General features: G+C 47.6%; 40 protein-coding genes, 3 tRNA genes, 1 rRNA gene and 1 riboswitch (1 of these 45 running past the window's edge). Of the genes, 25 read left to right on the top strand and 19 right to left on the bottom strand.

Annotation, left to right across the window (positions count from 1 at the left end):
* The 8 genes from BT105_RS08805 to BT105_RS08770 form a co-directional block, all read right to left on the bottom strand.
* Positions 1–116 carry the start of a hypothetical protein gene (locus BT105_RS08805; protein WP_072300376.1) on the bottom strand. 694 nt of this gene lie to the left of the window's left edge, so only the first 116 of its 810 coding nucleotides appear in the window; its start codon is at positions 114–116; its stop codon lies off the left edge, out of view.
* A 160-nt stretch (positions 117–276) separates the two neighbouring features.
* Entirely contained in the window at positions 277–2097 is a 1821-nt protein-coding gene (typA, locus tag BT105_RS08800) for a translational GTPase TypA (RefSeq protein ID WP_072300375.1), read from the bottom strand.
* Positions 2098–2316: 219 nt separating this feature from the next.
* A tRNA-Tyr gene (locus BT105_RS08795) sits at positions 2317–2402 on the bottom strand.
* Between the two features lie 38 nt (positions 2403–2440).
* Positions 2441–2516: transfer RNA gene (locus BT105_RS08790), tRNA-Thr, on the bottom strand.
* A 73-nt stretch (positions 2517–2589) separates the two neighbouring features.
* Positions 2590–2666: transfer RNA gene (locus BT105_RS08785), tRNA-Pro, on the bottom strand.
* Between the two features lie 169 nt (positions 2667–2835).
* Positions 2836–3099 carry a hypothetical protein gene (locus BT105_RS08780; protein WP_072300374.1) on the bottom strand — a complete coding sequence of 88 codons (264 nt, stop codon included), beginning with the start codon at positions 3097–3099 and terminating at the stop codon, positions 2836–2838.
* A 108-nt stretch (positions 3100–3207) separates the two neighbouring features.
* Complete coding sequence (locus BT105_RS08775; RefSeq protein ID WP_072300373.1) at positions 3208–3933, bottom strand: RsmE family RNA methyltransferase; 726 nt, start codon at positions 3931–3933, stop codon at positions 3208–3210.
* A 13-nt stretch (positions 3934–3946) separates the two neighbouring features.
* Positions 3947–5062, bottom strand: coding sequence for a D-alanyl-D-alanine carboxypeptidase family protein (locus tag BT105_RS08770; RefSeq protein WP_072300372.1), 1116 nt, complete (start codon positions 5060–5062; stop codon positions 3947–3949).
* A 297-nt stretch (positions 5063–5359) separates the two neighbouring features.
* On the opposite strand from BT105_RS08770, the gene BT105_RS08765 reads away from it, so the two are divergent.
* The 6 genes from BT105_RS08765 to BT105_RS08740 all read left to right on the top strand — a co-directional run bounded on the left by BT105_RS08765 (position 5360) and on the right by BT105_RS08740 (position 15731).
* The gene (locus BT105_RS08765; RefSeq protein ID WP_072300371.1) at positions 5360–6730 is read left to right on the top strand and encodes an ABC transporter substrate-binding protein; all 1371 of its coding nucleotides are present in this window, start codon (positions 5360–5362) and stop codon (positions 6728–6730) included.
* 415 nt (positions 6731–7145) lie between these two features.
* Entirely contained in the window at positions 7146–9242 is a 2097-nt protein-coding gene (locus tag BT105_RS08760) for a glycoside hydrolase family 9 protein (protein WP_072300370.1), read from the top strand.
* 272 nt (positions 9243–9514) lie between these two features.
* A complete protein-coding gene (locus tag BT105_RS08755; protein WP_072300369.1) occupies positions 9515–12202 on the top strand; it encodes a glycoside hydrolase family 9 protein in 2688 nt (895 codons plus the stop codon).
* Positions 12203–12450: 248 nt separating this feature from the next.
* On the top strand, positions 12451–12708 hold the full coding sequence (gene secG, locus BT105_RS08750) for a preprotein translocase subunit SecG (protein WP_072300368.1): 258 nt from the start codon (positions 12451–12453) through the stop codon (positions 12706–12708).
* 69 nt (positions 12709–12777) lie between these two features.
* Positions 12778–14958: a ribonuclease R gene (gene rnr, locus BT105_RS08745; protein ID WP_072300367.1), complete on the top strand. Its 2181-nt coding sequence runs from the start codon at positions 12778–12780 to the stop codon at positions 14956–14958.
* Positions 14955–15731, top strand: a complete 777-nt coding sequence (locus BT105_RS08740) for a hypothetical protein (RefSeq protein ID WP_072300366.1) — start codon at positions 14955–14957, stop codon at positions 15729–15731. Before rnr ends, BT105_RS08740 begins: the two co-directional genes overlap by 4 nt.
* 98 nt (positions 15732–15829) lie before the next feature.
* On the opposite strand, the gene BT105_RS08735 is transcribed toward BT105_RS08740, so the two are convergent.
* The 3 genes from BT105_RS08735 to glmM form a co-directional block, all read right to left on the bottom strand.
* A complete protein-coding gene (locus tag BT105_RS08735) occupies positions 15830–17620 on the bottom strand; it encodes a Na/Pi cotransporter family protein (RefSeq protein WP_072300365.1) in 1791 nt (596 codons plus the stop codon).
* Between the two features lie 147 nt (positions 17621–17767).
* Positions 17768–19351: an AAA family ATPase gene (locus BT105_RS08730; RefSeq protein ID WP_072300364.1), complete on the bottom strand. Its 1584-nt coding sequence runs from the start codon at positions 19349–19351 to the stop codon at positions 17768–17770.
* Between the two features lie 213 nt (positions 19352–19564).
* Entirely contained in the window at positions 19565–20950 is a 1386-nt protein-coding gene (glmM, locus tag BT105_RS08725) for a phosphoglucosamine mutase (RefSeq protein WP_072300363.1), read from the bottom strand.
* A 413-nt stretch (positions 20951–21363) separates the two neighbouring features.
* Here glmM and BT105_RS08720 point away from each other — a divergent pair, with 413 nt between their 5' ends.
* From BT105_RS08720 to BT105_RS08690, 7 genes are all read left to right on the top strand, one after another.
* Entirely contained in the window at positions 21364–24903 is a 3540-nt protein-coding gene (locus tag BT105_RS08720; protein ID WP_072300362.1) for a YfhO family protein, read from the top strand.
* 378 nt (positions 24904–25281) lie between these two features.
* Entirely contained in the window at positions 25282–27597 is a 2316-nt protein-coding gene (locus tag BT105_RS08715) for a cellulase family glycosylhydrolase (RefSeq protein WP_072300361.1), read from the top strand.
* Between the two features lie 332 nt (positions 27598–27929).
* The gene (locus tag BT105_RS08710) at positions 27930–28643 is read left to right on the top strand and encodes a CpsB/CapC family capsule biosynthesis tyrosine phosphatase (protein ID WP_072300360.1); all 714 of its coding nucleotides are present in this window, start codon (positions 27930–27932) and stop codon (positions 28641–28643) included.
* A gap of 43 nt (positions 28644–28686) precedes the next feature.
* Complete coding sequence (locus tag BT105_RS08705) at positions 28687–30660, top strand: polysaccharide biosynthesis protein (RefSeq protein ID WP_072300359.1); 1974 nt, start codon at positions 28687–28689, stop codon at positions 30658–30660.
* Positions 30661–30899: 239 nt separating this feature from the next.
* Positions 30900–31922: a flagellin lysine-N-methylase gene (gene fliB / locus BT105_RS08700; RefSeq protein ID WP_072300358.1), complete on the top strand. Its 1023-nt coding sequence runs from the start codon at positions 30900–30902 to the stop codon at positions 31920–31922.
* A 99-nt stretch (positions 31923–32021) separates the two neighbouring features.
* A complete protein-coding gene (locus tag BT105_RS08695; RefSeq protein ID WP_072300357.1) occupies positions 32022–34274 on the top strand; it encodes a leucine-rich repeat domain-containing protein in 2253 nt (750 codons plus the stop codon).
* On the top strand, positions 34261–35733 hold the full coding sequence (locus BT105_RS08690; RefSeq protein ID WP_242940112.1) for a leucine-rich repeat domain-containing protein: 1473 nt from the start codon (positions 34261–34263) through the stop codon (positions 35731–35733). Before BT105_RS08695 ends, BT105_RS08690 begins: the two co-directional genes overlap by 14 nt.
* Positions 35734–35844: 111 nt before the next feature.
* On the opposite strand, the gene BT105_RS15420 is transcribed toward BT105_RS08690, so the two are convergent.
* The 4 genes from BT105_RS15420 to BT105_RS08670 all read right to left on the bottom strand — a co-directional run bounded on the left by BT105_RS15420 (position 35845) and on the right by BT105_RS08670 (position 40721).
* Positions 35845–36249: an EF-Tu/IF-2/RF-3 family GTPase gene (locus tag BT105_RS15420; protein WP_072300355.1), complete on the bottom strand. Its 405-nt coding sequence runs from the start codon at positions 36247–36249 to the stop codon at positions 35845–35847.
* 31 nt (positions 36250–36280) lie between these two features.
* On the bottom strand, positions 36281–36721 hold the full coding sequence (gene rnhA / locus BT105_RS08680; RefSeq protein ID WP_028514022.1) for a ribonuclease HI: 441 nt from the start codon (positions 36719–36721) through the stop codon (positions 36281–36283).
* A 229-nt stretch (positions 36722–36950) separates the two neighbouring features.
* Positions 36951–38396, bottom strand: coding sequence for a proline--tRNA ligase (proS, locus tag BT105_RS08675; protein WP_072300354.1), 1446 nt, complete (start codon positions 38394–38396; stop codon positions 36951–36953).
* A gap of 228 nt (positions 38397–38624) precedes the next feature.
* Positions 38625–40721: an endo-1,4-beta-xylanase gene (locus tag BT105_RS08670; protein ID WP_072300353.1), complete on the bottom strand. Its 2097-nt coding sequence runs from the start codon at positions 40719–40721 to the stop codon at positions 38625–38627.
* Between the two features lie 852 nt (positions 40722–41573).
* Between BT105_RS08670 and rplM the strand changes: the two genes are divergently transcribed.
* A complete protein-coding gene (rplM, locus tag BT105_RS08665; RefSeq protein ID WP_072300352.1) occupies positions 41574–42002 on the top strand; it encodes a 50S ribosomal protein L13 in 429 nt (142 codons plus the stop codon).
* A gap of 16 nt (positions 42003–42018) precedes the next feature.
* Positions 42019–42420: a 30S ribosomal protein S9 gene (rpsI, locus tag BT105_RS08660; RefSeq protein ID WP_028514018.1), complete on the top strand. Its 402-nt coding sequence runs from the start codon at positions 42019–42021 to the stop codon at positions 42418–42420.
* Positions 42421–42673: 253 nt separating this feature from the next.
* Here rpsI and BT105_RS08655 read toward each other — a convergent pair whose 3' ends face one another.
* Positions 42674–43957 carry a bifunctional folylpolyglutamate synthase/dihydrofolate synthase gene (locus tag BT105_RS08655; protein ID WP_072300351.1) on the bottom strand — a complete coding sequence of 428 codons (1284 nt, stop codon included), beginning with the start codon at positions 43955–43957 and terminating at the stop codon, positions 42674–42676.
* Complete coding sequence (locus BT105_RS08650) at positions 43954–44526, bottom strand: folate family ECF transporter S component (RefSeq protein WP_072300350.1); 573 nt, start codon at positions 44524–44526, stop codon at positions 43954–43956. The genes BT105_RS08655 and BT105_RS08650 overlap by 4 nt, the downstream gene beginning before the upstream one ends.
* 68 nt (positions 44527–44594) lie before the next feature.
* A riboswitch (THF riboswitch) is annotated at positions 44595–44709 on the bottom strand.
* 248 nt (positions 44710–44957) lie between these two features.
* On the opposite strand from BT105_RS08650, the gene hrcA reads away from it, so the two are divergent.
* The 7 genes from hrcA to BT105_RS08620 all read left to right on the top strand — a co-directional run bounded on the left by hrcA (position 44958) and on the right by BT105_RS08620 (position 51083).
* Positions 44958–46001, top strand: coding sequence for a heat-inducible transcriptional repressor HrcA (gene hrcA, locus BT105_RS08645; RefSeq protein WP_072300349.1), 1044 nt, complete (start codon positions 44958–44960; stop codon positions 45999–46001).
* 16 nt (positions 46002–46017) lie between these two features.
* Positions 46018–46581 carry a nucleotide exchange factor GrpE gene (gene grpE / locus BT105_RS08640; protein WP_072300348.1) on the top strand — a complete coding sequence of 188 codons (564 nt, stop codon included), beginning with the start codon at positions 46018–46020 and terminating at the stop codon, positions 46579–46581.
* 128 nt (positions 46582–46709) lie between these two features.
* Positions 46710–48581: a molecular chaperone DnaK gene (gene dnaK, locus BT105_RS08635; RefSeq protein WP_072300347.1), complete on the top strand. Its 1872-nt coding sequence runs from the start codon at positions 46710–46712 to the stop codon at positions 48579–48581.
* Between the two features lie 2 nt (positions 48582–48583).
* On the top strand, positions 48584–48742 hold the full coding sequence (locus BT105_RS15040) for a hypothetical protein (RefSeq protein ID WP_164175091.1): 159 nt from the start codon (positions 48584–48586) through the stop codon (positions 48740–48742).
* A gap of 245 nt (positions 48743–48987) precedes the next feature.
* Positions 48988–50136, top strand: coding sequence for a molecular chaperone DnaJ (dnaJ, locus tag BT105_RS08630; protein WP_072300346.1), 1149 nt, complete (start codon positions 48988–48990; stop codon positions 50134–50136).
* Positions 50137–50202: 66 nt separating this feature from the next.
* The gene (locus tag BT105_RS08625) at positions 50203–50598 is read left to right on the top strand and encodes a DUF6483 family protein (RefSeq protein ID WP_072300345.1); all 396 of its coding nucleotides are present in this window, start codon (positions 50203–50205) and stop codon (positions 50596–50598) included.
* A 50-nt stretch (positions 50599–50648) separates the two neighbouring features.
* The gene (locus BT105_RS08620; RefSeq protein ID WP_072300344.1) at positions 50649–51083 is read left to right on the top strand and encodes a hypothetical protein; all 435 of its coding nucleotides are present in this window, start codon (positions 50649–50651) and stop codon (positions 51081–51083) included.
* Positions 51084–51412: 329 nt separating this feature from the next.
* Here the strand turns inward: BT105_RS08620 and BT105_RS08615 are convergent, their stop codons facing one another.
* Positions 51413–52363, bottom strand: coding sequence for a DUF805 domain-containing protein (locus tag BT105_RS08615; protein WP_072300343.1), 951 nt, complete (start codon positions 52361–52363; stop codon positions 51413–51415).
* A gap of 567 nt (positions 52364–52930) precedes the next feature.
* On the opposite strand from BT105_RS08615, the gene BT105_RS08610 reads away from it, so the two are divergent.
* The 3 genes from BT105_RS08610 (at position 52931) to BT105_RS08600 (ending at position 57438) form a co-directional block, all read left to right on the top strand.
* The gene (locus tag BT105_RS08610; protein ID WP_177243955.1) at positions 52931–53659 is read left to right on the top strand and encodes a hypothetical protein; all 729 of its coding nucleotides are present in this window, start codon (positions 52931–52933) and stop codon (positions 53657–53659) included.
* Positions 53660–53680: 21 nt separating this feature from the next.
* Entirely contained in the window at positions 53681–55225 is a 1545-nt protein-coding gene (locus BT105_RS08605) for a diguanylate cyclase domain-containing protein (RefSeq protein ID WP_072300341.1), read from the top strand.
* Between the two features lie 440 nt (positions 55226–55665).
* Entirely contained in the window at positions 55666–57438 is a 1773-nt protein-coding gene (locus BT105_RS08600; protein ID WP_072300340.1) for an ArnT family glycosyltransferase, read from the top strand.
* An 86-nt stretch (positions 57439–57524) separates the two neighbouring features.
* On the opposite strand, the gene rrf is transcribed toward BT105_RS08600, so the two are convergent.
* A 5S ribosomal RNA gene (gene rrf / locus BT105_RS08595) occupies positions 57525–57641 on the bottom strand.
* Positions 57642–57671: the final 30 nt, after the last annotated feature.

Genomic DNA, 57671 nt, shown 5'->3' with positions numbered 1-57671 from the left:
TCAACAGGAGTTTCCGCATAAATCGGCATATTGTCATCTTTATTTTTTCCGCAGCCTGCAAGGCACTGAAGTCCTGCTGCGGCAAGAATAAGCGCTATGACTCTTTTCTTATCCATGAATATTATCCTCTCGTTTTGTCGTAAACGGCTACCTGATCTATTTCTCCTGCCTTATCCCTTGAAAAATACTTTTTTCGGGAGCAATGACAGCGATTTTTACTATCATAGCTCCCAAATCTGCAAACTGTATGGTTTAAATGTGTTTGTTTGATGAAATTTACTTCTTGCTTCTGTCCTTAGCTCTCTGAGTATTGCTGAGAGTTCTCTTTCTGATTCTGAGAGACTCCGGAGTTACCTCGAGAAGCTCGTCGTCAGCAAGGAATTCAAGACAGTCCTCAAGGCTGAGAACTCTTGGCGGTACAAGACGGAGTGCGTCGTCGCTTCCGCTTGCACGGGTATTTGTAAGGTGCTTCTTCTTGCAGACATTTACTACAAGGTCTTCTGTCTTGGGCGAAGCTCCTACTATCATGCCCTCATATACGGGAGTACCTGCTGTGATAAAGAGCTGCCCGCGCTCCTGAGCGTTGTAAAGACCGTAGGTAACAGCCTCGCCTGTCTCGAATGAAACGAGGGAGCCTGTGTTTCTGCGCTCGATATCGCCCTTGTAAGGCTGATAGCCGTCGAATACGTGGCTCATGATACCCTCGCCCTTTGTATCTGTGAGGAACTCGCTCTTATAGCCGAAAAGTCCTCTTGCAGGGATAAGGAACTCGATACGCATACGTGTGCCCTGTGGGTGCATATCCACCATATCGCCCTTACGTGCGCCTATCTTCTCCATTACGGAGCCGACGCAGTCCTCGGGAACGTCGATAACAAGGCGCTCGATAGGCTCAAGCTTTCTGCCGTTCTCGTCGGTCTTGAAGAGTACTCTTGGTGTGGAAACGCCCAGCTCATAGCCCTCGCGGCGCATATTCTCGATAAGGATAGACAGGTGCATTTCTCCTCTTCCTGCTACGCGGAATGCGTCTGTTGAGTCTGTCTCCTCAACGCGGAGAGAAACGTCCTTTAAGAGCTCCTTGAAGAGTCTCTCGCGGAGCTGACGTGATGTAACGAACTTACCCTCGCGTCCTGCAAATGGGCTGTCGTTTACAGAGAATGTCATCTCAACGGTAGGCTCGCTTATCTTTACGAATGGGAGCGGATCGGGAGCGTCTGTTGCACAGATAGTATCGCCGATAGTGATGTTCTCGATACCCGATATCCATACGATATCGCCCATCTGAGCCTCCTGAACGGGAACACGGTTGAGTCCCTGTATCTGGAGAAGTGAAACTATCTTGGCGTTGTAGTTCTTCTTTGAGCCTGTGTAATCACAGACAGTTACCTGCTGGTTTACGGCTATCTTGCCTCTTACGATACGACCAATGCCGATACGTCCGACGTACTCGTTGTAGTCGATAGAGGAGATGAGCATCTGGAGAGGATCGTTCTCCTCGCCCTTCGGAGGCTCGATGTAGTTGATGATAGTATCGAAAAGAGGCTTCAGGTCTGTACCTGCCTCATACTGGCTGAGTGAAGCTGTACCGCTTCTGCCCGAGCAGAAAAGGAGGGGGCTTTCAAGCTGTTCCTCGTTTGCGTCAAGGTCAAGGAGAAGCTCCAGCACCTCGTCGCCTATCTCGTCGAGACGGGCGTCGGGACGGTCTATCTTGTTTACGACTACGATTATCTTGTGTCCCATTTCCAGAGCCTTTGAGAGCACGAAACGTGTCTGGGGCATAGGACCTTCTGCTGCATCAACAAGGAGAAGAACGCCGTCGACCATTTCCAGTACACGCTCAACTTCGCCGCCGAAGTCAGCATGGCCGGGGGTGTCGATGATGTTTATCTTTGTTCCGTTGTACATAACTGAGGTATTCTTCGCAAGGATAGTGATACCTCTCTCCCTCTCGATGTCGTTTGAGTCCATTACACGCTCTGCAACAGCCTGATTCTCACGGAAAACGCCGCCCTGCTTTAACATTTCGTCAACGAGAGTGGTCTTGCCATGGTCAACGTGAGCGATAATGGCAATGTTTCTTAAATCTTCTCTTATCATATTTTCTTTCCTCCAGATAGTCTTTGACTTTCTTGTGTTTATATATGTAAACGGCTCATGCCGATTTGTCCCTACATTATATATACTTTTCTGAACATAGAGCCTGTATTTCCGTGCAAATCCTCTTTTTTTCCGGGCATAAAAAAGCCCTTGCAGTGGATTTGCAAGGTTTACGGCGAATGAAACAAAAACAGCCCCGAAATTTTTTCGGGGCGTTTCTGGTGGGAGAGGATGGATTCGGACCATCGAAGCTGAAAAGCAACAGATTTACAGTCTGCCCCCTTTGGCCACTCGGGAACTCTCCCAGTTAAGAGTTGTTGTATTTTGTCTCAGGACAAAATAATGGAGCTGGTGGACGGACTCGAACCCCCGACCTGCTGATTACAAATCAGCTGCTCTACCAACTGAGCTACACCAGCGTTTAACGCTTAATTATTATATCATAATTTGCTGTGCTTGTCAAGTACTTTTTTGAATTTTTTCAAAAAAATCTGGTCGAGGCGACAGGACTTGAACCTGCGGCATCTTGCTCCCAAAGCAAGCACTCTACCAAACTGAGTTACGCCTCGTTAATACAGTCTGTGACAGACAGCTTTTATATTATATCAGAGCAAAATGTCATTGTCAAGTGCAAATCATGCATTTTGTAGGATTTCACAATAATATCGACCGCTTTTGTCGTTTTTTGCGAAAAGCAGATAAAATAAAAAGGGAGCCGCAGCTCCCTTATAAAGATCATTAGTCCTTGATATCGTCTGCGATTTCTTCAGCAGCGTCCTTGACATCCTCAACAACGTCCTCTGCCTTTTCCTTTATCTCATCAGCAGCGTCCTCGCTGATCTCAAAGTCGATGCTTTCATCAGTATCGAAATTGTCGAAATCATCGTAATCGTCGTCATCATAATCTGAATCCGAACCCTTGTCCTTGAGAGCCTGTGCTGCGACATATCCAACGGCAGCTGCTGCGCCAGCAGCTAAAATAGCAACTAAAAACTTATTCATTTTATTTTCCTCTTTTCTCCGCAAGAATTAGAACTTACCGAACCGCTTGCGATCGGATTACGATAATCTATAAATATTATATCATACTCTTTCTGAAATTTCAACTCTTTACATATTATTTGTTAAAAACATCAAAATTGAAAGGGCTGTTATTGGTGCTGTTTCACAACGCAGTATCCTCTTGCCCAGCCAGACCTGTTTTGCTCCCGCGTTTACGGTCATTTCAGCCTCTTCCCTGTCGAAGCCGCCCTCGCTTCCGATGAATAGTCCCACGGTCTCAGCTCCCGAAAAATCGACGTTTCCGAAGGAACAGCCGCCCTCCTCCTCATAGAGGAGCACTGTCCTATCCAGCTGTTTCATCATCTCAACGGCTTCTTTGAGGCTCACCATAGGCGTTACCTCAGGTATCATGCCTCTGCCCGACTGCTTTGCCGCTTCCTCTGCTATCTTATTGAGACGGGGCAGCTTTTTCTTCTCAAAGTCCTTCTCGTCGGGACGGGATATGCAGCGCCTTGTGAGCACGGGCACTATCCGCGATACGCCCAGCTCCACGCTTTTCTGTATAATGTACTCCAGCTTGTCCAGCTTCGGGACAGCCTGAAACAGCGTCACATTGATATTGGGCTCGGCGGCGCAGCGGTGCTTCTCAACAAGGTCGAGATACACGCTGTCTGCGGTAATACTGCCGATAGTACAACAGTAGTCCACGCCGTTGCAGCAGACCGTCACCTCCTCGCCCACTCTCATGCGGAGGGAGCGTCCGATGTGGTTGGCGTCGCTGCCTGTCAGGACGATATTGTTCTCATCTATCTCATTGGTAAAGAATCTTGGCATATTCCTCAGCCTTTCATTCTGATTTATATTCGGACTTGACGCCCAGATATTCCTCGAGGCACTGTCCGCTCTTGTGGAGCTTCGTCGCCAGCTTTGAGCCTACGTATCTGATGTGCCACGGCTCGTACTTGTAGCCCGTGTATGACTCCTTGCCCTGCGGATAGCGGATTATGAAGCCGTACTCATGGGCGTGCTCCGCCAGCCATGAAGCCTCCTGAGTATAGCCGAAAGCGTCGTCTATGGTATTTACGTCGATACACAGTCCTGTCTGGTGCTCGGAGTACCCCGGACGTGCGGAATAGGTATCAGCCGCCTCCTTGCCGTCCTCTTTTACGTAGTTATCGTAGATTATCTCCTGATCGTGGTAGGAGCGGTAGCCCGATGCCAGATAAATACTAAGCCCTTCCTTGGCTGCTGCGCCGGAAAGGGCTTGAAACTGGGAATAACAGATAGTTTCAAGCCCGGGTGCGAATGTGGCGGGCAGACTGTAGGACTTGTTTGCTATCAATACCCCTTCAATATAAGTAAGCCCCTCTGTATCGTATACAGGGGGCTCTGGAGCCTCAGCCTTGTTTGACTGAGGCGTTGATGTATCAGTTTCTTCGCCGCGGACAGTTACCTTTATCATAACTTCCTGCTTCGGATCAGCCGCCGATCTGAGAGTTACGTAGCATACTCCGGGAGAGATGCCCTTGATATGTCCGTAGTTGTCAACGCTTGCAATGCTCGGATCGCCTGTTGACCAGCGCTCGTCAGCTTCGTACGTGCCCTCGGGATAAGCCTGTACCATAGGTGTATCCTGCTCGCCGACCTCGATGTAAACGCTTGTCTTGTCAAGCTTGAAGTCGCTCTTGTTCACAGGATCTGCAACTGTTGTAGTAGTAGCAGTTGTAGTTATGGCAGGATCCGTGGTGGTAGCCTGAGTGGTTATTGTAGTTGCAGATGTCACCTTGCTTGACTTGTCCTTCTTGTCGCTCTTTGAGCAGCCCTTTGCAATGAGGATTATGAACAGAAGTACAAGAAATGCTATTATGAAAAGTGCTGCAAGACGTCTGTTTCTCAGTGTCTTGCGTGATACTCTTTTACGGGGACGATGTGATTCGTATCTATCATATCTGTTGTTGTCCATATTGATAAAGCCCTTTCTATGATTTTCGGCAGGTTATGATACTGCCTGTTAAATACCTTATTTAATATTATATCACAGTAAAAATGAAATGTCACGTAATTTTGTGTCGATTCCGTATTTTTTGAACACTTTGACAAGTAACGCACATCGTTTTTGGCGTTTTTCCACAAAGGAGCGGAATTTTGGTTACAAAGCGGTTAAAATCCTGCCGTCCTTGACACGCCCGAATGAAACGAGTATAATAATATATGCTCATACTGTACATTCAGCTGTACGGTATGTGAAAGGAGTAATTCTATGTCAGATTTCAAAAGGATAGTTGCTGCTTTTTTAGCTGTGGGAACGGTTTTCTCCGCAGCTTCATGCAGCAAAAAAAATACAAAGACATCGTCGGAGAAAGCCAACGATTCTGCTGTGACAACGCAGAAAAAGAGCGATGATTCCGAGCCTGTCACCGCACCGGGCAGCATGGATATCGTTTGGCTGTCTGATTATGACCTCAACCCCGAGGGCGGTCAGCGCTCGTCGGCACTTTCCATATTCGAGGACGTTTACGGCGGCAGCATACAGTTCGTATCTGTTTCGCCCGAAGAAAAGTTCACAAAGCTCGACCAGATGATAAAGTCAGGCGACGAGGTGGATATGTTCCCATACGATATGAGCGTATTCCCCGAGGGCGTTCTCAAGGACAGATTCCAGCCCCTCGATCCCTATTTCAGCGAAATGGGCGTTGACGAGGGAATGTGGGAGGATATGTCCGCTGTTATCGACAAGTTCGCATACAAGGGCAAGCACTACGTTATGCCTTTCTCAGTCTCCGAGCCTCAGCTCATAACCTACAGCAGAAAGCTCATGAAAGACGGCGGCATGGACGATCCCTACACCCTGTACAAGGACGGCAAATGGGACTGGAACTCATTCAACAATATGATAAACAAGTTCTCCGAGAGCGAGGATTCTCTGCACCATTTCGGCATAAGCGGCTTCTGCGGCAGGGCAATGCTGGCTTCAAGCGGCAAGACCGTTGTGGGCTTTGACGGTGAGAAATTCACCAACAACATCAAGGACGGCGAAATAGCCAAGGCAGAGGGCATTATGCGCGATCTCCAGTCACGCTGGCTGTACAACAAGGACCTAAAGGGCGAATTCCTCACGGATATGAGCACCCTGTTCTATGCTTCAAGCGACCTTACACTGGCTACCTCAAACAGAATAAATCCCGAAGCAGACCTTATGATAGTTCCTTTCCCCAAGTCTCCCGACGCGGACAAGTACTACATCGCCTGCGATTACGATGCAAGAATGCTGGTAAAGGGCTCCAAAAAGGGCAAGGCTGTTGCTACATATCTCAAATGCGAGAGACTGGCGGCTTCTGACGAGAAGTTCATGGCTAAGAAAAAGGAACAGGCTCTCAAGACCATGACCGAGGAGCAGTACAACGCATTGCAGGAGTACATCAGCTCCGCAAAGGCAAACCCTGTTGTTGACCTCGGCTACGGTATGGGCGAGAAAATGCTGAAAAACGGCGACTGCAACTTTGATACACGCGGTGCAATGGACAATATCACCTCAGCTCTGTTAGAGGGCGGCGCTCCCGTGGGCTCATGGGAGGAGCTCCGCGACAGAATGTCCCCTGTCATCGACGAGGAGATAAAGAAGTATAATTAGAACTAAGAAATTAGTGATTAGTGTAGGGGATGCCTTTGGCAGTCCGTCAATTACGTTGTAAATAACATGAAATAATTGTAGGGGGCGATGCCCACATCGCCCCGTGTGGATATTTCTTTTTTATCGGGCTGATGCAGGCATCAGCCCCTACATACCATATGTAACAATATTTCGGGACGTCGAGGACGCCCTCACCTACAATAGCTAAAGGCTAAACAAGGACGGTATAACCGTCCTTTTTCGTTTTCCGATAGTAAAATATAACAAATCCCCTGCAAGGTTTTTGATACATTCTCCAAAGTTTACCCTCATTGTGCAAATGTACACAAAACGTTCACAAAAACTCATCCTAATATGTTATAATGTTAGTATAGAAGCTATGCTTCTGTGACAAAACATGAGAGGGGTTTTTACAATGAAGAATTTAGTCAAGCTTTCTAAAAAGCTTACCGCTGCCGCCGCATCGGCAGTTATGGCGCTGACTTCAACAGCGTTCATACAGCCCGTTACATCAGCAGCAGCGGATAACAACTACTATAAAGCACTTGCAATGTCGCTCTATATGTACGACGCAAATGCTTGCGGAAGCGGTATCACCGACGGTCCGCTCACATGGCGCGGAGACTGCCATACCTACGACGCAGAGGCGTCCGTGGGAGATTTAGGCGGCTCCGAAAAGTCCATAGTCGATCCCGACGGCGACGGTAAAGTTGATGTTTCGGGCGGCTTCCACGACGCAGGCGACCACATAAAGTTCAACCTCACTATCGGCTTCGGTATCAACAGTCTGGCGCTTTCGGACTACCTCAACCCTGATGTATACGAAAAAGCAGGCTGCAAGGACCACCTTATATATGAGCTGAAATGGGGCGCAGACTACCTTATGAAGACGACTTTCCTCGACAGCTCGGGCAATGTAGCTGCTGTAGCTCACGTTGTCGCAAACGGCGGCGAGGATCACGCTATATGGTCATCTCCTGAGGCACAGACCTATAAGAGACCTATCTACTGGCTGACGGCAGGCAAGAACAACTCCGCAGTATGCTGCGAAATGGCGGCAGGTCTGGCAGGTACGGCTTACGTATTAAAGGACACTGAACCCGATTACGCCGATAAGTGTATCAAGTACGCTAAGGCACTCCTTGCTTTCGGTCAGAAGAACGTGGGCAACGAGGGCGGCGGACTGGCGGATTTCTACGGCACCGAGGCTCAGTATCAGGACGAAGAGGCTATGGCTCAGGCTTGGCTGTGGCTCTGTAAGGCAGGCGACAAGCCCACCCGCGTCCCCAAGAACAAGGACTACGGCAACAGCCAGTATGACGGCTGGGTTTACTGCTGGAACAAGGTTTGGCAGGGCTACTCGGCTCTGATGTACAAGGCTACAGGCGAGCAGGCTTTCGCAGACGAGCTCAAGGTAGAGCTTGAAAGTCAGGGCGACCTCAAGGTAGGCACCTACAATGCCGACGGCTGGGGAGCTTCACGTTACAACTGCGCCAAGCAGATGGACGCTATAGCTCTTGCAAACGGCGACAAGGACGCTGACTACGCAAAGGCTGCAAAATATCAGATGGATCATATCCTCGGCGACAACAGTCTGGGCTACAGCTTCCTGCTGGGCTACGGCGACAAGTGGCCTGTACATATCCACCACCGCGCAGCTAACCCGGGCAGCGACGCAAACGGCGCTTCATCAAATCCTTCCGCTAAGTACACAGCTTACGGTCTCCTCGTAGGCGGCGACGACAAGAGCGGATATCAGGATCAGACCGACAAATACCAGTACACCGAGGGTGCGCTGGACTACAACGGCTGCTTCGCTATCGCCTGCGCAGGTATCGCTAATCTTTACGGCGGCGACGCAACAGCTATGCCTGCACTTGCCAAAAAGGCAGACGAAATAAACGAGAACTTCAAGTTCGGCAGCAGCTCGTCAGTTGTTACTACCGAGACTACCACCACTGTTACCACAACATCGGTTGATAACGGAAAAACAACTACGACTACCACATATCTTGACGCCTCCGACTTTGAGATGAGCCTTGACCGTCAGAAAATATCCGTGGGCGATAAGGCTGTCCTCACATTTACAAAGGGCGCAAATCTTATCCAGTTCGGAAATCTGAGCTATGACGACGACGTTATCTCACTGACCAAGAAGACCGACAGCACATACGAGATAGTCGGACTGAAGGAAGGCAGCGCAAGAATAGTATTTGTCGCTCCTACAGGTCAGTCAAAGGCAGTATCCCTCACCGTAGGCGCAGGAATAGTGTACGGTGACGCCAACTGCGACGACCTTGTTGACCTTTCGGACGTAGTTCTTATTATGCAGTCTCTTGCCAACCCAAATAAATACGGCTTGAACGGCACAGACAAGAGCCACATCACAGAATCAGGTCTTGCAAATGCAAATGTAAATCAGCAGGGCGGCGTTACAGGTGAGGACGCCCTCTATATTCAGAAGTATCTGCTGAAGCTCATATCCGAGCTGCCGATACCTGTCATAGGATAAAGATATAACTCAACACCTCCTTAGAGCCCGTGCGGAGCTTGCTCTGCACGGGCTGTTTTTGTCCACCTGTTGCACAACAATTTCATCGTGATTGTGCACAATATCTATCGCTCCTGATTGCACACTATGCTGAAAATATAGGCAAACAGTATGATTTAACCGTATTGTAATATTTTAGTTACTGATTTGTAACCAAATTTCATACCAAAACTTGTATAATAGATTTTGAGACATATTATAGGCGAAAAAACTTTAGAAAGTAGTGTGATAACATGAACAAATTCAACAGGCTGAAATCAGCCATCATCAGCGGCGCTGTCGCTATGTCCGCACTTGCGGCACCTCTCTCAGCGGTGTCTCCCTCTCTCACAGCAAATGCGGCAGATAACGACAACTACGCAAAGCTTCTCCAGTACTCCCTCTATTTCTATGACGCAAATATGTGTGGCAACAATTCCGACTGCGCTCTCACATGGAGAGGCAACTGCCATACAAACGATGTAGTTCCCGGTGGCTTCCATGACGCAGGTGACCACGTAATGTTCGGTCAGCCACAGGGCTATGCAGCTTCTACTCTCGGCTGGTCCTACTATGAATTCAAGGACGCTTACGACTCAACAGGTCAGACAGCTCACCTCAAGGTGATAACTGACAAATTCGCTAAATTCTTCCGTGACGCTACAGAGCTTAACGGAAATACAGTATCAAGAGTCCTCATCGAAAAGGGCGAGGGCAACACAGACCATAACTACTGGGGTGCTCCTGAAACTCAGGGCGACAGAGGACGTATGCTCTGGACAACAGGCGGCGCTGCTAACGTAACTGCTGAATATGCAGCAGCTCTCGCAGCTAACTACGTAAACTTCGGCAACGCTGATGACCTTAAGTACGCTAAGGCTCTTTACGAATTCTCAAAGAAGGACAAGAGCTTCTACTCAGCAGGTACATTCTATGATGCTCACTGGACAGGCTCTGACGACGAGCTTGCATGGGCTGCAGGCTGGCTCTACCTCGCAACAAAGGATCAGAGCTACCTCAACGATCTGAAGGGCTGTCCTACAGCTTACTCAGTTCACTCATGGGAAAGCGTTCAGCTCGGTGCTGCTATCCTCAAGGGCGAGATCACAGGCGACTGGGGCAGCGCAGCAGAGCTCAGCAAGTTCAGCGGCAACAACTACTACTTCGCTAACGAGTGGGGCAGCGCAAGACACAACGCTACTGCTCAGCTTTGCTCACTCGTAGCAGCTAAGTACAATAAGGCTGATTCCTCATGGGCTAAGGGCCAGATGGAATACCTCACAGGCGACAAGGCTTTCGCAAACGGACAGAAGCACTGTCTCGTAGTTGGCTTCAAGCCTGATTCTTCAAAGAATCCTCACCACAGAGCAGCTTCTCCTGATGTAGGAGCAAGCAAGGAGAACGACGGACAGAACAACAAGTACCTCCTCGTAGGCGCTCTCTGCGGCGGTCCTCTCGATGCTAACGGCACATACAAGGATATCCGTTCAGACTATCAGGGCAACGAGGTCGCTATCGACTATAACGCAGGTTTCGTTGGTGCAGCAGCTGGTCTTTACCACTTCTACAAGACAGGCTCTACTGTATCACAGATCGAGGGCGTTAAGAAGATCTACAGCGGCAGCGGCGCTACTGTAACTCCCGGCAACAACACAACCACAACAACTACAACTAAGCCTAATCCGGGCAACAATACAACTACCACAACAGTTTATAACCCGGGCAACACCCCTTCAAACGATGACGATGTTGTACTTGAAGGCTCAAAGCTTGGTGCAAAAACAGAAGAGGGCGATGACGGCGCAATAAACAATGTTGCTGAGTTTGCCCACAACGGCGCTAAGTCGGTTACTCTTTACCTCAAGGTAAATTCAAACGACACTGAGGTATCAGGCGGTTTCGGTACATGGAACGGCAAATGGTTACAGGAAGAATTCTCAGGCGTTAAGGTAAATTCCGACAAGACTGTATCTATCGACTATAACATTCCTTCAGATGCAGGTTCAACTATCAAGGCTATGGTTTGGTGGCCACACGATGACGGCGTTACTATCGAAAAGGTAGTTCTCCATAAGAGCGCAAGCTCAAGCTCAGGCACAAACAAGACAACAACTACAAAGCCTACAACAACACAGCCAAGAGTAACAACAACAATTTCTAACCCCGGCAGCAGCTCATCTTCAAGCGACGGCTATGAGATCAAGCCAAACAAGAAGGTTACTTACAGCGCACTCGGCGATGACGAAAGAATGATCGGCTTCTCATACAAGGATTTCGATATTCCTTCAAACGCTAAGATCACAGAGGTTCAGGTTGACATCTCTGCAAACAAGAACATCGGCAAGTATGTTGGTCAGTTCGGTACATCAACAACTGACAGTGCAAACGGTTACTGGGCTATGGGCGACGAGATCACTCAGAGCATCAGCGGCAACTCAGGCACTATCACATGGAAGGTACCTTCTGATATCGCTTCTATCATCCAGACAGAGTACGGCGGAGAGATCAAGTTCGGTGTTTGGTGGATCGACTGCGATGACTTCACAATCGACGCTGTAAGACTCAAGACAGGCAGCTCTTCAAGCAACGTAACAACAACAAGAGTTACAACTACTACAACAAGAACAACTACAAAGGAAACAACCACAACCACAAGAACTACAACTACTACAGCTCCTAACAAGGAACTCGACGCTAAGCTCCTTGGTGACGCAAACTGCGATAATCAGGTTGACCTTTCAGACGTAGTTCTTATCATGCAGGCACTTGCTAACCCAAATAAGTACGGCATCAACGGTTCAGACAGAACACATATGACTGAGCAGGGACAGGCTAACGCAGACGTTCACAAGAGAGGTAACGGTGTTACTTCAAACGACGCTCTCGCTATCCAGCTCAAGCTCCTCAACGTTATAAGCTCACTTCCTGTAGATCAGGTTTGATGACACACAAAGCAGCTCCCAGTGGGAGCTGCTTTTATTTTACGTGCATACTGCGGACCGATGTAGGCATCAGCCCCTACAAGCCATAATACTTGTACGATTTCAACAATTTTACTTTGTTTTTTTGTCTCGCTTTTTCGCTGAAAACTCTTGCAAATCCGCCGTTTCTGTGATATAATAGTAAAGCTAATTGAAATATTTCGGCTTTTGCCGTAAATCATAACTGTATATTTCGGAGGTAGTTTTTTATGTCAACTTTAGAGATCATCGGCGGTATCGCTATACTCATCATCAGCCTTATCACCATTATCCTCTGCCTTTCACAGGAGCAGAAATCACAGGACAGCATGACTGCTGCTCTCACAGGTGCAAGCGCTGATTCATTCTACGGCAAAAACGAGGGCAGAACCAAGGAAGCTATCCTTGCTAAGATCACAAGAACTCTTTCAATTCTTCTCTTTATTGCTGTACTTGCGGTAAACATCGTACCGATCTTCACAAAGTAATTAAAGCTGCCCTGTGACTTAGGTCATGGGGCTTAAATTTTTATTGAAATCCTCAGGCAAGGAGAGTTTATGTCAGAAAAACCAAAGAAAAAGCAAACAGCGAAAAAAAGCGGCTCTCCCGTTTCGGTAGAGAGCTATAAAAATAAAATAGTCACCTTTTTAAAGGCTTACGGCAAGAAATCCATGCCCCTCAGCGAGCTGGAGTCCAAATGCAGGACGAAGAAATCAGGCAGGGAGAACTTCACCGAGGCTTTCTCTCAGCTCCGCACCGAGGGCGTTGTCATGATGAAAAAGGGCATGAAAGCCGCCCTGTGCTCCCGTATGAAAGTATACCCCGGCACTGTGACAAGGCTCAGCAGGACATTCGGCTTTGCAGTTACCGACGAGGGCGTGGAGTACTTTATCCCCGGCAAGTGTATGCTGGGCGCTATGCCAAACGACAGAGTGCTCATCTCCGCTATCCCCTCCCGTTCGGGAGAGCCCGAGGGCGAGGTGCTGGATATACTGGAGTTCGGCAGCTCTCAGCTCACAGGCAGGATAGAGTTCGAGGACGGTAAACCCTACCTCGTTCCCGATACGGCTTCAAGGAATCACGTCATCATCGTGAAAGAGGAAAGCGTTCCCTTTGAAAACGGCGACAAGGTGCTGGCGGAGATAGTCTACCGCGGCAGGCGCCACGCCGAGCACAAGGTAAAGATAACCCTCGTTTTCGGCAGCTCGGAATACGCCGCTTCATCGGCGGCTTCTATACTGGTGATACACGGCGCTCCCACGGCATTCCCCGAGGAGGTGCTGAGAGAAGCCCGCAAGATAGCAGAGGGCGGCGTGCAGGAGTACTCCTTCAACAACCGCGAGGACCTGCGTGATATGGATATATTCACCATTGACAGCGCCGAGTCCAAGGACCTCGACGATGCGGTCTCCGTAACAAAGACAAGAAAGGGCTACTGTCTCGGCGTTCATATCGCAGACGTTTCCCACTATGTCAAGGGCAACAGCGCTCTCGACAAGGAAGCCCTCATGCGCGGCACAAGTATCTACTACGCCGACAAGGTGATACCAATGCTCCCAAAGGAGCTGTCAAACGGTATCTGCTCTCTCAATCCCGACGAGGACAGGCTTACTCTTTCGGCTTTCATGGAGCTTGACAAGGAGGGAAATATGCTCTCCTACCGCTTCTGCAAGAGCGTTATCCGCTCCCGTGTAAAGGGCGTTTACTCCGAGATAAACCGCATTCTCGAAGGTGCGGAGTCCCCTGAGATAGCCAAGAAATACGCAAAGGTGCGCAAGAGCATCGACCTTATGAACGAGCTGGCAGACAAGCTCATCGAGAAGAAAAAGCTCCGCCACGCTCCCGAAATAGAGACCACGGAAAGCAAGCTCATAATAGATGAAAACGGCATCTGCTGCGATGTACAGCCCCGTGAGCGAGGAAAGTCCGAGCGCATAATCGAGGAATTCATGCTGACGGCTAACGAAGCGGCGGCTAAGCTTGCAAAGGACAAAAAAGTCCCCTTTGTGTACCGTATACACGAAGCGCCCCCCGAAGCAAAAACAGAGGCGCTCCACGAGATACTGCCGAAGTACGGCTTTGAGTGTCCCCATTTCAGCGAGTTCAAGCCCGTTCACGCGGCTAAGATACTGGAAGAAGCCAAAGGCACAGAGAAATTCGAGGCGGTCAATATGCTGGTGCTCCGCTCAATGGCAAAGGCGAAGTACTCCCACGAGCCGCTGGGACATTTCGGACTGGTGCTGGAGGACTACGCTCACTTCACCTCGCCTATCCGCCGATATCCCGACCTTGCAATACACCGCATAATCACGGATATACTGGCAGGCTACAACAACGAATGGCTCCATAAGCGATACGACGGCTTTGCGGTCAATGCCGCGGAGCGTTCATCGGCGGCGGAGCTTCGCGCCGTGACTATCGAGCGCGAATGCGAGGACTGCTACAAGGCGGAATACATGAAGGCTCACTTAGGCGAGAGCTTCACCGCTAAGATATCGGGCGTTACCGAGTTCGGCTTTTATGCGGAGCTCCCCAACACCGTGGAGGGACTCGTTCATATAAGAACGCTCCCCGAGGGCGAATACGACTACTCCGAGCCCGTTTCTCTTACAGAGAGCTTCAGCGGAGTATCATACACACTGGGACAGACCGTTCAGGTGGTCTGCGCCGCAGTAAATGTCAGCGACGGAACTATTGATTTCGTCCTTGACGACGACGAACAGGAGGAAGAACAATGAAAAAGATAATCGCATTAATGGCAGCAGCAGCTCTTACAGCAGGCGCAGTATCCTGCGGCAAAAAGGCAGGCACAGCTTCGCAGCAGGGCAAGCCCAAGACCACAGAGGCTGCAACCACTACAATCGCAGACAGCACAGAGACTACCACAGCTTCAACAACGACCGCAGCAACCACTACTACCTCCGCTGTGACCACTACAAAGGCAGCAGCACAGCAGCCCGATCCGCTGGGCGGCGGCGCTTTCGAGTACAACGACGACGGCGCTGTAGTTTTCAGCGAGGACAGCTCCAAGGCTGACGACAAGACGCTTATTGCAGCTGCACAGGCGCTTTTTGAGTCCGCCTGCCGCACAGAGATGAAGTTCACAGTAGGCTGCCCCTTTGAGACAGACAACAACGACTACATCGAAAACGACCTTTCATGGCGCTTTTACCGCGTAACCGACAGCAAAATCCATTCTTTCAGCGATGTAATGAACGAGTACCACAAGGTATTCAGCGACAGCCACGCCAACGAGCTCGCTTCTCTCTATATGGATAAGAACGGCTCTGTATATGCTCTTTGCGGAAACCGCGGCGGTAATATCTACTACTCATCATCAAAGGTAACCGAGATAAAGTCAAAATCTGACAATGAGATAGTATTCACCGTTGAGAATTACTACGACGGCGACGACTACGGTCAGGCTCCGTATACCGAAACTGATGAATTCTCCGTAGTTATCGGCAGCGATAACGTATGGAAGGCAGGAAAGTTCAATCTGCCTTATTAATGCAGCGTGTTTATCGGGCGCACACCGTGCTCCCCTGCACATTCACGACGTCCCCTACAATTATAACAAAAAGCGGCTGAATAATCAGCCGCTTAATTTTATGCATTTACGCTTGAACCGCTGAGTCTGCGGAAGTACTCCTCTGCATACTCACGATATTCATTTCTGAATGTCTCGTCATTCTCCTTGACATCATGGAGATAAGCATGGAGAGTCTTTTTCTCGTCTGTCTCGATAAGACAGCCTGCAATATTGGAGCAGTGGTCGGATACTCGCTCCAGATTTGTAAGAACGTCCTGGAAGATGTATCCAAGTTCAACTGTACACTCGTCGTTCTGAAGTCTGCGGATATGGCGGTTTTTCAGTTCAGTGCTGAGGTTGTCCACCACTTCCTCAAGAGGCTCTACCTTGTGAGCAGTTGCAAGGTCGCTGTTGACGTATGAGTCAAACGCCTTGTTTATATTCTCGGCAATAGCGTCGGTGATGACTGTTATCTCGTTGATACATTCATCAGAGAACATTATGCCCTTGTCGTGCATTTCCTGAGCCGACTCAACAAGATTTACCGCATGGTCGGAAATTCTCTCGAAGTTTCCTACGCAGTGCATCATCTTGGAAACACTTCGGCTGTCTGCGCCTGTGATACTGGATTTTGACAGCTTGATAAGGAAGCTGTTTATCTTGTCCTCATAGCCGTCGATAATGTCCTCGTTCTCGATTATGATGTCGCAGGCTTCCTCATCGTAGCCTTTGAGGAGCTCCAGCGCCTTGAGGATAGTCTCTCTTGTGAGTTCAGCCATCTGATTTGTAGCTGAGATACAGGTGTGTACAGCTACAGCAGGAGTTTTGAGGAGTATAGTGTCCAGACCTGTAATTGTCTTTTTCGAGCTTTCCTCCTCGGCAGCATCGTCCTTGATTATTATCTTTGAAAGGTTTACGATATGCTTTGAGAACGGCAAGAGAATGATTGTCGTTGCTATATTGAATATAGAGTGCATGACCGCAATTCCGACATAGCCAACAGTCTGATCGAATATACTAAGATGGATCACGCTTTCAAGTATCATTGATATAGGAAGCAGTATAAGTGTTCCGAGTATCTTTATCAGTATATGTATACAAGCCACTCGCTTGGCGTTTTTGTTTACTCCGATACTCGAAATGAGAGCTGTTACGCAAGTACCGATATTAAGTCCCATGATTATAGGAAGCGCCATACCATATGTCAGCGCACCTGTCTGTGAAAACGCCTGTAATATTCCGACAGAGGCAGCGGAGCTCTGGATTATGCCTGTAAAGCCTGCTCCTACAAGAACGCCGAAGATAGGATTCTGGAATGCGGTAAGTACATTCTGGAACTTAGGCGAATCAGCAAGAGGTGATACCGCATCTGACATAAGAGTCATACCTGTCATTATAATGGCAAAGCCTACAAGAATACGTCCTATGTCCTTTTTCTTGTTTTTCTTTGCTGCCATTATCATTATAACACCTATAAGTGCAACTAACGGTGCAAATGATGAAGGCTTGAGCATCTTTATAAACGGATTCTTTCCGTCAACACCTGCAAGGCTGAGTATCCACGCAGTAAGTGTTGTTCCGATGTCAGAGCCAAAGCACACGCCGATAGTCTGCTCAAGTGACATAATGCCCGAGTTTACAAAACCTACCAGCATAACAGTCATTGCTGACGACGACTGTATCGCAATAGTTATGCCCATTCCGAGCAGCAGTGCTTTGATTTTGTTAGAGGTCATTTTTTTAAGTGCAAGCTCCAGCTTGCCGCCTGTAAGTTTTTCAAGTCCTGTAGACATTACCTTCATGCCGTACAGAAAGAAGGCAAGTCCGCCCAAAAGGGTGAAGATGTTAAAAATAGAAAATTCTTCCATAATTTTCTCCTGTTATAATATATATTTTCCCACTTCTAAGTAATATTATATCAGGATATGACCGCAAGTCAAGGATTTGTGCCATTCTTTAACGTGGATTTAACATAAGAAAAGGGACTGCCATAAGGCAGTCCCTAAATAGTTCATTTACTTTTTCTTGTTCTTTTTAACGTTTGTCTGCTTTTCAGCCTTTTCAGCTTCTTCCTCGATAATGTCTACCAGTTCTTCGAGGTCAACGTCCTCGTCGTCGTCATCATCGTCGTCAGCACCGGCCTTTACAGGCTTCTTGGTGTTCTCTGACTTGAGAGCTGCGATAAATGCAGCTGCGAGATAAATAACAAATATAAGAAGCTCAACTATAACTATAGTTTTTACAGACTCGCTTGCAGCCTGACTGAGACCTGCTCCTACAGACTTTGTCGCAGGAACAAGGATATTGTAAGCGTTTGCGAACTGTACGTTCTCATAATAGTCGCTTGCTGTCTGCTCTGTAAGGTCAACAAGCTTCTCGACCTTCTTGCTGAGGTCTGCGATGTCAGCCTCTACCTTGTCAACATTAGCCTTTGAGCTTGCCTTGTTGTTCTGGAGAGCATCACGTCTTGAAGTGTAGAAGTCAATATCCTGCTTTGTCTGTGCAAGGATTGTTTCAACGCTTGTCTTCTGCTTGAACAGTGCATCATACTGCTCGGAATGAACAGTTTGCTTCTTTTCGGTATCATCAATACCATTTCCGAATACCTGAACAACATCCTTTTCATATGAAGCAATAGAGCTCTCTATCGCAGCAAGGCGCTCTGCATACTCATCCTTGTCACGCTTGAGGTTCTCTATCCTGTAATTATAGTAAGCAAGTGTGGAATCCTTATCCTTAGTTACATTGTTTACAGTGATATAAGAGGATATTCTGTCAAGGTCAATGCCTGTGATAGTCTTTGTGTAATCAGAAAGGTCGCTGAATGTATAGCCTGTAGCGCTTGAACGGAATGTTGTTGTATCGTCCTTTGCAAGGTTGTCAAGGTAGGTCTTAACTGTTCTGAGTGAGTTTCTGAAAAGGTCTACCTGCTGAGCGTAATCATAGGTTTCATAATCAGCGGTCTTTACAGCTGTACCGAGAGGCTCGTTGTAGCCGTATTCCTCATAAAAGTACTCGCCGTAGCACTTTAAAAGAGTGTTGAGGAAATCAACGCCGTTCTGTCTGTCAAGACCTGCCTTGCCAAAATCGAACTTTACAGTGAACTGTGTCGGATAGTACTTTGTATCCAGCATAGCCTGTGCAGCAGAAAGGCTTCCGCTTGTTGCCTTGTCCATTACGCTGTTGTAGGCTGTGAGCTGATCGTAAGCGTCCTGCGGTATCTTATAGTCAAAGCTGAGACTTGTTCTGATGTCCTCGATCTTTTTGAGATCCATGCCCATTTTTGTAAGAGCCTTCTCAATGACCTTTGGATTCTTCATTGTTTCGATCTCAAACTTGCGGCCCTTTGGGTCAAGTCCCTTTTCGATACCTGTATATGTAAAGCTTACAAGCGCCTTAGCAGGTGTCTTAGCTGAAAAAGTCTTTATCGCTGAGAAAGAGAATGTCAGCAGACCTGCTATAATAGCAATAACAATCCATATTGCAAGGTATCTCTTGAGATTTTTCAATATTGCGGAAATAGAAATAATTACTTCATCTTTATTATCTTCCTGATTTTTGATCGTAACATTGAGGTTACGTTCGTTATTCTTAGCCATTTTACCCTCCGTTTTATTGTTATTTCCTTTATTACGGCATAGCACGCCGTATTGTCTATTATATCACTAAAAAAGCACATCGTCAATAGCTTAACAAAATTTCCAATAATTCGCCAAAATTGAACAATGAGCCCTCTGTGACATTTTACAGATTGCACCAATAACGCAGAATGGCTCTCCGAGCGCATAACTCGGAGAGCTTATATGCTTATATTATAATGTATGTCCCTTCTGCTTGATAACATTTACTACTCTGTCAACACAGGTGCGGCATACAGATTCGTCCTTAGCCTCTACCATTACTCTTACAAGGGGCTCTGTGCCGCTCTCGCGGACGAGTATTCTTCCCGAATCACCAAGCTCTGCTGCTACCTTGTCAACCTCTGCGCGTACATCGGGATCTGCCTGTGCAGCAGCCTTGTCCTTGACCTTTACATTTTCAAGCACCTGTGGATATACAACGAATGGAGCTGCAAGCTCGCTGAGCTTCTTCTGACGTGACATGATGACCTGCATTATCTTAAGGCTTGTGAGGATACCGTCGCCTGTAGAAGCGTACTTGGAGAAGATGATATGTCCGCTCTGCTCACCGCCGATACAGCAGCCGTGCTCCTTCATGTACTCATAAACGTACTTGTCGCCGACAGCAGTCTTTGCGTAGTCAATGCCTATCTCGTCAAATGCTCTGTAAAGACCGAAGTTTGACATAACAGTAGTAACGACTGTATTGTTGAGGAGACGTCCGCCCTCCTTCATGTATCTTCCGTATATGTAGAGGATATGGTCGCCTGTGATTACATTGCCCTTTTCGTCAACGCAGAGGCAGCGGTCAGCGTCGCCGTCGTATGCAAAACCAACGTCAAGACCGTTCTCGACTACGAACTTCTGGAGTCCCTCGATATGTGTTGAGCCTGCATTGTTGTTGATGTTGATTCCTGTAGGAGCCGCATTTATAACGTGAGTCTCAGCGCCGAGAGCCTCGAATACAGACTTTGCAATGTTCCATGCAGAGCCGTTTGCGCAGTCCAGACCTATCTTCATGCCTCTGAATGAGTACATACCGAGTGAGATGAGGTAGCCAAGGTAGCGGTTTCTGCCTGCTACATAGTCAACGCTTCTGCCTATCTTCTCGCCGTGAGCGAATGGGACTTCCTCCCACTTCTGACCGAACGCTTCAAGGTTTCCGTCAAGATATGCCTCAACAAGGTCAATAACCTCGTCCTCCATTTTCTCGCCCTGTCCGTTGATGAGCTTTATTCCGTTATCGTGGTACGGGTTATGGCTTGCGGAAATCATGATACCGCAGTCAAAGCTGTCAACTCTCGAAATGTAAGCCACTGACGGAGTTGTAGTAACATGGAGCAGATAAGCGTCTGCGCCTGAAGCGGTAAGTCCGCCTACCAGAGAATACTCGAACATATAGCTTGAACGGCGTGTATCCTTGCCTATTACTATACGCGGAGCGCTCTCGTCGTCATTTCTTCTCTTGAGCTCGCCGTAGTACCAGCCAAGAAAGCGTCCTACCTTATATGCATGGTCGGCTGTAAGGTTTTCGTTTGCCGTTCCTCTGAATCCGTCAGTTCCGAAATATTTACCCACTTCTTATTATCTCCTTAAATAAATTTTTTAGTTGAAAAGCTTTCTGTTTTCCTCTCCGTGCCTGCAACACACAGGGAAAAATCAATAATTCCGTCATCAACTATAACATACTTCGATCATACAGGCGTAAAAAACCTGAACATTTTTATTATAGCACTTTGTATCAAAGCAGTCAACAGATTTAATAAATAATTCACAAAATTAATTGTTTGTCGATATGAATTAATTAATAAAAATATGTCTCCATATATTAGACGTAAAAAACGGCGAAATCTCTCACCCTTTTCAAAAAATTTTTTCAAAAATATTTTCGGGTATGTTATTGCAAAGAATATGATTTTGTAGTATAATTAAAAATAGTATTATAATCGGGTATTATGGCTTCTGCCGCCCGAAATAAAGGAGGAACAAAATTGGCTAAGTCAAAAGCTACGGGCACAAAATCCGGAAACAGCAATGCCCGCACCAAGATCGGCAGCACAAAACCCGCCGTTACTGCCGCAGACATCATAGCCGAGAAGCGCGGACACAAGTTCCGACCTGTATTCTATATACTGTCGTTTCTTGTCCCCTTCATGCTGACATTCGTGTCGTACATATGCTTTGATGTCTACCCGTTCGGCGAGCGCTCAGTGCTCACACTTGACCTCAACGGTCAGTACATTTACTACTTCGAGGCTCTCAGAGACGCATTCTGGGGCGACGGAAGCGCCTTTTACAGCTGGAGCAGAAACTTGTCGGGCGGCTTCATGGGTATCATAGGATACTACCTCGCAAGTCCCTTCACGCTGATCGTAATGCTGCTGCCGAGGAAGATGATCCTCGAAAGCGTAATGATCATGCAGATGACAAAGGTAGGCGCAGCAGGTCTTACCTTCTGTGTATACGCACAGAAATCCAAGAACCTCAAACCTCTCCAGTCTGTCATGTTCTCAACAATGTATGCAATGATGGCATACGTCGTTATCCAGCTCATCGATCCTATGTGGATAGACGGTCCTGTATTCCTGCCGCTGATAATCCTCGGCGTTGAATACTTGGTCGATGACGGACGCAAGATAAACTTCATTATCCCGACGGCGATAATGTTCATCGCAAACTTCTATATCGGCTTTATGATAGCCATTTTCATCGCTTTGTACTTCCTTTACTATGTATTCTTCGGAACACAGCGGAAATTCAAGGGCATAAGCGATTACTTCACCGTATTCGTGAGAATGGGTATTGCTGCTGCGGTAACGGTAATGTGCAGCGCTATCATGATACTCCCCGTTTACAACGCACTGGCTCTCGGTAAGTTCGACTTCTCGGTACCAGACTACAGCTACAAGGCGATGTTCAACCCTGTTGAGCTTGTCCCCTGTCTGCTGCCAAACCAGTACTACTCGGTAAACGTTGACGAGGGAACACGCTTCTACGGACGCCCCGAGATATACTGCGGCGTGCTCACATTCGTTCTTATACCGCTGTTCTTCGCAAACAAGAAGATAAAGCGCAACAACAAGATAGGCTACGGTTTCCTGACATTCGTAATGCTGTTCAGTATGTACGTAAAGCCTATCAATATGATGTGGCACGGCGGTCAGGATCCTAACTGGCTCCCTTACAGATACTCTTTCCTGCTCTCATTCATTCTTGTGTCCATGGCTGCGGAGGTATTCTCCCATCTGGACGGCTACAAGATGTCGCTGCCGAGCGCTCTTGTATCAGGCGGTATCATAGGCGGTCTCACCGCTATATTCTGCGGCATGATGAAGAGCTTCAACTACAACGAGGAAAAGTACAAGTACGTTGCTATCACACCTTACAAAGCATATCTTGATTCCTCCGACGCCAAGGAGCAGCTCTGGCTGGGTACTATCGCATTTGGTCTTATCCTTGCCGCTATCTACATCGTTGGCGTATATATGTACAGCCATTCAAGGACAAAGAAGGGCAGAAACGCTATCACAGTTGCTATGTCTCTCCTTATCTTCTTTGAAACAGGCTATAACTGCTTCGACTCCTTCAGAAAGATATACAAGGAGGTCGGCAACTCAGGCAAATACACCTATACCGACATCATTAGCGCTCCCGACGTTGTCAAGGAGCTTGAAGAGTACGACGGCGGCTTCTACCGCGCAGAAAAGACCTTCAACCGTATGGTAAACGATAACCTTGCATACGGTCTCAAGGGTATCTCACACTCCAGCTCGGTAATGAACTCACGTGCTATCACATTCATCGAGACTATGGGCTACTTCACACAGAGCTTCGAGTCAAAGTATGAGGGCTGCAATCCCGTTGCTGACTCTATCCTCGGTATCAAGTACATTCTCGACGATCCCGACAGAAGATCTTCCAGCTCGGAAATGCTTGATTCATCATACATCAAGCGTTTTTCAACAACATATAAGAAGGACAAGGACGTTACTGCCAATATCGACGTTTACGAGAACCCCAACGCTCTCGGAATAGGCTATATGGCTGACGACGATATCCTTATCCTCTCAGGACTGGGCAACGACAACCCGTTCAACAGTCTCAACAACTTCCTCAGCTCTATGACAGGCAGCACAACAGACTATACCACTGTACCGATAGAGCCGAAACAGTACTATGTTCCTTTTGACTGCGATATACACTACGACGACTCAAAGGTATATCTCCACGATTACAACAACAACGGCACTCTCCACGACTGCTACGAAGCTTACGCAGGCGTTGACGACGCAGTTGTAAACGTTGACGTGACCGTTCCTCACGACGGAAACATCTATATGCACCTCGGCTCTGAAATGAGAAGAGCTGCCAACGTATGGGTAGCTGTAAAGGGCGATGACGGCGTATACAGAGGTCAGAAGTCAGGCACAGAGGCTTATGACGGCTACGGCACATACTTCAACACAAACTCATCTCCTATCGTAAGAATGGGACCATTCAAGGCAGGCGACGAGGTCGAGATCAGGCTTACAATTCCGCCTTCAGGTCCGAACGGACAGTACGACGGAAGCGATGAGTACATAATGATAAGAAAAGATTCAGGCTTCAACTTCTACTACCTTGACGAAGAGGCTTTTGCAGAGGATATCGCAAAGCTCAAGGCCAACCCGTGGAACCTCGATATGAGCAAGACCAATGACCGCTATCTCGTAGGCGACATTGACGCTCAGGACGGTCAGATACTCATGACCACTATCCCTTACGAGCCCGGCTGGAAAGTAAAGATAGACGGCAGGACAGTTGACAGTCTCATCTCCGAGGAGCCTGTCGAGGGTTCAAAGCAGAAGATACTCCGCAACAAAGCAGGCGCTGAGGGCGAGGTAATAGTTCTCGGCACTCTCATCGGTATCCGCGTTCCCGCAGGTCACCACACAGTATCCATGAAGTATACACCTCCGGGATTCAATATCGGAATCATAACCCTCATTCTTGGAATTGCCTGCCTCATATTCTTCTATATGTACGACAGAAAGCACAACAAGGTGCTCATCGAAAAGCTCAAAGCCAAGAAGATACTCAAGGGCGAAAAGGTAGAGGACGAGCCCGAGGAAGAACCCGAGGAGACCAAGAGCTCCAAGAACGACAAGGACAAAAAGGACTCCAAGGACGCCAAAAAGCCCAAAAAGCCAAAGGACACCGAAAAATCCGAGGATACGGGAAAGAAAAAGGTTGAAATAATCAAATCCAAGGGCGCTGTAGCTCCCATACCCGTTGAAGAACCCGAGGAAGAGCCCGAAGAAGAGGTAAACGACGCCGAAAGATTCATCGCAAACGCTGATGAAGAGTTCAAAAAGGCAGCCGATACCGCTGAAACGAAAGCTGAGGATTCAGCAGAAAGGGCTGAAAAAGCTGCCGAGGAGCTTATGTCCGACGCAGAAGAAGCTGTGGAAGAAGCCGAGGAAGCAGCTGAAGAAGCTGTAAAAAAGGCGGCTCCCAATAAAAACAGCGGCAATAAGAAAAAGAAAAAATGAGCCTGAGCCCCTGCATTTGCAGGGGCTTTTTCTTATGGTAATTTACATCAAAAAATAGCAATTTAAATACCTACATATTAACAAATTATTTCCATGTAAATTTTATTGTCATAATATGAAATAGTATAAACAATACCTGAAAATTAATCTGACGAAATAATATAATAGAAACAAATACCGCGATTTATCGCTTGTTATACTGGCATTTGTAATAAAAACTTCACTATAATTTCTATGCAAATATTGTTGCATTTTGCACAAACAGGCTTGACTTTATTCTACATTTATGCTAAAATTTAGTTGTAAGGAAGTTAAGGTTTACTGCACTGGACCTTAACAAAAAAACTACTGATACTTTTTCAGGGAGGAACGATACTTATGTTCAATAATTCAAAGAACGTGAAGAGATTCGTAAGCATTTCTGCTGCTGCAGTATGCCTCCTTTCTTCACTTCGCATCGCACCGATCAGTTTTGTTTCTGACGCTGCGGACAAGACAATGACAGCATTTGAGATCACAGAAAACATGAAGGTGGGCTGGAATCTGGGTAATACCCTCGACGCTTATGCTCAGGAGCCAGATCCTAACGATCCCAAAACTTATATCCCAGTTAAGAGCGCCGGTCTTGAGACAGAGACCTGCTGGGGCTGCCCAGAGGCTAACGAGACACTCTTCAAGGCTATCAAGGCAAAGGGCTTCAATACAGTCCGTATCCCTACAACATGGTTCCAGCACCTTGACGCGAACGACAACATCGATCCCCAGTGGATGGCTCGTGTTCATCAGGTAGTTGACTACGCTTACAAGAACGGTATGTACGTTATCCTTAACGTTCACCATGAGGAGGGCTGGATCAACAGATCCGATCTTGCTACAGCTTATGATGAGATCAACCCCAGACTCATGAAGATCTGGACTCAGATAGCAACAGAATTCAAGGATTACGATCAGCACCTCATATTTGAGTGCATGAACGAGCCACGTGCTAAGGGCACATCTTGGGAATGGTGGTCTGCAACTCCTGTTAAGGAAGCTGACGTTATCAACAAGCTCGAAGCTAACTTCGTTAAGCTCATCAGAGGCATGGACAGTCCTTACGCTAAGACTCGTCTCCTTATGCTCCCTGGCTACGTTGCAAGCTCAGACAAGACTTTCCTCAACCAGATAGTGCTTCCTGACGACGACTTCGTTGCAGTTTCTATCCACGCTTATACACCTTATAACTTCACAATGAACACAAACGAGAAGGAAGGCGCTTACCACGACACCTTCACTAAGGAGTTCAGCAACGACCTTGCTTACAACCTCCAGAACTTCCGTGATATGTTCGTTAACAAGGGCGTTCCTGTAGTTATCGGCGAAATGGGTACTTCCGACTTTGGAAATACACAGGCTCGTGTTGAGTGGACAACACAGTACTTTGAGACTACAAAGAAATATGGTATCCCCTGCGTTCTCTGGGACAACGGACAGAAAAAGGACGCCAGCGATCCCACTCAGAACCCAGGCGAGGTACACGGCTATATCGACCGTAAAACAGGCGAATGGTTTGAAAACAACCTCCCGATCATCAACAAGATGATGGAGATCATGAACGATAAGTCTATCGTTTGGGGCAGCGAGGGCAAGATGCCTACTTACGACCACCAGGATCTCTCAACAGGTAAGGTATTCCTCGAGAATGCTGAGATCGATGTTGCAAAGGAAAAGGAATACGGCAACTCAACTCCCGGCAAGGAGATCTCATGGAACGACCTCAAGGGCAAGGAAGTTGCTATCAAGTACACAGGCGATCAGCCTGTCCTTGCAGTTTCCGATAAGGACTACAAGGGCTGGTCTGAAATGGCAGCTTACACAGTTGACGAAGCCAACGGTATCGCTTACTATCTCGTAGATCAGCAGGTTCCAAAGGCTTACTCAGGCGACCTTTCAACTATCAACCATATGCAGGCAAGAACACCAGGCAAGACAAACATCGAAAAGATCGTTATCCTCGATGCTCCTGATGTTAAGATCGACGTTCCTGTTGACAAGACAAAGAAGAAAACAATCGACTTATCAAATGCTAAGTCAGATGATACTCTCGTTATCACAATCAAGGGCGAACCCAACACCGATACAAACGGCGCTATCGGCTACAACGGCGACGGCTGGGAGCAGATAGAGTGGGAAGGCAAGACTGACGATAAAGGTATTCTCAAGGTTAGTTTCCCAATGAGCAAATTCCCTGCAGGTCTTACTTCCGCTGAAGCTCAGATCTGGTATCAGGCAGAACTTGTTGACTTTGAGGGAATCAGTTTCGTCAACACAGCTGCAACAACTACCACAACAAGCACAACTACTACAAGCGAAACAACTACAACTACTACATCATCTACAACCACAACAACTGTAACTGAGTCAACTACAAGCGTTACTGACAATACAACAACTACAACAGTTAAAGTTCCTGACAAGCAGAGCACAGGCAACGGCGACGCTAACCAGGACGGTCAGGTAGATATGGCTGACGTAGTTCTCATCATGCAGTCACTTGCAAACCCAAATAAGTACAAGCTTGAGGGCAAGGCTGCTGAAGCTGCTGACGTTTACGAAAACAACGGCGTTACAGCTCAGGACGCTCTGGCTATCCAGTGCTTCCTCCTTAACAAGATAAACGCACTTCCTGTTCCCGCAGGCGTTGTTGTTAAGTAATTGATTTGCAAAAATTAAGTTTCTCATATACCTCTGAATACAGCTGTCTTATGACAGCTGTATTTTTTTATTACTATTATTAGTAATATAATTACCGAGTTTACATATTATTTAATATTAACTTTTGTTACCTATTGACAAAGCGCTGTTTCCTGTTATATAATTATATCGACGCCGTTTTTCAGATAATTTTCAGATAAAAACCATAAACGGCTTTAACGAAAAATTATAACAGCAGCAGAGAAAAATATATGCAGTGCTGCCCCGATAGATGTTTTGTTTTTGAATACGGGGAAATGTAGTTCAAAAAAGAAAAAGGAAGACAACTGAATATGCTTACAGATTACCATTGCCATATTCTGCCCGAATTTGACGACGGTGCTGTGGACGCAGAGACCTCTCTGGAAATGATAAATATCATGAAAGAGCAGGGCGTTGAGCGTATTATCGCCACGCCCCATTTCTATGCCCACGAGGAACGGTCGTTGACAGAATATCTGCTGAGACGCGAGGACGCCTATGAGAGCATGGCGGAGCTTGCGGCGGCGCAGAATATGATCCTGCCGAATATCGCACTCGGAGCTGAAGTGGCTATCGAGCACGGTATATCAAAGATACACGGTATAGACAAGCTTGCAATTGAGGATTCCGAGATGATATTGCTGGAGCTGCCCTTCCGTGACTATGAGGAATGGATGTCAGAGGAGATAAACGCCATACGGTCAGAATACGGTCTGACTGTCGTCATCGCTCATATACACCGCTATATGGCGTATTACACGCCCGAGAATTTTGACAGGATATTACAGACAGACGCTGTTTTTCAGTTCAATAACGATGTGTTTCTCCTCGACAAAGAAGCTGAACTGCTAAAACAGCTAAAGGACGAAAAACGCAGTATCATTTTCGGCAGCGACGCCCATAATACAGATACGCGCCGCCCTAACTGGGATTTACTTTTGGAGAGATGTGATCCCGAAGTTATAAAGGCTTCAAACGAATTGCTGCCATTCGTGGCAGAAGAAGTTGTAATTGGAGAGGGATAAATAAAACATAATCGGCTTTTAAGCTGATATGGGGGGAAGAAAATTGAAAAAAACTCTTGAGAAATTCAGCATACGCAGGATTATCCTCGCCTTTGCTGACGTATTCATCGTCATTTCAGCCGCACTGATCGCCAATTTTGCGCTTTCATTCTTTAATGCAGACGTCGGACGCTCAGATATGCTCATGAGCTTCGCTGTGTGCTCACTGACCTGCTGCGGCACGCTGTTCATCTTCGGCGCCTACAGCAAGCTGTGGAGATTCTTCCACAAGCGCGACTATCTGTCCTGTATCAACGGAGTCGTTTTCGGCTTCCTTGCAGCAGGCATCATAGTCTACATCATACGCAAGGACGTTCCTGCTTTGTTCCTGACAGTTCAGGCTGCGATAACTCTGGTAGGCGTGTGCCTGTTCAGACTGCTGTTCAAGGAGACCTTCGTAACGTTCTCAAAGTCAAAGACCGACGGCAGCCGCAAACGTACCATGATAGTCGGCGCAGGTCAGACCTGCCGTATGATACTCACAGAGATAGAAAACGCCAAGAACTCGCCCTACGAGGGCGACAAAGTATCTGCTGTATATGATCCTGTCTGCATTATCGACGACGACAGAAACAAGATAGGCAGCGAGATAAACGGCGTTACCGTTGTGGGCACTACCCACGAGATACATAAGTTCGTTGACCAGCAGCACATCGAACAGATAATCTTCGCTATCCCGTCCTGTCTCGAGGACGAGCGCAAGCGTATACTCGATATCTGCTCGGGAACAGGCGCTAAGGTAAAGGTAGTTCCCTTTATCGGAAGCCTTATCTTCGACGGCGGCAACACTCCTATCCTCACTCAGATGCGCGACATCAAGGTTGAGGACCTCCTTGGACGAGCTCCTATCAAGTTCGACAACGAGGATATCAGGAACTTCATCAGCGGCAAGACCTGCATGGTAACAGGCGGCGGCGGAAGTATCGGCTCTGAGCTTGTGCGTCAGATAGCCAAGTACAACCCTCAGCACGTTATCATCGTGGATATCTACGAGAACAACGCCTACGACGTTCAGCAGGAGCTCATAATGGAGTACGGCGAAAAGCTCAATCTTACAGTGCTTATCGCTTCTGTAAGAGACTATTACCGCATGAACTGCATTTTTGAACGCTACAAGCCCGATATCGTGTTCCACGCAGCCGCTCACAAGCACGTTCCCCTTATGGAGAACTCGCCTATGGAGGCTATCAAGAACAACGTCATCGGTACATTCAATACCGCAACTCTTGCGCAGTTCCACAAGGTAAAGAAGTTCGTTATGATATCAACGGACAAGGCTGTGAATCCTACCAACGTAATGGGCGCTTCAAAGCGCTGCTGCGAGATGATAATCCAGTATCTGTCACAGCAGCATGACGGCTGCACAGAGTTCGTAACTACAAGATTCGGCAACGTACTGGGCTCAAATGGCTCTGTAATACCGCTCTTCAGACGTCAGATAGAGGCAGGCAGACCTGTTACCGTAACTCACCCCGACGTTATCAGATACTTCATGACCATTCCTGAGGCTGTAAGCCTTGTTATGGAGGCTGCTGCCATAGCTCACGGCGGCGAGATATTCGTCCTCGATATGGGACAGCCTGTTCACATCGTAAGACTTGCCGAGAACCTTATCCGTATGTACGGCAAGAAGCCGTACGACGAGGTAGAGATAAAGTTCACGGGACTCCGCCCCGGCGAGAAACTCCGCGAAGAACTCCTTATGGACGAGGAGGGACTGCAGAAGACCTCCAACGAGCTTATCTTTATCGGTAAGCAGATAGAGCTTGACAGCGAAAAGTTCATCAAGCAGCTGAGAAAGCTCCGCAACGCCGCAAACGAAAATCTCAACGACGTGGCTGTTGAGGCGCTCCACGAGATAGTTCCTACATTCACCACACCTGAGGAATTCAACCGTGCAGAGCTTATTACCGAAAAGAGAAACCCGAAGATACACAAAGAGGACTATGATAACGTCCCCTATCCTAAGAAAAAATGATATTCAAAAGGGACTGGCTACAGTCCCTTTTAGCTTATCTAAATAACCATTCCATATAAACCCAAAACGGGCTGATGTAGGCATCAGCCCCTACAAAGCACGTTTGCAAAAACATCTGTAGGGGGCGATGCCTTACAGGCACCCGTACCCTCTGTCCTGCGGACATCTCCCTGCACAGCAGGGAGTCACCCACATCGCCCCGCTTTTATTTTTACATTTTCATTTTCAAGGTGAATGATATGATTTACAGAACGCCTGAATACTGCCGCCATTTCCGCTGTATCGCAGGAGAATGCCGCGACAGCTGCTGCAAGGGCTGGGAAATAGACATCGACAGCGACACCTATGACTACTACATGACCGTAGGCGGAGACTTCGGCGAAAGGCTCCGCAAAAACATACAGGACGGCTCCTTCCTGCTCACCGAGGACGAGCGCTGCCCCTTTCTCAACCGACAGGGACTATGCGATATCTACACCGAGCTGGGAGAGGACAGGCTCTGTCAGATATGCTCCGACCACCCGCGATACTTCGAGTGGTTCGGCGTTTTCAAAGAGGGCGGCGTAGGGCTTTGCTGTGAAGCCGCCGCAAGGCTCATTCTTTCAAGCCCATTTTCTCTCTGCGAGGAGGATATCCCCTATGAATCGGCTTCGGGAGAATATGATGAGGAGCTTCTCAGCCTGCTCCTTGAAGTGCGCGGAGAGATATTCAACGTGCTGAATGACGGGACTATCCCTCTCGGTGAAGCCCTCTGCCGAATTCTGGACATAGCGGAGAACGCTCAGCAGTACATAGACACACCCACGGAAGAAGTCCCGAAAACAGGCGGCGAGGACGCTCTCAGCGACATATTTGCCTGTCTTGAAGAACTGGAGCCCATTGACGACCACTGGCTGCCCTATATCCGCAGCTGTAAGGGCAAGCTGAAAAACGCTCCTGCGGCGGACAGCGCTCACCTGCCCTATCTGCGCAGGATAGCCCTGTATCTTATATTCCGCTATCTGCTGAAAAGCGTTTACGACGGCGAGGTGCTGGGCTATGCCAAATTCGCGGCGTTCAGCGTTATCGTCATTAGTTCCCTTTACCGCTGTAAGGCTTCCGAGGGCGTATGCGGCTTTGAGGAATGTGCCGATATCGCCAAGGATTATTCCAAGGAAGTGGAGTATTCCGACGAAAACATGGCGCAGCTCCTTGAAATTCTGGGCAGTGAGCCCTTTTTAAGCTGTGATGCGCTGAAAGAGCTTCTAAGAGAGCTATTCTGAAAACTGCGTGAAATTCATTGCAATATTACACATTTTATGATACAATATATAGGAATTATAGGCTCCTGACGAGCAAATCATAATGAGAGGGTAATATTTATGTTTGACCGCAAAAAAACGGCTGCTTTCATCGCAGGAATGCTTATCTGCGCATATGCGGCTGTTCCTGCTATAAACGCATTCGCCGATGAGGATTTCCTTGTAGAGGGCGCTACAGAAGCTGTTACAAGCACAGACGCCTATACAAAAAGCGGCGATTTCATGTATTCGCTTACTCACGACGGCAAGGTATGCATCGAGGACTGCACAAGCACTGCCGAAAACCTTGTTATCCCCGATACTCTCGACGGTATCGCAGTTACAGAGCTGGGCAGATCCGCTCTCGGCAGCGACCATGAGAACAGCACCTTCAAGACCGTGACTATCCCTGCCTCTGTGACATATATCTCAGCTGACAATCCCTTTGTATTCTGCACGAACCTCACCGAGATAAAGGTCGCTGAGGGCAGCGCTGATTTCTGCGCTGAGGACGGCATATTATACAACAAGGACAAGACTGAAATTATCTGCTATCCATGCTGCAAAAAGGGCGACAGCTTCGCTATCCCCGACACCGTAAAGAAGGTATGCGCTTCTGCGTTTTACAATACCATACCTTATGATATAAAAATACCTGCTTCACTGGAAAAGGTAGAGCACTTCGCATTTGCCAACACAAGGCTCAGCTCTGCCGATTTCAGCGGCACTAAGCTTGAATATTTAAGCGATTACGCTTTCACGAACTGCAGTCATCTGAATGAAGTAAAGCTCCCCGATACTGTTGAACATATCGGCGGCGGAACCTTTGCAGGCTGCGGACAGCTCGAAGAGATAACCCTGCCCGAAAAGCTCCAGACCATAGGTCAGTACGCTTTCTTTGACACAGGGCTCACCGAGGTAGTCATACCCGATTCGGTAACATCTATAGGCTACTGCGCATTCGGTTACTATACCAGCTCCAGCGGTCAGGTAGCTTCCAAGAACGAAGCATTTACTATCGTGGGCAGACAGGGCGGAGCTGCGTCTGTATACGCTCATGACAAAGACAGCGATTACGATTATCAGAATAGCTTCTCGTTTATGACTCCCGAAGAGTACGAGGAGAAGCTTGTTGAGGAACAGGCTCTCAACAGCACAAAGTCGGGCGACTATGAGTACGCTGTCATAGACGGCGAGGTGGCACTCATCTTCTGCTATTCACAGGAGGACAAGATAACAGTTCCCGATACCATTGACGGCAAAAAAGTAGACGCTATATATACCAACTGCTTCAATGTAAGCTGTCCTGCCTCGGAGATAATCATTCCCGAGGGCATAAAGGAGCTCAAAAGAAGAGCCTTCTATCAGTGCGGAAATCTCAAAAAGATAACTACCCCTGCAAGCGTCAAGACCATAGGCGACAATGCCTTTGACGAGTGTATGGCTCTTGAAAGCGTTGAATTTCTCGGCGCAGAGACTATCGGAAACCAAATCTTCCGCGAGTGCTCGGCGCTGAAGACTGTAAAGGCTGACGGCTGCTTGAAGGAATGGAACGACGAGGAGCCTTTCCTGTACGCTATAGGTCTTGAAGATATAACAATTACCGAGGGCGACGGCAATTTCAGCTCGGAAAACGGAGTCCTCTACAATAAGGACAAGTCGGTGCTTATCGCTTATCCTCCTTCAAAGACCGAGACAGAGTTCATTGCTCCAAAGGGCTTGAAGGAAATAGCTCAGTCCGCATTTATCCGCGCACTGAACCTGAAAAAGGTGGAGATACCCGAGGCAGACGTTATAAACGCCTATGCCTTTGAGGGCTGTGAGAATCTCACCGAGGTAAAGCTGTCGGACAGCCTTACAACTCTCGGCGCTGACGCTTTCTACAACTGCTATGCGCTGAAATCACTGCACCTTCCCGATACTCTCGTAAATATCGGCACCTGCGCATTCGGCTACTATCACGATGACAACGCCGACGTTGAAAACGGCGCTCCCTCTGACGTTCTTGTGGAGGGCTTCAAGCTCTACACCGTCAAGGACTGCGAGGCTTGCAAGTGGGCAAAGGACGCAGGAATAGAGGTCATCACAGGTACTGCTGAAGTATTCGGCAAGAATATCTCAAAGGGCTTCCTTTATACCGTGGGAGGCATTATCGCCGCCTTTATCCTTGGTATTATCGGCGCTTTCACAGGCAAGAAGATAAAAAAGAGCAAGGCTGAAAAGGCTAAGGCAGAAAACAGGGAAAAGGCTGCCGAGCGCCGCAAAAAGCGTCAGGAAGAAGAAAATAAGGATACCGACAAGGAGGAAGATTCCCTTGAAGATGATGAGGATTAAGAATATCGCCGCAGCTGTCACCGCTTTCGGTGCAGCTGTATGCTGTGCAGTGCCAATGGGCGCGGCTGCCGACGACCTGCCGGGCTCAGGCAGCGAGCTGTACGACGGCTCGTACTACTATGAGCTAAACGACGACGACACCTATACTATCGTAAAATGCAGCGCTCTTATCGTAGAAAAGGTGCCGTCCATAAGAAACGGCAAGGCTATAACGGCTATCGGCGACGAGGCTTTTGCCTACTGTACGGGAATCACTTCGCTGGAGATACCCGATTCGGTAACATCTATCGGAAAAAATGCATTCTACGGCTGTGAATCCCTTAAAACCGTAACTCTGCCGAGAAAGCTGTCAAGCCTTGGCGACCACGCATTTTTCGACTGCAAGAACCTTACGAGCGTTGATATCCCCTCAACTTTAACGGAGATACCCGACTATTCCTTTGCACTCTGCGACGAACTCTCGGATATAAAGCTCCCCGACACTATCACCAGACTTGGCGATTACGCCTTTTATCAGTGCAGCAAGGTAAGCTCATTCAAACTGCCTGCTTCGCTCCAGACTATCGGCGACAACGCCATGGGAAGCTGGTTCAGTATAAGCGATATCGACGCCTCTGCAAACAGCTCATTTGTCTATGAGAACGATATGCTCATGGACAAGGACAAGACCGAGATATTCCGCGCTTCTTCACAGATAAGCGGCGAGATAAATATCCCCGACGGCGTTCAGAAGATACATTCGGGAGCTTTCTCGACCTGCGCAAAGCTCAACGCAATACACTTCCCCAATTCGCTCACCAATATTCAGGACGAGGCTTTCAGCTACTGCTCAGAGATAAAGTCCGTGGATTTCGCAGAGGGACTTGATACCATAGGCTACGGAGCTTTCATGTTCGACCAGAAAATAGAAACGCTGTCACTGCCTACTACCCTGAAAAAAATAGACGACAACGCCTTTGCATACTGCATGGCGCTGAATAAGCTGATACTCCCCGAGGGCGTTGAATCCATAGGTACTGACGCTTTCCTCGTATGCGACGCCCTGAAACAGGTCAGCGTACCAAAGAGTATCAAGACCATAGGCAAGAATGCTTTCGGTTATACTGTTGAGAACTCACAGAGACAGCTCCTTGAGGGCTTCAATCTCAGCGTTTTCTCGGGCTCGGCAGGCGAAAAGTACGCCAAATCCGAAAAAATAGCCCACACCGTTACCGACGTGAACCTTAAAAAGGTGGCTTTCATTGCCGCTATGGCAGGACTTGCCATACTTATAATAGTTTTTGCAGTAGTTCTCATGCGCAGAAGCTCAAAAACCGCTTCCGCAGGCGCTAAAAAGGCTCTTAAAGCTAAAAAGGAAGCCGAAGAAGCCAAGGACTACAAAAAGATAATGGACGACGATAACGACAAAGCAGACGAAGAAGACTCCGAAGCGGAAGAAGAGGACGAAGAAGAAGAATAATCTTCATCTATATATCTTCGCAAAAAGCGTTTTTCAATATTCAAATTTATGGATCAAAAAAGGCAGCCCGTATGGACTGCCTTTTTCTATTCACTAATCACTAATAACTGATTACTTCTTCTTGATGATATCATTGCGCGATATCTGCTTTCTGTCCACGTCCTTGAGAAGAAAGCCCGCATTTGCGCCCTCGGAAACGCTGTCGCAGACCTTGCGGAACTGCTCTATGCTGACTATTGTCGTGGGGATACCGTCGTTATTGCCGTGAACTATGAGCACCTCGTCGCCTGCGTGAAAAACTCCGCCTGTGACCGTTCCTACGGCAACAGTCCCCCTGCCGCTTATGCTGAAAACATCGCTCACCACGAACTCGGAGTATGTACCCTCGGCAACTCCCGACTGCGGTGTGTAGTATTCCTCGTACTCGCGGAGCTCCTTTTCGTCGTCGGTCATAAAGCCGTTGTCCTTGGGCTCGCGGTTAAAGAGCATATTCTTGATATTGTCTAAAATTCCCATGATATCACTCCCCATTCGGATATTTTTCCCGTTATCTTGCGTGTAAGTCGCGCTGCTCGACTGCAAGGCGGTCACAGCGCTCGTTTTCGGGGTGTCCTGCGTGTCCCTTTACCCAGTTGAAGGTCACATCGTGCTTTTCCAGCAGAGGCAGGAGCTGCTCCCATAAGTCAACGTTCAGGGCAGGCTTTTTGTCGGACTTTATCCAGCCCTTTTTCTTCCAGCCGTACACCCAGCCCTTTGTTACGCTGTCCACAACATATTTGCTGTCGGTGGTGAGTATGACCTTGCAGGGCTCTTTCAGAGCGGAAAGTCCCGTTATAACGCCGAGAAGCTCCATTCTGTTGTTGGTGGTGGCGCTGTCGCCGCCCGAGAGTTCCTTTTCCACGCTGCCGAAGCGGAGCACTACGCCGTAGCCGCCGGGACCGGGATTGCCGCTGCAGGCACCGTCTGTGAATATCTCAACTGTTTTGATAGTTCTCACCTCGTAATATAGCCGTTAGCTTGTTTTAAAAAGGGGCGGCGTTTCGCCGCCCGCTGAAAATGCAAGGAAAATAATGTAGGGGCTGATGCCCACATCAGCCCGACGGTATAATATATATCCAACGGGGCGATGTAGGCATCGCCCCCTACAGTTAGTTATTTGCAGTAAATATGGCATTAGCGGACTGCCAAAGTCAGCCCCTACAAATCTTAGCTCTTAATTAATAAGCCTTGCCCCAGTATACCATGCACTTTGCAGGCTTGCCGCAGCATACGCACTTGTCGCTGAGCTGCTCCTGCTCGAATGGGATACATCTTGAGCCAACGCCTGTCTTTTCCTTGACCTCGTCCTCGCAGGCTTCTTCGCCGCACCACATAGCCTTTACAAAGCCGTCGCCGTGCTCTGCGAGAGCCTTGTTTATCTCGTCGATAGTTGTGCAGGCATATGTTCTGTTTGCGCGGTTCTCAGCAGCCTTGTTGAACATACCCTCGGGTATCTCCTTTTCGAGAAGAGCCTTTACATATACTGCAAGGTCGCCGAGAGCTACGGTCTTCTTCTCGCCGCTGTAACGAACAGCCACGATGCACTGATTCTCCTCGATATCACGGGGACCTATCTCTATACGTACAGGTACGCCCTTCATCTCGTACTCTGCGAACTTCCAGCCGGGTGAGTTCTCGCTGTCGTCAAGCTTTACTCTGATACCTGCTGCCTTGAGCTCGTTAAGGAGCTCGCCAGCCTTGTCAAGAACGCCCTCCTTGTGCTGTGCGATAGGCACGATAACTGCCTGTACAGGAGCTACAGCAGGTGGGAGCACAAGACCGCTGTTGTCGCCGTGAGTCATGATAACTGCGCCGATAAGACGTGTTGTAACGCCCCAGCTTGTCTGGTGAGGATTAACTCTCTTGTTTTCCTTGTCTGTGTATTCAATGCCGAAAGCCTTTGCAAAGCCGTCACCGAAATAGTGTGAAGTACCAGCCTGTAAAGCCTTGCCGTCGTGCATAAGAGCCTCGATAGCGTAGGTAGAAACAGCTCCTGCGAACTTGTCGCTCTCTGTCTTCTTACCCTTGATAACAGGCATTGCAAGGGACTTCTCGCAGAAATCCGCATATACATTCAGCATACGCTCTGTTTCCTCGATCGCCTCCTCAGCAGTAGCGTGGATAGTGTGTCCCTCCTGCCAGAGGAACTCTCTTGAACGGAGGAAAGGACGTGTGGTCTTTTCCCAGCGGACAACGCTTACCCACTGGTTATAGAGCTTTGGAAGGTCTCTGTAGGAATGAACGATATTTGCGTAGTGCTCGCAGAAAAGAGTCTCTGATGTAGGACGTACACAAAGTCTGTCCTCAAGCTTTTCGCTGCCGCCGTGAGTTACCCATGCGACCTCGGGAGCAAAGCCCTCAACGTGGTCCTTTTCCTTCTGGAGAAGGCTCTCAGGGATAAACATAGGCATACATACATTCTCATGTCCCAGCTCCTTGAAAGTAGTATCGAGGATATGCTGCATATTCTCCCAGATAGCATAGCCGTAGGGACGAATTACCATACAGCCCTTAACGCTTGTATATTCAATAAGCTCTGCCTTTTTGCAGATGTCGGTATACCACTGTGCGAAATCCTCGTCCATTGAGGTTATTTCGGATACCAGCTTTTTATCTTTTGCCATAAATATGACCTCTTTCCGTTATATTTCAATAGATACATTAATTATATCATCTATTTTCACTATTGTCAATGAAAAAAGTCCCATAAAAGGACGCCTTTATAGTAATTCGCAGGCAGAGCACTGAATACAGGGGTAATAAAAAGAAAAGGCTGCACAGACAAGCCGTGCAGCCTAAATAAACTATATCATGTAAAGTTCAGCATATTGGATATCATATATAAACAGTTCTTAGTTTGCTTTATCAAGTGAAGCACGCTTGCCGAGGAGATATTCCTGTACTGCAAGTGCGTCGTCTGTTGTAACGCCTGCGCTTGTGCCCTTGATATCAGCGTTTACCCAGCCCTGCTTTGTGATGTGGTGATCGTCCGAGCCCTCCATGCCGTACTTGTTGGGGTTAGCAAGTGCCTGCATTACGATAACAACGTCGCCCATATCGATTCCGTCATCGTCGTTAGCGTCGCCGTACTTCTTTACTTCTGGCATATCGCTTGGAGCTGTTGTAGTAGTTGTTGTTACGTTATCAGGTGTTGATACTGTTGTAGTAGTTGTGCTGTCTGATGTAGTTGTAACTGATGTGGTAGTAGTTGTTGTAGTTGTCTTGCCGCCGCTTGCAATAGTAGTTCTTACAGGATCAGCAGCTGTCTTGCCGTCAACGATAGACTTGAATGCAGGCTTAGCCATGAAGTCCTTGTCGAAGATAAGCGGATTCTGTGAAGCTCTCCAGCTCTTTGGATCGTTGATTCCCCAGAAGATAACTGCGGATATCTTGTCGCTGTACTTCTCATAGAGGTCGAAGAGTCCCTTGTAGTACTTAGCCTGAATATCGAAGTACTTGTCGCCTGAGTGCTCCTGTACTGTAGCGTCAAGCTCTGTTATCTGAACGTCGAGACCGAGGCTTGTGTACTTCTTGAGAGCGTTCTCGTACATACCAAGTGACGGGAATGCTGCGTCAAGGCTCTGTCTTACGTCAAGGTGAGACTGCATACCGATACCGTCGATGTTGCCTGCCTTCTTGAGTCTTTCAGCCATGTCGCATACAGCGTCCATTTTGCCTGTCATGTACTCGTTGAAGTCGTTATAGTAGAGCTTGCAGCCCTTAGGAGCATACTGTCTTGCATACTCGAAAGCGTAGTCGATGAATGAGTTGTCGCCGAATACTGCAACCCAGTCGGAAGCGCCGTAGTTGTTGGACTGTGAGCAGTGACCTGCCTCACGGGGCTTTCCGTCGTCTGTCCATGCCTCGTTTACAACGTCGCAGGCATAGAAGTCAACATCAGGATAAAGCTCTGTAAGTGTTGTGAAGAAGTTCTTGATGTAGTTTTCCATACGCTTCTTCATCTTGTCGGGAGAAACGTAATCCTTCTTCTCGTCGAAATCCTCCTTGAAGAACCACTCAGGAGTCTGGCTGTGCCATACGAGAGTGTGAACTCTTACAGGGATACCGTATTTTCTTGCATAGTTGAGAACAGGCTTAGCCTGTGCAAAGCTTACCTGAGGATTCTCGTCGTCGTTTGTCTCCTCGAGGTACTTAAGAGTAGCTGCCTTGTTGAGAACGTAGTCGGGCTTCATCTGGTTGCCGACTGTGATGCTCTCGCCGAAATGCTTCTGAAGAAGGTCCATAAACGGCTGTGAGGACATATCCTCAGGAGAAAGTGCTGTACCTATCTTGAACTTGTCCTTGTATATCTCGCTGAGCGAAGGAAGATCGGCTTCGATATCAACACGGGGAGCCTCTGTTATCTTTACATCGTCGATGAATATGGACTCCTGTCCGCCCTCGAAGTAAACGTAAACGCCTTCCATACCCTCAGAATAGCTGATAGGAACGTTCTTTATCTCAGCCCAGCTGTTTCCGCCGCCGCTGGTAGCCTGAATGTTCTGCTTGAGGTTTGAGTATGAAGTCTCGCCGTCAACGCTGAACTGGAAGCTAAGAGTTGTATTTGTGTACCACTCACCTCTTACGGAGCAGGAGAAGTAGTACTGCTTGTCAGGCTCAAGGAAGCCGTCCATACGGAATGCAGGACCGTGCCATGTATCGCCTCTCTCTGTAGCGGAGAGTCCGCTGTCGCCGCTCTTTGCAGCGTCCTTGGATATAGCGATAACAGTAGTATCGTCGCCGCCTCTGTTTGACCAGTGCTCGAGGTCTGCCTCGCTCTCGAATCCGCACTCGTAGACTACCTTGCCCTCTTTTTCGTCTGCTGTTTTGCTGCCTGCAAGCTGCACATTTGCAGGAACTGCCGCATTAGCAGCCGAAGCCGCAGCTGAAAGCGCCATTGCTGCACCCATAACGCCAGCTATCAGCTTCTTCATGTGTTTTCCTCTCATTGTTAATTCCTCCAAAAAATAAATTTTTGTGCTTGTATTATATCACATTTGTGCACATATGTCAATGATTACAGGCGATAATCAGCAATAATTGGCAGGATTTCATATATCACAATAAAAATGGTCAGCCACGGCGCGCCGCCGCTCCCTTGCCACGGCAGCGTGACGCTGCACCCTTGCCACGTTGACGCTCGCAAGCTCGCTCACTTCATCTGTTAAACATAATCGTACATCGCTTACGGTAAATATGATGAAAAATAATTAGCCCGTAGGAACGCGCATTACGTATCCGCGGTTTACACTTCAAATGTAAATAGCCAATTGTAGGGGCTGGCGTCCCCGACAGCCCATTTGATTTCGTTGCTATTGTGGGACGTCGAGGACGCCGTCCCCTACATATGGTCATTTCAGGTTGTTTCGTCAGGCACGGGCGCACACTGTGTGCCGCGCTCATTTATTCGTTGTTTTAATGCGGGCGGCGGAACGCCGCCCCTACAGCTAACGGCTAAGGGCTCGGGAGCCCGAGGACGGGCTCCCCTACAACAAAATGCACACAATTCCGTGAAATGTCTCCTCGTTTTTCTACCTCAAAAAGCTGAAATGAAACGTGAGAAAGAGAGAGAAAGAGAGCATAAGTGAGAGATTTCAAGAGAAAACAGGGTATATATTAAAAAAACCCCCAAAAACCTCTTGACATCTCCCACACTATAGTGTATAATAATTCTTGCACTGCGGAGGAACAGGCGTTTTTTCGGGAAGCAAGAGGCAGGTCCTTATGCTTCCTACAGAGGCTCTGCCTCTTGTTTCCGAATTCGCTTTCCGTCCGAAATTTTATTACAGGAGGAAATATTTATGTCAACTACACTGGCAAAACCCGCTGAAGTAAGCCGTACTTGGTATATCCTCGACGCTGAGGGACAGCCCCTCGGTCGTGTTGCTGCTAAGGCTGCTCACATTCTCAGAGGCAAGCACAAGCCCACTTATACTCCCAACGTTGATTGCGGAGACCACGTTATCGTTATCAACTGCGCTAAGGCTGTTCTCACAGGCAGAAAGCTCGAGCAGAAGAAGTACTACTGGCACACAGGCTGGATCGGCGGCCTCAAGTCCATTTCTTACAAGGACATGATGGCTGAGCAGGCTGACAGAGCTATGATGATCGCTGTTAACGGTATGCTCCCTAACAACAGCCTCGGCAGAGCTCAGCTCAAGAGACTCAGAACCTACAAGGACGCTAATCACAAGCAGGAGGCTCAGAAGCCTGTTGCTTACGAGCTTTAATAGGAGGTGCTTTTAAATGTACGAATCAAAGGTTAAATACTATTACGGAACAGGCAGAAGAAAGCACTCCGTAGCAAGAGTAAGAATCTACCCGGGTTCAGGTAATGTTACTATCAACGGCAGAGGCATCGACGATTACTTCGGTCTTGAGACTCTCAAGCTCATCGTTCGTCAGCCACTCGCTGTTACAGACAATGTTGAGAAGTTCGATATCGTTTGCACTGTTGCAGGCGGCGGCGTTACAGGTCAGGCTGGCGCTATCAGACACGGCGTTTCAAGAGCTCTTCTTGAATTCGATCCCGAGCTCCGTCCAACCCTCAAGAAGGCTGGATTCCTCACTCGTGATCCAAGAATGAAGGAGAGAAAGAAGTACGGTCTCAAGGCTGCTCGTCGTGCTCCTCAGTTCTCAAAGAGATAATCAGATTTATCGCTATCAAGTACCTTTGCTATGCAGAGGTACTTTTCTTTTTCATGCTGAGGAGTCCTCGCAGCACAGCTGCTGCGGTCGCCGCTAAAAACAGTCCGCAGGACTGTTTTCTTAACGCGCCGACAGTTCTCAAAGAGATAATTTTATCCCTACTGGGAGAATATCAAAACTATCAAGAACCTTCACTTTTGTGGAGGTTCTTTTCAATCATAAGACAAACAAAAAAGCAGCCGTTAAGGCTGCTTTACTTATTTATAATATCTTTCAATGCGTCCGTGAACTGCTGATACATATACAACGAGCCCAGAGCGATAAGCGGCATATCCTGCTTCTTTGCGTAGTCAAGGGCAGCTCTTGCTCCCTCGGCGTAATCCTCAAAGGGCAATGTGCGCATACCGCGCTCCGTAAGCGCCTGCGCAAGGGACTTACTGTCAAGAGCTCTTGGATTATCGGGCTTTACCGCAAAGGCGGTATCGGTAAGTTCTCCCAGCATATCCGCATACAGACCGTACTCCTTGTCAGCCATGACGCCGATGAGCAGTACGACTTTTTTATCGCCGAAGTATCGGCGGATACTGTCCGCGGCACAGCGTATGCCGTCGGGATTATGAGCACCGTCATATATAATAAGAGGCTCACGACTGATGACCTCGAAGCGCCCGTGCCATTTAACATCGGCAAGTCCCTGACGGACTGCGCTTTCGGGGATATCAATGCCCTCCCTGCGGAGTATCTCGATACAGCTCAGCACATTCACGGCGTTCTCGCGCTGATAGGTGCCGAGAAGCGGTATATGGAGCTTTTCACCCTTATATATCAGCTCCGTGCCGTTTATGGTACAGCTGTCATCAGACCATGAGAACTGCGAATAATCGGGGATAAACAGCTCGCAGCCAAGCTTTTTTGCGGTATCGGCAGCTATTTCGTAGACTTCCTCGCTGTTTCCGCCGAAATAAACAGGTCTGCCCTGTTTGATAATGCCGCATTTGTGGGAGGCTATCTCCGCGATAGTGTCGCCGAGAAAAGCTCCGTGGTCTTTCTGGACGTTGGTTATGACCGATAATACGGGAGCTTTTATAACATTGGTGGAGTCGGTATCTCCGCCCATTCCGCATTCGACTACGGCTATATCGCAGCCCTTACGCACAAAAAGCTCAAAAGCCGCCGCCGTAAGGACTTCAAACTCTGTAGGCTTTTCGTCCATGCTCTCGCATATGGGCGCTATATCGCCGATAATGTCTGCAAAGTCCTGCTCCCCTATCTCCTCGCCGTCAATGCGGAAGCTGTCCGTGACCTTGGTTATGGCAGGAGAAGAGAAACCGCCGACTTTATAGCCTGCGCTTTTCAGCACAGATGTGAGCATGGCTCCGAAAGAGCCCTTGCCGTTTGTGCCTGCAATGTGGACTGTCTTTATCTTATCCTGCGGATTATCCATAAGGCGGAGAAGCTCTGTTATACGGGATAATCCCAGTACGCTGCCGCGCTCGGCAGCCTTTTTCATATAGCCAAGTGCTTCGGTGTAGTTCATTTTCTTCTTACCTTGTCAAGCTCCGACGAGAACGCCTTGTTTTTGAGCATGAGGTAGATGACAGCTGTCTCGACAGCTGCTGTTATAAGGTAGATTGGCACGCGGAGTATCAGCGTCTCAAAGGGTGTGTGATAGTAAGCGTAAAGACCGATAGAGGTTATGAGCATTGAGCCCACAGCGTGAGCGGCAACTGTAGATATAGCTGTCTTGGGCAGAAGCACCTTCTTCATTGGTTTGAGAGCGTAGTGGAACATAAGTCCCGACACAAGACCGATACATGTAGAGCCCAGTGTGATTATGGGATTTATGGAGTATCCCTTGAGGATACAGCCCACTACATCGGCAACAAGTCCCACGACTGCGCCGATAACAGGTCCGAAGAATATACCTGCCATTTGTATTGGCATACCGCCGAAGCCTATACGGATACTGTTTCCAATATTGATAGCACCGAATTTGCCAAGCACAATGCTCATTGCCACAAGAAGTGCGGCAACGATCAGGATCCTTGTGCTGCCGAAAAGTCTGATATCTGACTTTATTGCAGCGCCTTTGTTGTTTACAGCCATAAAAAAATCCTCCTTTTCCTCACTCATACGACAAGAAAAGAAGGCATAGTCTCTTTTATATTGTCCTATGAAGCGGGATGCAAAATACGAACCGTAAGCCTAAGCTTTTCGTTTGACTGACAACTCCCCGTTCAGTCAACACTGGAACACCGCAGGGTGTAACGCACGTATTCTTACTCTTCAAAATATCGCAGTACCTTACTGCACTATCATTATACAGCAGAGAATAGCGTTTGTCAATAGAATAACACACGAAAAAACGCCAGTTTATACTCTTTGTCAATTTGCTCTAAATGCACATACACAGGTGGTAAAAATAGGTCAAAAAGCCGAAAATGTATAAACCCCTTGACAAATCACCATAATAGTGATAAATTATAGTTAGCACTCAAAGAGTTAGAGTGCTAACGAGATTGAAGGGAGTGAGTATCGTGGACGACAGAAAGCTCAGAATACTTGCTGCTGTGGTTGACGAATATGTCAAAACGGGCGAACCCGTCGGCTCGAAATCGATCTCGAAGCTTGAAAATATAAATGTTTCCTCCGCTACTATCAGAAATGATATGGCGGCTCTGGAACAGATGGGCTATCTTGAACAGCCTCACACCTCGGCAGGACGAGTTCCTACATTCAAAGGCTACAGGCTGTACATCGACGAGCTTATGACTCCTCACGATCTTCCCGAAGAAGAGAAGAGAATGCTGGACGAAATGCTGGGTGACAAGGATACTCCCGAGGAGCTCCTTGTACAGAACGCCGCAACAGCCCTCACGGAGATAACTCACTGCGCCGCAGTAGTTACCAACGCTGTTCCGAGATTCTCGGTTATCTCAAAGGTAGAGGTAATACCCACAGGCAAGCGCCTGTATGTGATACTCCTCATAACCTCAAACGGAAGCATTAAAAACAAGGCTTGCAGACTGGAATTCGACCTCAGCCACGAACAGCTGGATTTCTTTACACATTATATAGAGGAAAACCTCAGCGGCGTCTCAGTTGACGACCTCTCTGAGGAAATGTTCGACAAAATGGTAGCGGCGGTAAGCGCCTATATGGTGTCCCTTTCACCGCTGGTAAAGGGCATATGCGAGCTCTCAGAGGACCTGCGTCAGCAGGAGCTCACAGTCAGCGGAAGCGAAAAGCTTCTGTCCTGCGAGGAGCTTGACAAAATGGAAGTCGTGAGATTCATCGAACACAAGGACGGTCTTTCAGAGCTCCTTGAAAACGCATTCAGCGGAATACAGGTAAAGTTCAGTTCTGAAAACGACAGCTTTGCAATAGGCAATTCAAGCCTTATAGTCTCAAAGTACCGCAAGGGCGGCAAGGAGGCAGGCTCTCTCGGAATAATAGGTCCTATGAGAGTCGATTACAAAAAGATAATCCCTTACGTCGAGTACCTGACGCAGAAGATATCTGCTCTCATGGACGGCGACGATGACATTATAAGTGCTCCGTCAGATACACAGGAGCCATAGAAAGGAGCAATGACCGATGGAAGAGAACGAGAAGGACACGGAGCTTCTTGAAGAGCTGGAAGAGGATATGGCAGAAGAAGCTGAGGAAAACTCCGACGAGCTCGATGAAGCTGACGCAGCCAGCGAGTACAACGACTCCGCCGCACAGTTCGCGGATATGGAGGAGGCTCTCGCAGAGGCAAACGACAAGTACCTGAGGTTATTTGCGGAGTACGACAACTACCGCAAGAGAACAGCCAAGGAAAAGACAGAGACATATCAGAACGCTTCCGTTCAGTGTGTTGAGAAGCTTCTCCCCGTGCTTGACAGCTTTGAGAGGTCTCTTGAAGCCGAATGTGCAGACGAGAACTTCAAGAACGGAATGGCGATGATATACAATCAGTTCAAGAACTTCCTTACACAGATGAACGTTACCGAGATAGAAGCTCTCGGGGCGGAATTCGATCCAAACGTACACAACGCAATACAGCAGCTTGACAGCACGGATTACGCAAGCAATCACGTCTGCTCTGTATTCCAGAAGGGCTATATGCTCGGTGATAAGCTTGTAAGACCTGCTATGGTGGCAGTCGCAGTTTAGCGCAAAGCGCTAAACAATTCATAATGCATAATTCATAATTATGCGATCAACACAAGTAAACTACATTCATAATTCAATTATGCATTATGCATTGTGAATTATGAATTAGAAATTAGGAGGAATTTATTATGGGAAAAATCATTGGTATCGATCTTGGTACAACTAACTCTTGCGTAGCTGTTATGGAGGGCGGTAACGCTGTAGTTATCCCCAACAGCGAAGGTGCAAGAACAACTCCTTCCGTTGTAGCTTTCACAAACAACGGCGAGCGTCTCGTAGGTCAGGTGGCTAAGAGACAGGCTATCACAAACCACGACAGAACAGTTTCTTCTATCAAGAGACACATGGGTTCTGATTATAAAGTTGCTATCGACGGCAAGAACTATACTCCTCAGGAGATATCAGCAATGATCCTCCAGAAGCTCAAGGCTGACGCAGAGGCTTACCTCGGCGAGCCTGTAACAGAGGCTGTTATCACAGTTCCTGCTTACTTCACAGACTCACAGAGACAGGCTACTAAGGACGCAGGTCAGATCGCTGGTCTTACTGTTAAGCGTATCATCAACGAGCCTACAGCAGCTGCTCTCTCATACGGTATCGACAAGGAAGAGGAGCAGACCGTTATGGTTTACGACCTCGGCGGCGGTACATTCGATGTATCTATCATTGAAATGGGCGAGGACGTTCAGCAGGTACTTGCTACAGCAGGTAACAACCGTCTCGGCGGCGACGACTTCGACCAGCGTATCATCAACTGGATAGTTGAAGAGTTCAAGAAGACTGAGGGCATCGACCTTTCACAGGATAAGATGGCTGCCCAGAGACTCAAGGACGCTGCTGAAAAGTCCAAGATAGAGCTTTCATCTACAACAACATCAAATATCAACATTCCTTTCATCACTGTTGACGCTTCGGGCACACCTAAGCACCTCGACCTCACACTTACACAGGCTAAGTTCAATGAGCTCACAGCTGACCTCGTTGAGGCTACAATGGGACCTGTAAGACAGGCTCTCAGCGACAGCGGTCTCAACATCTCAGAGATCAACAAGGTGCTCATGGTCGGCGGTTCTTCAAGAATCCCTGCTGTTCAGGAAGCTGTTAAGAAGCTCATCGGCAAGGAGCCATTCAAGGGCATCAACCCTGACGAGTGCGTAGCTCTCGGTGCTGCATATCAGGGCGGCGTTCTCGGCGGCGACGTTAAGAACGGTCTCCTCCTCCTCGATGTTACACCACTTTCACTCGGTATCGAGACAGCAGGCGGCGTTTGCACAAAAATGATCGAAAGAAATACAACTATCCCTACAAAGAAGTCACAGGTATTCTCAACATATGCTGATAATCAGCCTGCTGTTGATATCAATGTACTTCAGGGTGAGCGTGAGTTCGCACGCGACAACAAGCAGCTGGGTACTTTCCGTCTCGACGGTATTGCTCCTGCTCCAAGAGGAATCCCTCAGATCGAAGTAACATTCGATATCGACCAGAACGGTATCGTTCACGTATCCGCTAAGGATCTCGGCACAGGCAAGGAGCAGAACATCACTATCACTTCCTCAACAAATATGTCCAAGGAAGACATCGACAAGGCTGTCAAGGAAGCTGAGCAGTACGCTGCTGAGGATAAGAAGCGCCGTGAGGCTGTTGACAACAAGAACGAGGCTGAGAACCTTGTATTCCAGTGCGAGAAGGCTCTCACAGACTTCGGCGACAAGGTATCTGCTGACGAAAAGTCAAATATCGAGTCCAAGTGCGCTGCACTCAAGTCTGCTATCGAAGCAAACAACGATTCTGAGATAAAGTCTCTCAAGGAAGACCTCCAGAAGGCATTCTATGACCTTTCCGCTAAGGTATACCAGCAGGCAGCTCCTAACGGTGCAGCAGGCGCACAGGGTATTGATCCTTCACAGTTCGCTAACATGGGCGGTGCTGCTGACGCAGGCGCTTCACAGGGCGGAAACGACGACGGAGTAGTTGACGCAGACTTCACTGAGGTTTGATAATGAAGATCAATAAAACTGTAAAAACTATAATCATCATAGCTGCTCTGGCTGCTCTGGCGTATTTCGGACTAAAGTGGTTCGCAGGCTTTGCCAACGACGACTTGGGCGATTACGACGGCGGCAGGGGTAAATATGAGGATTCGATAGAAAACAGTTGATAAGGCTTTTAGGGCGGAAAATCATTCCGCCCTAAAGGTGTATTTACAGGCGCGGTAAAAAACTGCCGTTTTAATGCGTTTATGACGCGAAAAAGGGAGCGGAGGCACTCCGCCGCCCTAAAGTTGTATTTACGCGCGGTAAATTAGTAAGTAGAAAGTAGTAAGTAGAAAGTAGTAATTATTCAAACTTCTGCACACTACTCTCTACTCTCTACTCACTACTCACTAATAAGGAGAATAGATATATGGCTGAAAAAAGAGATTATTATGAGATCCTCGGTATCCAGAAGGGTGCTTCCGAGGAAGAGATAAAAAAAGCCTTCCGTAAAAAGGCAAGAGAAAACCACCCCGACCTTCACCCAGACGATCCGTCTTACGTCGAGAAGTTTCAGGAGATAAACGAGGCTAACGAGGTCCTCTCCGATCCCGAAAAGCGTGCACGCTACGACCAGTTCGGTCATGCAGGCGTTGATCCAAGCTACGGCGGCGGCGCAGGCGGCATGGAGGGATTCGGCGGCTTTGCCGATATGGACGATATCCTCGGCAGTATCTTCGGCGGCTTTGGCTTCGGCGGCGGCTCAAAGCGCTCCAACGCAAACGCTCCCAGAAGAGGTGCGGATATACAGGATACTGTTTCCATCACCTTTATGGAAGCCTGCACAGGCAAAAAGCAGGATATCAAGGTAAACCGTATGTGTGTATGCGACAGCTGTAAGGGCTCGGGCGCAGAACCCGGTACTCAGCCCGATATCTGTCCCGACTGTCAGGGCAGAGGCTCTATCAAGGCTACTCAGCGTACTCCGTTCGGCGCTATATCCTCAACAAAACCATGTCCGCACTGCGGCGGTAAGGGCAAGATAATCAAGAGCCCATGCAATAAGTGCCGCGGCGTAGGCCGTATCAGAGTACAGAAGAACGTTTCCATTGATATCCCTGCAGGTATCGACGACGGACAGACACTGCGCGTAGGCGGTCAGGGCGACTGCGGAGTAAACGGCGGTCCTAACGGCGACCTCCTCGTTGGTATCAACGTAAAGTCCCACCCTATCTTCAGACGCGAGGGCTTCGACATACACTGCGATATCCCAGTTACTTACATGGAAGCTGTTCTCGGCGCCGAGATAACCGTACCTACTATCGACGGCGACGTTAAGTACACCATAGCCGAGGGCACTCAGACAGGCACTATCTTCCGCTTAAAGGGCAAGGGCGTTCAGAGACTTCACCGCACAGACCGCGGCAATCAGTACGTAAAGATATACGTTGAGGTCCCCAAGAACCTTTCCAAGAAGCAGAAAGACCTGCTGAAGGAGTTCGAGGCTTCACTTACAGAGAAAAACTACGCTAAGCGCCAGAGCTTCTTTGAAAAGCTCCGCTCAAAACTGGATTTTTGACAACCGATACAGACCTGTTGCAGACAGCGCAGCAGGTCTGTTTTTATACCGGAAGGAGGCTTATTTATGTACGAAGAAGATTTCATCATGCGGCAGATAAGGGAAATAACCGCAGTTATTGCAAAGGTGCTTTTGGGAAAAAAGGCTGACTCCATGACGCTCATGCTTCATCAGCGCGAAAGACAGAAGGTCGAGTTCCTTGCCGACAAGGTAAAAGACGGCGAGATTCAGGACGCTGTCGACGAACTGAACAGGCTTGCCGACAACAACACTAAGGAAAACCTTATGATAGGTCTTGAGTTCTATAATCAGCTCTGCGAACTGGACGAGGACTTCTTCGTCGAAAATGGATACAGCCTCGTAAAGGCTCGTGAGGATTTTGAAAGCTTTGCTGAGAAATTCGGCTTGGAGCAGATGACGGAGCTTTATTTCGGAAAAAAAGCAGAAAACAGCAATAAATAAGTATAAAACCTCCCCAAGCGGTCATAATATCCGCAAAGGGAGGTGTTTTTATGGTAGAACAGGACACTATAAAGCTGCTTCGTGAGTGCGACGCAGGAGTAAAAATGGGTATATCCTCTATCGGGGACGTCCTCGGCTACGTCAGCAGCCACGACCTGAAAAGAGTATTACAGGACAGCTCTGAGGAGCACGACGGCTTGAAAGCAGACTTGCAGGGGCTTCTCGGTGAATATCACGACGAGGGCAAGGAGCCTGCGGCTATGGCTAAGGGTATGTCATGGGTAAAGACCAATGTAAAGCTGACAATGAACGAATCTGACAGCACCGTCGCAGACCTTATCACCGACGGCTGCAATATGGGAGTAAAGTCCCTGAGCCGCTATCTCAACAAGTATCAGGCGGCAGATGAGCGCTCAAAGGATATCGCAAAGCGCATAATCAGCGCCGAGGAAAGGCTCTGTACCGACGTAAGGGCGTATCTGTAGAATGGGCGTACTGCGCGAATTAAAAAGGGATTCCGAGTAACCGCAACACTTATATAGAAGCTTACAGTTAATTATGGGGGAAACCTTTCTGAGGAAAGGTTCTCCCCCATACCCCTTTCCAAAGACTTTTATCTGGTTTTTTCGCAGATAGGGCGCTTCTTAAATAAAAAAAGACCTGCAAAAATGCAGGTGCGCCCTATCTGTGAAAAAACAAAACTAAAGTTTTAGGGAGAGAGTTTGAGAGAAGCCCCTTTTTCAAAAGGGGTTCTCTCAATAATAATTATAAAACTTCTATATGAGTATCATGGTTATTCGGAATCCCTTTGGATTTATCTCATCATTGTTGGCTTTGCAGGAGCCCCCCATTTGTTATATACCACACTTGGCTGACACCAGAATATGATGTTTACGATAAGTCCTGCAAGTGCTAACGGCGAGCAAAGGCAGGTAAGACCTGTTGAGAATTCGGAGCTGATACCCGGAATAAGTCTCAAATAGCTTGGGATACTTCCTGCTAACAGCATAAGGAACCACCAGCCTGAATGACCTGCGTCGTGAAGTCTTCTTACAGCTGCCGACCAGTACGGTATTGAAAGTGCCATACTTATGATATAGAAAATAATCATCGGGAAAAACATTTCTTTCAGCAATTTTTCCTCTGACATGAACATATCTATATTGCCCGATTTCATCTTAGGAATGAAAGAAGCTGACAATACGACTACCATGATTATTCCCATTACAACACCGATAATGAAGTTGAACAGGAATCCCCACCAGAATTCGCTTCTTGTAGAGCGCCCCTTGAAGTTGGCGTAGTTCTTGAAGTAAAGCTTGATAGCCTCTCCGAAGCCTACATACTTAGGACTTCCGTCACCCTCGTTGAATTCGCCGTAGTGGTCAAAGCCGTAGATAGGTCCCTGATACATATTGGGCTGACCGTAGCCGTTAGGCTGTCCATAGCCGTTAGGCTGACCATAGCCATTAGGCTGTCCATAGCCGTTAGGCTGACCGTAACCGTTGGACTGTCCGTAACCGTTGGACTGTCCGTAATTGTTAGACTGGCTGTAGCCTGTTGGCTGTCCGTAGTTGTTGGACTGGCTGTAGTTGTCAGGCTGAACTGCCGAAGTCTCTGCGGCGTCTGTCTGCGTATCTGCTGTTGGTACGGGAACTGCAGAAATATCGTCCATTGCCCCCGACGCTATTTCCAGTGACGCACCGCAGTTTTCGCAGTAGTTGTCGCCTTCCTTGTTTTCATAGTTGCAGTATCTGCATTTCATGTGTTTTCCTCCTTATATCATGATGTTATTATTTTAGCAAAAAAATATTTTCTTGTCAATATATCAAATATTATGTTTTTGTAAATTGTTGCATAGTTAGACGCTTTGCCCTCCGTAATGATATACAGCCATGTTTTTATACCCATATGGAAGTAACAATGCTGATTTAACAATAAATTACTGCCCGTTTATGAATTTTGGTGTGTTATTTTTCTATAGTTAATCGTAAAATATACCCGATGTAAAATCATTAATCCTTTTTCCTTGTAGAATATGAACTGATAGTATATTTTTCATATTTTCTTATTATATGCCTTAAACTCCTGTAATTAGCCTTTTGCTTTCAACATTTACTGCTCATTTGGTGAAATCACAATTTTTTAAACATAATATGTATAACAATTATCCACCTTTTCTATATTTTTTCAGTTGAAATATACATACAAAAAGTGTATAATTTTAGTATAACAAGGTTGCAGCTTCAGGAGCTTTCGACAGAACCGATATATGGATTATGGGGTTTCTCGCACGGTATTTACTCGTAAAACTCAGCAGCAAGCTGCTTCAATGAATAGAGGTGAAACAGAAATGAATTCAGAAGCTATCTTCAACGTTGCTCATTCAACAGCGATACGATTACTCGAATCAGGCGCTTTCATATCCCCTGCTGACACGGTCTGCACTATCCAATCCGCCTCAGGAAGATTATACACAGGCATAAGCCGTCAGGATATGAACAGCGCTATCCACGCAGAGATCGACGCAGTACAGAATATGCTTGCCGCAGGAGAAAACATCATAGAGGCTATGCTGCTTTTAAATACGCAAAGCAGGACTCCTATGCTCCCATGCAACAACTGTATCGGCTATATCATGTCCCTTGCACCTGCTAACGCAAACTGCATGATAATGATGCCTGACAGAATGATAAGCATATCGGAGGTCGGTATGTTTGCCGCTCCTATGGGAAATATGCCCGAGCCTGCAAGATACGGCGGTCATGCTCCCGCTGCTCCGCAGCCGCAGTATACCGCTCATGCAAAGGCTTCTCCGATAACTATGGCTCAACCCTCTGCCAGCAACACGGCAGCGCCCCCTTTAGCCGCAGCTCCTTTCTCGGAGTCTCATATCGAGTCCACCTCGGTATCTATGGATACCAATACAGCCAATGCTAAAGGAGATCTCCTAAAGAACAGAGTCAGCAGTCTGCTGAAGGTCGCAGAAGAACCCGAAACAGACGAATTTCTCGACAGTCTGCCGTCACCGAAGAAGCGCTTTGGCTTCTTCAGGAAGTAATTCAGGGAGGTATTAAAAGAAATGAAAGGTCAAAAGAAAGTATCAACAGTCGCGTTGATCCTCATAATCCAGCTTATCATTATGATAGCTCTTTCACTTGGAATTACTAAGACAATAAGCTCTACAACACGAAAAGATTCTATCGACCATATGCAGACCATTACCAATGAGCGTGCTCATATCATTCAGACTTATGTGGAGAACGCAGAAAAAACACTCACCTACTTCAGTAATGCAGAGGCTGTAAAGAATATCCTGCTCGATCCCGATAATGATAAATATGTAGCAGCAGCTCAGAAGTACACTGAGGAGTACTCAGCGGATATCGGACTTGCAAACGTTGAAGGTCTTTGGATAGGTACATGGGATACACACTGTATAGCCCATACAAATCCCCAGACTGTCGGAATCCAGACAAGAAAAGACGAAAGCAAGCAGAAAGAGCTTCAGGACGCTCTTCTCCGCGCAGGCAACGGCGTCTATAACACGGGAATCATCATTTCACCTGCTTCAGGTAAGCAGATCGTATCCATGTATCAGGCGGTATATAACGACAACGGTGAGCCTATAGGCTTCGTCGGTCTCGGAATATTCACCGAACAGCTCGTTCAGACTCTTGACAATCTGGAAATCAAGGGTATCAATGATTCTTCCTATACTATGATAAATGTTAATGATAACAAGTATATCTTTAACAAGGATCCCGATCAGGTAGGTAAAGTCGCAACAAACAAAAACATCCTCAAAATATGTCGTGAGCTCAGCTCCGAAAAAAGCGGCAATACCGAAGGTTCATTCCAGTATAAGGACAAAGAAACGGGTACAAAGTATATCTCTATCTACTCTTATATGTCAAAGTATAACTGGATACTCATGCTGAATGATACAAAGGAAGAGGTATATGCACTTTCACACACAATGCGCTGGTATATGGCATTATTTGCAATTGCCATCGTAGTCCTCACCCTTATCTTCGCTTACCTCAACAATAAGCAGGAAAAGGCGAACCAGAAGCTTGCTTCAACTATCATCAAGAACAACAAGACCAAGGAATCCCTCTATACAGCCATGTTCAAGGACGTTCTCACCGATGTGAACAACAGAATATCCTTCTCTATGGACTTTGAAGAGGTCAATTCTCCGCCGTCGAACCCGTACTACTTCGTAATGTTCAATATCGCAAACTTCAGCGATATCAACTCACGCTACGGAAACGATATCGGCGACTGGCTGCTTGTCAGAACTGTTGACATTATCAATCAGGTATTCAAGAACTGCAAGATCTACCGTACAGGCTCTGATGAATTCGTTATCGCTATGCAGGTCAATGAAAAAGACAGAAAGCAGAACGACATCATTGAGGACGCAGCCGACGCTTACAAGAGACTTACAGCCGCCCAGACAACCCCTGCTGGAAAGATCAACTTCGGCTTTAAGTCTGCTGTTGCAAGAAAGTCAGGCAAGGTCAATTCATCGGTCATCACAGTTCTCAAGGATATGATAAATAAGGACGTGCAGGCAAACTTCGGTCATATCAACTATACAGATATGGACGCAAACGAATAAAAAACTGCCGATAACCATGATACTCATGTAGAAGTTATAGTTAATTATGGGGGAAACCTTTCTGAGGAAAGGTTCTCCCCCATACCCCTTTCCAAAGACTTTTATCTGGTTTTTTCGCAGATAGGGCGCTCCATAAATAAAAAAGACCTACAAAATGCAGGTGCGCCCTATCTGTGAAAAAACAAAACGAAAGTTTTAGGGAGAGAGTTTGAGAGAAGCCCCTTTTTCAAAAGGGGTTCTCTCAATAATAAATTATAAAACTTCTATATAAGTGTTGTGGTTACTCGGCAGCCTTTTTTATCATACAGTATCACGGGCGCCGAAACGGCGCCCCTACAGGTTTTTTACATCTTTTTTTGCTGTCTTTCGCCTTAATTATTGCTATTTTGTCCCTTTTATGATAAAATATATTAAAAAGCAATCATTAAAAGGAGAACAAAATGAATAGTCCCACACGTATTTCCGAAAAGAAAAACACAGGAAACAATTCCGTTTTATCAGGACTTTTCGGGATACTCACAGCACACCCTTATATTTCAGCATTTCTGATATGTATCATCTGCACCATGCCGTTCTGCGCATCAAGCAGAAACATATCGTCGGTATTTGTTATTATAATGTTTTTCCTCTACTGCATTTCGTCAGGTCTTATCGTACCGCGGATATGCAGCAGGTATAAGCTGAAAAATCCCCTGCCTGTAATACTCACCCTTGCAGTTTCAGCAGTGGGAGCTCCCGTTTTTCTGTATTTCCGAAATCAGGAGAACAAACTGCTGTTTTTATTCGCCTATGGCTGCATACTGCTGGCAGCTTATTATTTTGCCTTTTATACGAAAAAGCTGTCACGACACTTCAATGCGCTGCTCATAATGAGCATGGGCTTTATGGTGAAGCTGTGCTACGTCCTCGGAACGTCCATAAGTGAGCGACAGCATGATGTGAGCTGGTTCGAGCCCTCAAAAGAAGTCACTCCCGGACACCTTGGATATATTTCCTATCTCTGCTACAATCATCACCTTTACGACGGAGATTACAGGCAGGTTTTCCAGTACTGCCATCCACCGCTGCACCACTCACTGTGCGCAGTGTGGATAGGCTTTCTGAACCGCGTTCTGGGCGTTGATATCGGAAATGCCGTAGAATCGGCACAGGTGCTGCCGCTGTTTTACTCCGTGACAATAATAATAACAGCGTATAAAATATTCAGGTACTTCAAGCTTGACGGCAAAGCGCTTTATATCTCTCTTATAATTACTTCATTCCACCCGTGCTTCACCTACCTTAGCGCTTTCATGAACAACGATCCGCTTACATGGGCTCTGACAATGGGAGCCGTATACTGTACCCTGCAATGGTACAAAGCCCCTACAATGGCAAATATTATCAAAATAGCGCTATGTCTTGGACTGGGAATGATGACCAAGCTGTCAGCGGCTCTGGCGGCATTTCCAATCGCATTTGTTTTCATCGTTGTATTTTTCCGCAGCTTCAAGACTATATGGAAAAAGCTGCTCGGACAATTCGCCGCATTTCTGGCTATATGCTTCCCACTGGGAATGTGGTTCCCCATCAGAGGACTTGTACGCTGGGGGATCCCCCTTACATACGTTCAGGAGCTCCCCGAAATGGATCAAACCATTAAAGGCATAACATTCTGGGAGCGAATCACTGATTTTTCATTAAAGCAAGTTCAGAACGTCTATGAAAACTGGCTGTGGCGCGATGAAGTTGGAGATCCTCAGGGCTTCAACGAGCATAATCCGCTGATAGCCATACTGAAAAACTCTATTTTCGGTGAATTCATCAACGGAAACAACTTCCCTGATATGGAATACATGGATACGGTCTGCAAGATATTGTTCTGGATCGGAGTTTTTATAGCCGCAGCCGCATTCGCAAGCATGATCGTCTGTCTTTTCAAGAAAACCGAAGCAGACAGGATACAAAAGGGATTTCTGGTGTTCTTCCACCTTGTTCTGATGATAAATCTGTACACTCTTTCAAAGAATTACCCTATGGTTTGCAGCATGAATTTCCGCTATCTTATGCCCACTGTAATAACAGGAACACTGTTCCTTGGATTTACTGTGACCAAGCTGGAAAACAGCAAAAAAGCCCCTGTAAAGGCGCTCAGAGTGACTCTGTACTATGTCGTGACAGCATTTGCAGCGTTATCGACCTACGTCTATATGGTAGTCGCCTCGTCAATGTAATAAAAAAAGAGCAGCATATGCTGCTCTTTCTTATTATAATAGAAAATATGCAAAACAAAAAGGACTGCAATAGCAGTCCTTTAAAGTGTCGGCACTGATTTAGTTTCCCGGGCCGTCGCCAGCCAAGTATCGTCAACGCGAATGAGCTTAACTTCCGTGTTCGGAATGGGAACGGGTGTGACCTCATTGCCATAAGCACCGACTATTTATTGAAGTTTTGAAACGAATAAAGC

Source organism: Ruminococcus flavefaciens, from assembly GCF_900119075.1.
GTDB lineage: Bacteria > Bacillota > Clostridia > Oscillospirales > Ruminococcaceae > Ruminococcus > Ruminococcus flavefaciens_Q.
The sequence above is the reverse complement of the archived record's forward strand: the minus strand, read 5'-3'. Positions and strand labels throughout refer to the sequence as shown.

What these genes read in the sequence shown, in the direction of transcription:
- rnr (WP_072300367.1), top strand. Translation starts at nt 12,778, where the DNA reads ATGTCAGAAAAACCAAAGAAAAAGCAAACAGCGAAAAAAAGCGGCTCT.
- BT105_RS08780 (WP_072300374.1), bottom strand. Translation starts at nt 3,099, where the DNA reads ATGAATAAGTTTTTAGTTGCTATTTTAGCTGCTGGCGCAGCAGCTGCC.
- BT105_RS08755 (WP_072300369.1), top strand. Translation starts at nt 9,515, where the DNA reads ATGAACAAATTCAACAGGCTGAAATCAGCCATCATCAGCGGCGCTGTC.
- BT105_RS08710 (WP_072300360.1), top strand. Translation starts at nt 27,930, where the DNA reads ATGCTTACAGATTACCATTGCCATATTCTGCCCGAATTTGACGACGGT.
- BT105_RS08695 (WP_072300357.1), top strand. Translation starts at nt 32,022, where the DNA reads ATGTTTGACCGCAAAAAAACGGCTGCTTTCATCGCAGGAATGCTTATC.
- rpsI (WP_028514018.1), top strand. Translation starts at nt 42,019, where the DNA reads ATGTACGAATCAAAGGTTAAATACTATTACGGAACAGGCAGAAGAAAG.
- BT105_RS08670 (WP_072300353.1), bottom strand. Translation starts at nt 40,721, where the DNA reads ATGAGAGGAAAACACATGAAGAAGCTGATAGCTGGCGTTATGGGTGCA.
- BT105_RS08730 (WP_072300364.1), bottom strand. Translation starts at nt 19,351, where the DNA reads ATGGCTAAGAATAACGAACGTAACCTCAATGTTACGATCAAAAATCAG.
- fliB (WP_072300358.1), top strand. Translation starts at nt 30,900, where the DNA reads ATGATTTACAGAACGCCTGAATACTGCCGCCATTTCCGCTGTATCGCA.
- BT105_RS08655 (WP_072300351.1), bottom strand. Translation starts at nt 43,957, where the DNA reads ATGAACTACACCGAAGCACTTGGCTATATGAAAAAGGCTGCCGAGCGC.
- BT105_RS08740 (WP_072300366.1), top strand. Translation starts at nt 14,955, where the DNA reads ATGAAAAAGATAATCGCATTAATGGCAGCAGCAGCTCTTACAGCAGGC.
- typA (WP_072300375.1), bottom strand. Translation starts at nt 2,097, where the DNA reads ATGATAAGAGAAGATTTAAGAAACATTGCCATTATCGCTCACGTTGAC.
- BT105_RS08620 (WP_072300344.1), top strand. Translation starts at nt 50,649, where the DNA reads ATGGTAGAACAGGACACTATAAAGCTGCTTCGTGAGTGCGACGCAGGA.
- BT105_RS08610 (WP_177243955.1), top strand. Translation starts at nt 52,931, where the DNA reads ATGAATAGAGGTGAAACAGAAATGAATTCAGAAGCTATCTTCAACGTT.
- BT105_RS08765 (WP_072300371.1), top strand. Translation starts at nt 5,360, where the DNA reads ATGTCAGATTTCAAAAGGATAGTTGCTGCTTTTTTAGCTGTGGGAACG.
- BT105_RS08625 (WP_072300345.1), top strand. Translation starts at nt 50,203, where the DNA reads ATGTACGAAGAAGATTTCATCATGCGGCAGATAAGGGAAATAACCGCA.
- rplM (WP_072300352.1), top strand. Translation starts at nt 41,574, where the DNA reads ATGTCAACTACACTGGCAAAACCCGCTGAAGTAAGCCGTACTTGGTAT.
- BT105_RS08605 (WP_072300341.1), top strand. Translation starts at nt 53,681, where the DNA reads ATGAAAGGTCAAAAGAAAGTATCAACAGTCGCGTTGATCCTCATAATC.
- dnaJ (WP_072300346.1), top strand. Translation starts at nt 48,988, where the DNA reads ATGGCTGAAAAAAGAGATTATTATGAGATCCTCGGTATCCAGAAGGGT.
- BT105_RS08650 (WP_072300350.1), bottom strand. Translation starts at nt 44,526, where the DNA reads ATGGCTGTAAACAACAAAGGCGCTGCAATAAAGTCAGATATCAGACTT.
- dnaK (WP_072300347.1), top strand. Translation starts at nt 46,710, where the DNA reads ATGGGAAAAATCATTGGTATCGATCTTGGTACAACTAACTCTTGCGTA.
- BT105_RS08600 (WP_072300340.1), top strand. Translation starts at nt 55,666, where the DNA reads ATGAATAGTCCCACACGTATTTCCGAAAAGAAAAACACAGGAAACAAT.
- secG (WP_072300368.1), top strand. Translation starts at nt 12,451, where the DNA reads ATGTCAACTTTAGAGATCATCGGCGGTATCGCTATACTCATCATCAGC.
- BT105_RS08615 (WP_072300343.1), bottom strand. Translation starts at nt 52,363, where the DNA reads ATGAAATGCAGATACTGCAACTATGAAAACAAGGAAGGCGACAACTAC.
- BT105_RS08760 (WP_072300370.1), top strand. Translation starts at nt 7,146, where the DNA reads ATGAAGAATTTAGTCAAGCTTTCTAAAAAGCTTACCGCTGCCGCCGCA.
- BT105_RS08735 (WP_072300365.1), bottom strand. Translation starts at nt 17,620, where the DNA reads ATGGAAGAATTTTCTATTTTTAACATCTTCACCCTTTTGGGCGGACTT.
- BT105_RS08775 (WP_072300373.1), bottom strand. Translation starts at nt 3,933, where the DNA reads ATGCCAAGATTCTTTACCAATGAGATAGATGAGAACAATATCGTCCTG.
- proS (WP_072300354.1), bottom strand. Translation starts at nt 38,396, where the DNA reads ATGGCAAAAGATAAAAAGCTGGTATCCGAAATAACCTCAATGGACGAG.
- BT105_RS08715 (WP_072300361.1), top strand. Translation starts at nt 25,282, where the DNA reads ATGTTCAATAATTCAAAGAACGTGAAGAGATTCGTAAGCATTTCTGCT.
- BT105_RS08690 (WP_242940112.1), top strand. Translation starts at nt 34,261, where the DNA reads ATGATGAGGATTAAGAATATCGCCGCAGCTGTCACCGCTTTCGGTGCA.
- BT105_RS08770 (WP_072300372.1), bottom strand. Translation starts at nt 5,062, where the DNA reads ATGGACAACAACAGATATGATAGATACGAATCACATCGTCCCCGTAAA.
- grpE (WP_072300348.1), top strand. Translation starts at nt 46,018, where the DNA reads ATGGAAGAGAACGAGAAGGACACGGAGCTTCTTGAAGAGCTGGAAGAG.
- BT105_RS15040 (WP_164175091.1), top strand. Translation starts at nt 48,584, where the DNA reads ATGAAGATCAATAAAACTGTAAAAACTATAATCATCATAGCTGCTCTG.
- BT105_RS15420 (WP_072300355.1), bottom strand. Translation starts at nt 36,249, where the DNA reads ATGGGAATTTTAGACAATATCAAGAATATGCTCTTTAACCGCGAGCCC.